This window comes from Exiguobacterium sp. s16 (assembly GCF_018618115.1).
Taxonomy (GTDB): Bacteria; Bacillota; Bacilli; order Exiguobacteriales; family Exiguobacteriaceae; genus Exiguobacterium; species Exiguobacterium mexicanum_A.
Genome location: NZ_JACSLM010000006.1, coordinates 1 through 55,825 on the forward strand (window position 1 = coordinate 1; position 55,825 = coordinate 55,825).

The 55,825-nt window shown below is 52.8% G+C and carries 62 protein-coding genes (1 of these 62 cut by a window edge); 13 read left to right on the forward strand and 49 right to left on the reverse strand.

The window, feature by feature from the left end; translation table 11 throughout:
* Positions 1-106: 106 nt before the first annotated feature.
* The 10 genes from KNP86_RS11250 to KNP86_RS11295 form a co-directional block, all read right to left on the reverse strand.
* Positions 107-1,117, reverse strand: coding sequence for a ThiF family adenylyltransferase (locus KNP86_RS11250; RefSeq protein ID WP_214754324.1), 1,011 nt, complete (start codon positions 1,115-1,117; stop codon positions 107-109).
* Positions 1,114-1,578 carry a cyclic pyranopterin monophosphate synthase MoaC gene (gene moaC / locus KNP86_RS11255; protein ID WP_034780615.1) on the reverse strand — a complete coding sequence of 155 codons (465 nt, stop codon included), beginning with the start codon at positions 1,576-1,578 and terminating at the stop codon, positions 1,114-1,116. Before moaC ends, KNP86_RS11250 begins: the two co-directional genes overlap by 4 nt.
* A 3-nt stretch (positions 1,579-1,581) precedes the next feature.
* Positions 1,582-1,809 carry a MoaD/ThiS family protein gene (locus KNP86_RS11260; protein ID WP_015880400.1) on the reverse strand — a complete coding sequence of 76 codons (228 nt, stop codon included), beginning with the start codon at positions 1,807-1,809 and terminating at the stop codon, positions 1,582-1,584.
* Positions 1,806-2,261, reverse strand: coding sequence for a molybdenum cofactor biosynthesis protein MoaE (locus KNP86_RS11265; RefSeq protein WP_015880399.1), 456 nt, complete (start codon positions 2,259-2,261; stop codon positions 1,806-1,808). Before KNP86_RS11265 ends, KNP86_RS11260 begins: the two co-directional genes overlap by 4 nt.
* A complete protein-coding gene (gene mobB, locus KNP86_RS11270) occupies positions 2,239-2,715 on the reverse strand; it encodes a molybdopterin-guanine dinucleotide biosynthesis protein B (protein WP_034780611.1) in 477 nt (158 codons plus the stop codon). The genes KNP86_RS11265 and mobB overlap by 23 nt, the downstream gene beginning before the upstream one ends.
* Positions 2,691-3,926, reverse strand: coding sequence for a molybdopterin molybdotransferase MoeA (locus KNP86_RS11275; protein WP_214754326.1), 1,236 nt, complete (start codon positions 3,924-3,926; stop codon positions 2,691-2,693). Before KNP86_RS11275 ends, mobB begins: the two co-directional genes overlap by 25 nt.
* Positions 3,926-4,474 (reverse strand): molybdenum cofactor guanylyltransferase, encoded by a 549-nt coding sequence (locus tag KNP86_RS11280; protein WP_034780605.1) that lies wholly within the window; start codon positions 4,472-4,474, stop codon positions 3,926-3,928. Before KNP86_RS11280 ends, KNP86_RS11275 begins: the two co-directional genes overlap by 1 nt.
* Complete coding sequence (locus KNP86_RS11285) at positions 4,471-4,974, reverse strand: MogA/MoaB family molybdenum cofactor biosynthesis protein (RefSeq protein ID WP_114164944.1); 504 nt, start codon at positions 4,972-4,974, stop codon at positions 4,471-4,473. The genes KNP86_RS11280 and KNP86_RS11285 overlap by 4 nt, the downstream gene beginning before the upstream one ends.
* A 5-nt stretch (positions 4,975-4,979) precedes the next feature.
* Complete coding sequence (moaA, locus tag KNP86_RS11290) at positions 4,980-5,987, reverse strand: GTP 3',8-cyclase MoaA (protein WP_034780604.1); 1,008 nt, start codon at positions 5,985-5,987, stop codon at positions 4,980-4,982.
* Positions 5,988-6,050: 63 nt separating this feature from the next.
* Entirely contained in the window at positions 6,051-7,367 is a 1,317-nt protein-coding gene (locus KNP86_RS11295; protein ID WP_211781932.1) for an MFS transporter, read from the reverse strand.
* Positions 7,368-7,589: 222 nt separating this feature from the next.
* On the opposite strand from KNP86_RS11295, the gene KNP86_RS11300 reads away from it, so the two are divergent.
* Positions 7,590-8,102: a hypothetical protein gene (locus tag KNP86_RS11300; RefSeq protein ID WP_214754328.1), complete on the forward strand. Its 513-nt coding sequence runs from the start codon at positions 7,590-7,592 to the stop codon at positions 8,100-8,102.
* On the opposite strand, the gene KNP86_RS11305 is transcribed toward KNP86_RS11300, so the two are convergent.
* The 7 genes from KNP86_RS11305 to KNP86_RS11335 all read right to left on the reverse strand — a co-directional run bounded on the left by KNP86_RS11305 (position 8,103) and on the right by KNP86_RS11335 (position 13,799).
* Positions 8,103-8,795, reverse strand: coding sequence for a Crp/Fnr family transcriptional regulator (locus KNP86_RS11305; protein ID WP_034780597.1), 693 nt, complete (start codon positions 8,793-8,795; stop codon positions 8,103-8,105).
* Between the two features lie 110 nt (positions 8,796-8,905).
* Entirely contained in the window at positions 8,906-9,109 is a 204-nt protein-coding gene (locus KNP86_RS11310) for a hypothetical protein (RefSeq protein ID WP_214718588.1), read from the reverse strand.
* Positions 9,099-9,605: a QcrA and Rieske domain-containing protein gene (locus KNP86_RS11315; protein WP_034780593.1), complete on the reverse strand. Its 507-nt coding sequence runs from the start codon at positions 9,603-9,605 to the stop codon at positions 9,099-9,101. The genes KNP86_RS11310 and KNP86_RS11315 overlap by 11 nt, the downstream gene beginning before the upstream one ends.
* Positions 9,606-9,625: 20 nt before the next feature.
* A complete protein-coding gene (locus KNP86_RS11320) occupies positions 9,626-10,168 on the reverse strand; it encodes a 4Fe-4S dicluster domain-containing protein (protein WP_015880388.1) in 543 nt (180 codons plus the stop codon).
* Positions 10,165-12,411 carry a molybdopterin oxidoreductase family protein gene (locus KNP86_RS11325; RefSeq protein ID WP_034780591.1) on the reverse strand — a complete coding sequence of 749 codons (2,247 nt, stop codon included), beginning with the start codon at positions 12,409-12,411 and terminating at the stop codon, positions 10,165-10,167. The genes KNP86_RS11320 and KNP86_RS11325 overlap by 4 nt, the downstream gene beginning before the upstream one ends.
* Complete coding sequence (locus KNP86_RS11330; RefSeq protein WP_034780588.1) at positions 12,404-12,691, reverse strand: hypothetical protein; 288 nt, start codon at positions 12,689-12,691, stop codon at positions 12,404-12,406. Before KNP86_RS11330 ends, KNP86_RS11325 begins: the two co-directional genes overlap by 8 nt.
* Complete coding sequence (locus tag KNP86_RS11335; protein ID WP_114164959.1) at positions 12,672-13,799, reverse strand: MFS transporter; 1,128 nt, start codon at positions 13,797-13,799, stop codon at positions 12,672-12,674. The genes KNP86_RS11330 and KNP86_RS11335 overlap by 20 nt, the downstream gene beginning before the upstream one ends.
* 134 nt (positions 13,800-13,933) lie before the next feature.
* Here KNP86_RS11335 and KNP86_RS11340 point away from each other — a divergent pair, with 134 nt between their 5' ends.
* A complete protein-coding gene (locus KNP86_RS11340) occupies positions 13,934-14,305 on the forward strand; it encodes a DUF3221 domain-containing protein (RefSeq protein WP_214754330.1) in 372 nt (123 codons plus the stop codon).
* Here KNP86_RS11340 and modB read toward each other — a convergent pair.
* From modB to KNP86_RS11370, 6 genes are all read right to left on the reverse strand, one after another.
* On the reverse strand, positions 14,302-14,943 hold the full coding sequence (gene modB, locus KNP86_RS11345) for a molybdate ABC transporter permease subunit (protein WP_214754332.1): 642 nt from the start codon (positions 14,941-14,943) through the stop codon (positions 14,302-14,304). The genes KNP86_RS11340 and modB overlap by 4 nt on opposite strands.
* Complete coding sequence (modA, locus tag KNP86_RS11350; protein WP_214718595.1) at positions 14,940-15,674, reverse strand: molybdate ABC transporter substrate-binding protein; 735 nt, start codon at positions 15,672-15,674, stop codon at positions 14,940-14,942. Before modA ends, modB begins: the two co-directional genes overlap by 4 nt.
* A gap of 107 nt (positions 15,675-15,781) precedes the next feature.
* A complete protein-coding gene (ric, locus tag KNP86_RS11355; protein WP_029596325.1) occupies positions 15,782-16,489 on the reverse strand; it encodes an iron-sulfur cluster repair di-iron protein in 708 nt (235 codons plus the stop codon).
* Between the two features lie 147 nt (positions 16,490-16,636).
* The gene (gene aceA, locus KNP86_RS11360) at positions 16,637-17,917 is read right to left on the reverse strand and encodes an isocitrate lyase (RefSeq protein WP_374224084.1); all 1,281 of its coding nucleotides are present in this window, start codon (positions 17,915-17,917) and stop codon (positions 16,637-16,639) included.
* 66 nt (positions 17,918-17,983) lie between these two features.
* On the reverse strand, positions 17,984-18,280 hold the full coding sequence (locus tag KNP86_RS11365; RefSeq protein ID WP_029596327.1) for a hypothetical protein: 297 nt from the start codon (positions 18,278-18,280) through the stop codon (positions 17,984-17,986).
* On the reverse strand, positions 18,277-20,469 hold the full coding sequence (locus KNP86_RS11370; protein ID WP_251130508.1) for a malate synthase G: 2,193 nt from the start codon (positions 20,467-20,469) through the stop codon (positions 18,277-18,279). Before KNP86_RS11370 ends, KNP86_RS11365 begins: the two co-directional genes overlap by 4 nt.
* A gap of 183 nt (positions 20,470-20,652) precedes the next feature.
* Here KNP86_RS11370 and KNP86_RS11375 point away from each other — a divergent pair, with 183 nt between their 5' ends.
* Both KNP86_RS11375 and KNP86_RS11380 read left to right on the forward strand, forming a co-directional pair.
* Complete coding sequence (locus KNP86_RS11375) at positions 20,653-21,099, forward strand: MarR family winged helix-turn-helix transcriptional regulator (RefSeq protein WP_214754336.1); 447 nt, start codon at positions 20,653-20,655, stop codon at positions 21,097-21,099.
* A complete protein-coding gene (locus KNP86_RS11380; RefSeq protein WP_034780571.1) occupies positions 21,096-21,731 on the forward strand; it encodes a nitroreductase family protein in 636 nt (211 codons plus the stop codon). Before KNP86_RS11375 ends, KNP86_RS11380 begins: the two co-directional genes overlap by 4 nt.
* A gap of 36 nt (positions 21,732-21,767) precedes the next feature.
* On the opposite strand, the gene KNP86_RS11385 is transcribed toward KNP86_RS11380, so the two are convergent.
* The 9 genes from KNP86_RS11385 to KNP86_RS11425 form a co-directional block, all read right to left on the reverse strand.
* Positions 21,768-22,430, reverse strand: coding sequence for an NAD(P)H-dependent oxidoreductase (locus tag KNP86_RS11385; protein WP_034780919.1), 663 nt, complete (start codon positions 22,428-22,430; stop codon positions 21,768-21,770).
* A gap of 17 nt (positions 22,431-22,447) precedes the next feature.
* Complete coding sequence (locus KNP86_RS11390) at positions 22,448-23,059, reverse strand: class I SAM-dependent methyltransferase (RefSeq protein WP_029596332.1); 612 nt, start codon at positions 23,057-23,059, stop codon at positions 22,448-22,450.
* Complete coding sequence (locus tag KNP86_RS11395) at positions 23,056-24,063, reverse strand: ABC transporter permease (protein ID WP_214754338.1); 1,008 nt, start codon at positions 24,061-24,063, stop codon at positions 23,056-23,058. The genes KNP86_RS11390 and KNP86_RS11395 overlap by 4 nt, the downstream gene beginning before the upstream one ends.
* Positions 24,060-24,734 carry an ABC transporter ATP-binding protein gene (locus tag KNP86_RS11400; protein ID WP_214754340.1) on the reverse strand — a complete coding sequence of 225 codons (675 nt, stop codon included), beginning with the start codon at positions 24,732-24,734 and terminating at the stop codon, positions 24,060-24,062. Before KNP86_RS11400 ends, KNP86_RS11395 begins: the two co-directional genes overlap by 4 nt.
* Positions 24,735-24,773: 39 nt before the next feature.
* On the reverse strand, positions 24,774-25,502 hold the full coding sequence (locus KNP86_RS11405; protein WP_021068003.1) for a GntR family transcriptional regulator: 729 nt from the start codon (positions 25,500-25,502) through the stop codon (positions 24,774-24,776).
* A 79-nt stretch (positions 25,503-25,581) separates the two neighbouring features.
* Positions 25,582-27,006, reverse strand: coding sequence for a glycoside hydrolase family 1 protein (locus tag KNP86_RS11410; RefSeq protein ID WP_214754342.1), 1,425 nt, complete (start codon positions 27,004-27,006; stop codon positions 25,582-25,584).
* 32 nt (positions 27,007-27,038) lie between these two features.
* Positions 27,039-28,349 carry a PTS cellobiose transporter subunit IIC gene (gene celB / locus KNP86_RS11415; protein ID WP_214754518.1) on the reverse strand — a complete coding sequence of 437 codons (1,311 nt, stop codon included), beginning with the start codon at positions 28,347-28,349 and terminating at the stop codon, positions 27,039-27,041.
* A gap of 23 nt (positions 28,350-28,372) precedes the next feature.
* On the reverse strand, positions 28,373-28,717 hold the full coding sequence (locus KNP86_RS11420; RefSeq protein WP_214754344.1) for a PTS sugar transporter subunit IIA: 345 nt from the start codon (positions 28,715-28,717) through the stop codon (positions 28,373-28,375).
* A 4-nt stretch (positions 28,718-28,721) separates the two neighbouring features.
* Positions 28,722-29,018 (reverse strand): PTS sugar transporter subunit IIB, encoded by a 297-nt coding sequence (locus KNP86_RS11425; protein ID WP_021067999.1) that lies wholly within the window; start codon positions 29,016-29,018, stop codon positions 28,722-28,724.
* Positions 29,019-29,159: 141 nt separating this feature from the next.
* Here KNP86_RS11425 and KNP86_RS11430 point away from each other — a divergent pair, with 141 nt between their 5' ends.
* Positions 29,160-30,944 (forward strand): type I phosphomannose isomerase catalytic subunit, encoded by a 1,785-nt coding sequence (locus tag KNP86_RS11430; protein WP_214754346.1) that lies wholly within the window; start codon positions 29,160-29,162, stop codon positions 30,942-30,944.
* A gap of 13 nt (positions 30,945-30,957) precedes the next feature.
* Positions 30,958-31,830: an ROK family protein gene (locus KNP86_RS11435; protein WP_214754348.1), complete on the forward strand. Its 873-nt coding sequence runs from the start codon at positions 30,958-30,960 to the stop codon at positions 31,828-31,830.
* A gap of 38 nt (positions 31,831-31,868) precedes the next feature.
* Here the strand turns inward: KNP86_RS11435 and KNP86_RS11440 are convergent, their stop codons facing one another.
* The gene (locus KNP86_RS11440) at positions 31,869-32,363 is read right to left on the reverse strand and encodes a hypothetical protein (RefSeq protein ID WP_214754350.1); all 495 of its coding nucleotides are present in this window, start codon (positions 32,361-32,363) and stop codon (positions 31,869-31,871) included.
* The gene (locus KNP86_RS11445) at positions 32,360-33,877 is read right to left on the reverse strand and encodes a sensor domain-containing diguanylate cyclase (RefSeq protein WP_214754352.1); all 1,518 of its coding nucleotides are present in this window, start codon (positions 33,875-33,877) and stop codon (positions 32,360-32,362) included. Before KNP86_RS11445 ends, KNP86_RS11440 begins: the two co-directional genes overlap by 4 nt.
* A 238-nt stretch (positions 33,878-34,115) precedes the next feature.
* Here KNP86_RS11445 and KNP86_RS11450 point away from each other — a divergent pair, with 238 nt between their 5' ends.
* The gene (locus KNP86_RS11450) at positions 34,116-34,550 is read left to right on the forward strand and encodes a DUF6188 family protein (protein ID WP_214710730.1); all 435 of its coding nucleotides are present in this window, start codon (positions 34,116-34,118) and stop codon (positions 34,548-34,550) included.
* 120 nt (positions 34,551-34,670) lie between these two features.
* Here KNP86_RS11450 and KNP86_RS11455 read toward each other — a convergent pair whose 3' ends face one another.
* The 6 genes from KNP86_RS11455 to KNP86_RS11480 form a co-directional block, all read right to left on the reverse strand.
* Positions 34,671-36,116 (reverse strand): glycoside hydrolase family 1 protein, encoded by a 1,446-nt coding sequence (locus tag KNP86_RS11455; RefSeq protein WP_214754354.1) that lies wholly within the window; start codon positions 36,114-36,116, stop codon positions 34,671-34,673.
* A gap of 14 nt (positions 36,117-36,130) precedes the next feature.
* Entirely contained in the window at positions 36,131-37,981 is a 1,851-nt protein-coding gene (locus KNP86_RS11460) for a beta-glucoside-specific PTS transporter subunit IIABC (protein ID WP_214754356.1), read from the reverse strand.
* A 99-nt stretch (positions 37,982-38,080) separates the two neighbouring features.
* Positions 38,081-38,932 carry a BglG family transcription antiterminator LicT gene (gene licT, locus KNP86_RS11465; protein ID WP_214754358.1) on the reverse strand — a complete coding sequence of 284 codons (852 nt, stop codon included), beginning with the start codon at positions 38,930-38,932 and terminating at the stop codon, positions 38,081-38,083.
* Between the two features lie 211 nt (positions 38,933-39,143).
* Positions 39,144-39,884: an AAA family ATPase gene (locus KNP86_RS11470; protein WP_214754520.1), complete on the reverse strand. Its 741-nt coding sequence runs from the start codon at positions 39,882-39,884 to the stop codon at positions 39,144-39,146.
* Complete coding sequence (locus tag KNP86_RS11475; RefSeq protein ID WP_034780538.1) at positions 39,875-41,152, reverse strand: sensor histidine kinase; 1,278 nt, start codon at positions 41,150-41,152, stop codon at positions 39,875-39,877. Before KNP86_RS11475 ends, KNP86_RS11470 begins: the two co-directional genes overlap by 10 nt.
* Positions 41,149-41,799: a response regulator transcription factor gene (locus KNP86_RS11480; protein ID WP_214754360.1), complete on the reverse strand. Its 651-nt coding sequence runs from the start codon at positions 41,797-41,799 to the stop codon at positions 41,149-41,151. Before KNP86_RS11480 ends, KNP86_RS11475 begins: the two co-directional genes overlap by 4 nt.
* Positions 41,800-41,941: 142 nt before the next feature.
* Here KNP86_RS11480 and KNP86_RS11485 point away from each other — a divergent pair, with 142 nt between their 5' ends.
* Positions 41,942-42,511 (forward strand): hypothetical protein, encoded by a 570-nt coding sequence (locus KNP86_RS11485; protein WP_214754361.1) that lies wholly within the window; start codon positions 41,942-41,944, stop codon positions 42,509-42,511.
* 29 nt (positions 42,512-42,540) lie between these two features.
* Here the strand turns inward: KNP86_RS11485 and KNP86_RS11490 are convergent, their stop codons facing one another.
* On the reverse strand, positions 42,541-43,248 hold the full coding sequence (locus KNP86_RS11490; protein ID WP_034780533.1) for a membrane protein: 708 nt from the start codon (positions 43,246-43,248) through the stop codon (positions 42,541-42,543).
* A 90-nt stretch (positions 43,249-43,338) separates the two neighbouring features.
* Entirely contained in the window at positions 43,339-45,249 is a 1,911-nt protein-coding gene (locus KNP86_RS11495; RefSeq protein ID WP_214754363.1) for an endonuclease MutS2, read from the reverse strand.
* A 459-nt stretch (positions 45,250-45,708) separates the two neighbouring features.
* Between KNP86_RS11495 and KNP86_RS11500 the strand changes: the two genes are divergently transcribed.
* Genes KNP86_RS11500 through nagE form a run of 3 tightly spaced genes read left to right on the forward strand, consistent with a single transcriptional unit; the run spans position 45,709 to position 48,549 of the window.
* Positions 45,709-46,197, forward strand: coding sequence for a PTS sugar transporter subunit IIA (locus tag KNP86_RS11500; RefSeq protein ID WP_051627763.1), 489 nt, complete (start codon positions 45,709-45,711; stop codon positions 46,195-46,197).
* A 19-nt stretch (positions 46,198-46,216) separates the two neighbouring features.
* A complete protein-coding gene (locus KNP86_RS11505) occupies positions 46,217-47,065 on the forward strand; it encodes a PRD domain-containing protein (RefSeq protein WP_034780531.1) in 849 nt (282 codons plus the stop codon).
* Positions 47,062-48,549 (forward strand): N-acetylglucosamine-specific PTS transporter subunit IIBC, encoded by a 1,488-nt coding sequence (gene nagE / locus KNP86_RS11510; RefSeq protein ID WP_034780529.1) that lies wholly within the window; start codon positions 47,062-47,064, stop codon positions 48,547-48,549. Before KNP86_RS11505 ends, nagE begins: the two co-directional genes overlap by 4 nt.
* Positions 48,550-48,854: 305 nt before the next feature.
* Here the strand turns inward: nagE and htpX are convergent, their stop codons facing one another.
* Together htpX and KNP86_RS11520 are read right to left on the reverse strand one after the other, a co-directional pair.
* Positions 48,855-49,736: a zinc metalloprotease HtpX gene (htpX, locus tag KNP86_RS11515; protein ID WP_034780909.1), complete on the reverse strand. Its 882-nt coding sequence runs from the start codon at positions 49,734-49,736 to the stop codon at positions 48,855-48,857.
* A gap of 21 nt (positions 49,737-49,757) precedes the next feature.
* Complete coding sequence (locus tag KNP86_RS11520) at positions 49,758-50,306, reverse strand: LemA family protein (RefSeq protein WP_034780526.1); 549 nt, start codon at positions 50,304-50,306, stop codon at positions 49,758-49,760.
* Positions 50,307-50,444: 138 nt separating this feature from the next.
* Between KNP86_RS11520 and KNP86_RS11525 the strand changes: the two genes are divergently transcribed.
* Together KNP86_RS11525 and KNP86_RS11530 are read left to right on the forward strand one after the other, a co-directional pair.
* Positions 50,445-50,897, forward strand: coding sequence for an NUDIX hydrolase (locus KNP86_RS11525; protein WP_214754366.1), 453 nt, complete (start codon positions 50,445-50,447; stop codon positions 50,895-50,897).
* Positions 50,888-52,072 carry a M20 metallopeptidase family protein gene (locus KNP86_RS11530; protein ID WP_052090255.1) on the forward strand — a complete coding sequence of 395 codons (1,185 nt, stop codon included), beginning with the start codon at positions 50,888-50,890 and terminating at the stop codon, positions 52,070-52,072. Before KNP86_RS11525 ends, KNP86_RS11530 begins: the two co-directional genes overlap by 10 nt.
* 10 nt (positions 52,073-52,082) lie before the next feature.
* Here KNP86_RS11530 and KNP86_RS11535 read toward each other — a convergent pair whose 3' ends face one another.
* From KNP86_RS11535 to KNP86_RS11555, 5 genes are all read right to left on the reverse strand, one after another.
* Positions 52,083-53,408, reverse strand: coding sequence for a hemolysin family protein (locus KNP86_RS11535; RefSeq protein ID WP_138860144.1), 1,326 nt, complete (start codon positions 53,406-53,408; stop codon positions 52,083-52,085).
* Positions 53,409-53,496: 88 nt separating this feature from the next.
* Entirely contained in the window at positions 53,497-53,973 is a 477-nt protein-coding gene (locus tag KNP86_RS11540) for a DMT family transporter (protein WP_214754368.1), read from the reverse strand.
* A gap of 11 nt (positions 53,974-53,984) precedes the next feature.
* Entirely contained in the window at positions 53,985-54,656 is a 672-nt protein-coding gene (locus KNP86_RS11545; RefSeq protein WP_084592951.1) for a Crp/Fnr family transcriptional regulator, read from the reverse strand.
* 11 nt (positions 54,657-54,667) lie between these two features.
* Positions 54,668-55,093: a DMT family transporter gene (locus tag KNP86_RS11550; protein WP_214710743.1), complete on the reverse strand. Its 426-nt coding sequence runs from the start codon at positions 55,091-55,093 to the stop codon at positions 54,668-54,670.
* A gap of 109 nt (positions 55,094-55,202) precedes the next feature.
* Positions 55,203-55,825, reverse strand: the 3' portion of a protein-coding gene (locus tag KNP86_RS11555; protein WP_034780515.1) for a type 1 glutamine amidotransferase domain-containing protein. 37 nt of this gene lie beyond the right edge of the window; only the last 623 of its 660 coding nucleotides appear in the window; its start codon lies beyond the right edge, outside the window; it ends in the stop codon at positions 55,203-55,205.

A 55,825-nucleotide genomic window follows, 5' to 3' on the forward strand; every position in this document is an offset into this window, starting at 1 on the left:
ATTCACTCCCAATATGATTTAATCCAGTGTACACAAAAACCCTGAGCAATAGACTTTTTTTAAGTGTCTATTACTCAGGGTACAGATTATTTCGGGGGACACTTTTTTATGCGCCAAGACACTCATCGACCATCGCGATTGCGACGTTCGCGTCATCAATTCCATGGACGAGCACACGACCGTCTTTAAACAAAAGCATCCGATGATTCCGCCATCGCCATTCTAATGTGAACGGTGTCTGTTTCACAGCGATGTCCGCACGCTCGAGTTGATGTGCGATTGGTTCAAGCCCTTCGATGGACCGACGGACTTGGACGACGTCACGCCCACAGAGGAGTGCTGTCTGTTGCCGATTCGGGACGAGGCTCGGATAGTCGTGAATTTGACAAGAAGGACAAGACACATCGACGAGACGTGCGACATCGAGTCGCTGTGACTGGTTTTCCCACATATCTTCAATCAAGAGTCGACGTTCCATCTTTTCATGACGCTTCGTCAAATATTTCAATGCCTCAACGGCTTGACGACTTGCCACATGTTGAACGATTGGCGCCACCACCCCCGCTGTCGCGCACGTTTGCCCGGCTAGCGGCAAATGACGCATGAGACAACGAAGACACGGCGCTTCTCCCGGCATCACCGTGTAGTTCATGCCGTATGCCCCGACGCAAGAGGCAAACAAGAACGGAATGCCACGCTCGAGTGCGAAATCGTTCAATAGAAGACGCGTCTCGACGTTATCGGTTGCGTCCAAGACGAGATCAACGGACGGCAAAGGCCGAAGCCAATCCCACGAGACATCGGCGATTTGCGCGTCCAACTCAACGTCTGAGTTGATGGCCCGCAGGCGTTCGAGCGCCGCGACCGCTTTCGGCGTCTCGGCACGTGCGTCCTGTTCCGTATAGAGCGTCTGTCGTTGTAAGTTCGTCACCTCGACATAGTCGCGGTCGACGAGGATGAGCGAGACGCCGGCCCGAACAAGTTGATCGCTAACGGCTGCCCCGAGCGCGCCGAGACCGACGACGAGCACTCGTTTCTCCATCAGATGTTCTTGGCCCTCCACCCCGATGCCGTGGAACCGGGCCTGCCGCGCGTAACGTTCCGGGATATGTGTCATCGGATGTAGTCCCCTGACTTCCCGCCTTGTTTCTCGAGCAAGTATGTCGGTCCGATGACGATGCCTTTATCGACTGCCTTCGTCATATCGTACACGGTCAATGCAGCGACCATTGCTGCCGTCAACGCCTCCATCTCGACACCGGTATCGCCTTTCGTCTTCACAAACGACTCGATGATGAGCTGTGTCCCGTCCCATTCGAACGTCAAATCGACTTTTTTCAAGGCGAGCGGATGACACATCGGAATGATACGGCTCGTCTCTTTGGCGGCCATGATGCCAGCCACTTGAGCGACAGCGAGTACATCCCCTTTTGCAAGACCCCCATTCGTGATGAGCTGTTTGAGTTCACCGCTCAGTTCAACTGATGTACGGGCCCGAGCAGTACGTGTCGTTTCCGGTTTATCCGAGACATCGACCATCCGCGCTCGCCCTTGGTTGTTCATATGTGTCAATTCCATCGTTTACCCTCCGCTCACCATTGGAATGACGGCGACCGTGTCCCCGTCTGCAACCGTGTATTCGTCCGTCTCATAACGCTCATTGACCGCGAACATGAGACGTTCCGCTCCTGACACGCCCCGCTCGGCCAAATCCGCTCGCAAGGCGGCGATTGTTTGTGGCGCTGAAACGGTATAGGACCGGACCGCCAACTCTTCTGCCACGTGGGCAAAACATAATACCTCAATCATGTGTACGTCACTCCTTCCGGGCGTCCTGGGTGTTGTTCTTTTTGATCACCCATCCATTTCGTGCCGTCGGTCCAATGCTCCCGTTTCCAAATCGGGACAATTTCTTTAATCCGTTCGATGGCGTAACGATTCGCCTCGTAGGCGTCGGCGCGATGGGAAGAACTCGTCGCGATGACGACCGCTTCTTCCATGATATCGAGTCGTCCAATCCGGTGATGGATCGCCGTCAACGCACCAGGCCAACGTTCCGCTACTTCTTTCGCGATTTGTTCGAGCATCTTCTCGGCCATCGGTACGTATGATTCATACTCCAAGAGTTCGGTCTGTTTGGAACCAGTCATTTCCCGCACCGTCCCGATAAACAGCACGACCGCCCCGACGTTTCGATGCCGGACCGTTTCGTAAAGTGCCATCGGTTCGAGCGGATGTTCATTCACTTGATACCATTTCATCCTCCATCCACCTTTCCACTGAACGCATCAACCGGTCCTTGTCTGCCACGGAGTCTCCGCGTGCGATCACGTTCGTCACATCGACCGGTTGTTCATGCCCGTCTCGCACGAGCACCACTTTCGGATAATCTTTCCGTTTGTATCCTTCGATTAGCACGATGTCGACGTGCGCCTCGTACCAGTTGAGGAGCAATTCAAACGTATCGACCGCTTGCCACTCGATCAACGTCCCGTCCTCACCGATCACACTCGATAGCACGGCACCAGCCAACGCGTGACGGTGCGAGTCAGTCATCGGCAAGTCGAACGACCCTCCGTGACCGTGGTGCTTGATGACGCCGACACGGAGCCCCGTCGCCGACAAGCGTGTTGTCAGCTCGGAGACGAACGATGTCTTGCCGCTATTTTGATAGCCGACCACTTGTAAAATCAAAGCCGATCGATGATTCGACATCGCACCGTGTCCCCTTTCTGAAACCCTCTCGTCCCGCCTGCCAGATGAATCAACGCGTTACACGTCGCGAGCGAGGAGACGATGCCCGACTTATCTTTACCGCTCGGATGAACGACCGTCTGCCCGGTCGCATCAATCGTCACATGTCCACGGACGAAGCGGTCGAACGGATTCGGTTTCGGGAAATCGACACCGAGTTCCGCCAAAATGACAGGACGTTCCGTTTGCCCGAACAACGTCTTCATGTACGTACCGACAAACAGTTCCGTGCCGACAAAACAGGCAGACGGATTGCCGGATAAACCGAACAACAACCGACCTTCGACGTGCGCGACCGTCGTGACGGACCCTGGCCGCATCCCGACTTTATTGAACAGTACTGTCGCTCCGAGCGCCTCATACACATCCGGTAAATAATCGAAATCTCCGACCGATACCCCGCCTGTCGTGACGATAGCATCACTCGTCTGAAGCGCTTCTTCGACCGCCCGCTTCGTCGAAGTGAACGTATCCGGCAAGATGCCGCCATACGTTGCCGTGCCGCCAAGCTCCTCGATTTGGGCAAGAATCATATACGCATTCGAATTATAAATTTGCCCGTCGGCTTTCTTCCGTCCCGGTTCGACGAGCTCGTCTCCAGTCGCGAACACAGTGATGTGCGGTTTCACGTACACGTCGACTTGTTCATAGCCGAACGTTGCGAGCAAGGCGATGACGCCCGGATTGATGCGGGTACCTCGGCCGACGATATTCGTTCCTGCCGCCACATCTTCCCCGCGATAGGAGATGTTGGCATCACGGGCCGGTCGTTTGAACGTCACGACTCGTTCATCTGCTTGTACGAGCTCGAGCATGACGACCGCATCGGCTCCGTCTGGAATTTTTGCCCCGGTCATGATGCGAATCGCCTCGCCGGCGCGGAGCGGTTCTCCGACATGTCCAGCTCCCTGAACGTATTGAATGGGTAATGTCACCGGTTCATCGCGGTTCGCAGTCAACAAGTCCGCGGAGCGGACAGCAAAACCGTCATACGGCGACTTGTCAAACGCCGGAACGTCATGCGTCGCGACGAGATCCATCGCTAAAATCCGTCCGTTCGTCCGATGCAACGGTACCGTTTCCGTCCGACCTCTCCCCGTCGCTTCTTCGACGCGTGCGACCGCCTCGTCAACGGCGAGCGGCTTACGAAATAGCGTCGATACCTTTTCCATTACTCCACTTCCTTTCCTAGCACTTCTTCATAATCTCTCGGTGTGTTCACATTTTTAAACCAGTCCCGTTCAGCAAACGAGACGATTGTCGCCTCTGTCAAGTGAGGCATGACCGCCCGTTCGCCTCGACGTAACGCGGCTTCGAACTGGGACAGTATCGAGCGGGGATACAAGGCGATGAGCGGATGGATTCGATTATCGGCGTAGGCGACAACTGGCTGATCCCCTCGCTCCCTCTCAAGCCGTTCATAAACGGTCGGCGGCAACAAAGGTGTATCACACGCACAGATGGCATACCATTCAGCCGGGACGTGCCGCATGACGGTGACGATGCCAGCGAGCGGCCCCATGCCGCACCATTCTCTGTCGTCTTCGAGTTGATAGGGTGTCATCGACTGTCCGGCCGGCACGACGCTCCATTGGGACGTCGTCGTGGTACTAAGCGTCTGTCGTGCCCGGTCTTCAAACGAGACGTCCTCATAACGGGCTTTCCATTTGGGAGATCCGAACCGACGTGACTTCCCGCCTGCCAAGACGATCCCAATCATCGTGTCGCTTCCCAGACGATATGGGAGAGCTCAGGGAGAATCAAGCGAGTCATCGCCAAGTCGACGGCGCCTCGCGACCCTGGCATCGAAAAGATGATCGTATCCCCGATGCGTCCTGCTAAAGCTCGCGACAACATCGCCGCCGGTCCGATATCTTCCGTGAAGCTGACATAACGGAACAACTCGCCGAACCCGACCATTTCCCGGTCAAGCAGCGGTCGAATCGTCTCAATGGTGACGTCCCGTTTCGTGATGCCCGTTCCCCCGGTCGTCAAGATGACGTCCATTTTTTCGTCGACCATTCGTCTGACGGCCGCTTCGATTTCAAATGGGTCATCTTTCGTGATCTCGCGGTATGTGACCGTATGTGCTTCTTCTTTTAATAGCGTGCAAATATGTTCGCCTGACACGTCCGTATCGAGTGTTCGCGTATCCGAGATCGTTAAAATCGCTGCCCGGACACGCTGTGTGTTTTGATGTACATGGTTGTGTGCTTGCATCGTCTTCATCCTCCGATATAACTCATTTCAATCCGGTTACGTGCCCGACTCCCAGTTCGCGACCGTTCTTCCGAATAGCGGTCGTCCCGTACTTCCCATACCATTTTCAGTGTCATGGCGATCAATTCATCGCTCGCCCCACTGCGGAGCAATTCGCGGATATCGGTCCCGTCTTCAGCGAACAGGCACGTGTACCATTTGCCGTCACTCGATAGGCGGCCTCGCGTACACGTTCCGCAGAACGGTTGACTGACCGAAGAGATGAAGCCGACTTGCGCCCCATCCGTGTAACGGTAACGTTGCGCGACTTCTCCTAGCGTTTCAGGTGCAAGCGGTTCAAGTAATCCATTTCGTTGTTTCAACACCTCGAGAATCGATTCAGACGATACGACATGTTCGACGTTCCATTCATTCGCCGTGCCGACATCCATGAACTCGATGTAACGGAGCGTGATGTTCCGTTCTTTGAAATACGCGGCCATCGGGGCGACTTCATGATCGTTCCAGCCTTTCCGGACGACCATGTTCACTTTCACTTCGAGCCCTTGCCGTTTCGCCTCATCGATTCCTCGTAATACCGTCTCGGGCGACGTGCCGCGTCCGTTCATCATCCCGAACGTCTCGGCCGATAAGGCGTCTAGACTGACGTTGACCCGGTCGAGCCCAGCTTGCTTCAACACTTTCGCCATCCGTTCTAAATAGACGCCGTTCGTCGTCAACCCGATCGTCTCAATGGTCGTGACCGTGCGAAGGCGGCGAATCAGTTCATCGAGATTCGGCCTGAGTAGCGGTTCGCCCCCGGTCAGACGCACTTTTTTCACGCCGTGTGGGGCGATGATGCGAACGAAGCGCTCGATCTCGTCAAACGATAACAACTCATCTCGTTTTAAAAATTGGTGGTGGCGAAACGCTTCTTCCGGCATACAGTACCGGCAACGAAAGTTGCATTTATCAATGACTGAGATGCGTAAGTCTTCCAACGGTCGTCTCCGTCGATCGGTCCATGGTGTCATCTTGGTTCATCCTTTCTATCCATCAACGACAGCAGGGACCCTCACAGTCCCTGCGTCGGTTTGTCAGCGAATCGGCTTTTCAGCACCGCTGCGCAAGTAATAATAAATTGTGGTGGCAATCGAGATCGCATAGAGCCCTAGCATGACGAACAACGCACCGTTGAACGAACCGACGAGCTCGAGCGACCAACCGAACATCTTCGGAATGAAGAAGGCGCCGTAAGCAGCAAACGCTGCCGAGAATCCGACGACGGCCGGTGTCTTCGTCGCCACGAACACGTGGGGAATCATCGCGAACGTCGCTCCAGAGTTGAGTCCTGTTGCGATGAACAAGACGACGAAGGAGATGAAAAACATCGTCAAGTTGCTGTTCGTGATGGCCATGATGACACTGATCGTACCGAGCGCCATGATTCCGAACACGATTAATGTCACTTTGGCCGCTCCGATCTTATCACTGATCCAGCCCCCGAACGGACGCGAAGAGGCGCCAAGGAATGCACCAAGGAAGGCGAGCGCCATCAAGTCCGACTCAGGGAACTTTAACTTTAAAATCATCGGGAACGCTGCGGCATATCCAATGAAGGAACCGAACGCCGCCGTGTAGAGCAACGTTTGAATCCAAAAATGTTTGTCTTTAAACACGCTCGCCTGTTCACGAAGCGATTGACGCGCGGTCGGTAAGTTATCCATGAACAAGTATGCGCAGACCGTCAAAATGATGGTCGGCACGACCCAAAGGAGCGCGGCGTTTTGAAGCCAAATCTCTTCGCCGGTCTCGGTCACGAGGGCGTTCCCGCCGATGAACCCGAAAATACTTGTCGTGATGACGAGCGGTGTGATCAATTGGACGAGCGAGACGCCCAAGTTCCCGATGCCTCCGTTAATCCCTAGCGCCGTCCCTTTTTTCGCTTTCGGATAAAACGCGCCGATGTTGGCGTTTGATGACGAGAAGTTTCCGCCGCCTAGTCCGCAAAGTGCGGCCAAAATCATGAATACCCAATACGGCGTATTAACGTTTTGAACGGCATAGGCGATGCCTAGGAGCGGCAACAACAAAATCGATGTCGAGAAGATCGTCCAGTTCCGACCGCCGAATATACTGTTTGCGAACGTATAGAAAAAGCGCAACGTCGCCCCGACGAGTCCAGGCAGTGCGGCCAACGTGAACAACTGGCCTTGCGTAAAGCTAAACCCGATTGAATTCAATTGGACGGCCGCGACCGACCACATTTGCCAGACGATGAATGCAAGCGTCAGTGCCGGGACCGAGACGAGCAAGTTCCGATTGGCGACTTGTTTTCCCGTCCCTTCCCAAAATCCCACATCCTCCGGCTTCCACTCGGCGAGTGCGTGTGACCCTTTGTCTAATTGTTGCATGGTCTATTCCTCCTCTTAACGGTTCAATTCGTACCCTAATCCCATCCTATCGACCGTCCTCTTAAAAAAGTGTGCCTTCTTTCACACTTATTTCGCATCTTGAGTTTTTTTCTCACCCTGTCATCAATCTGTGACAAAATCGCCTATCTTTTGTTTCTGTGACATTGAACACAGAAAAACCCTCCCCGATTCCTTACGATAAGGAATAGAGGAGGGATTAATTTGTCACATCTCATTCAAATCCACTGTGCGCCCGAAGTTCGCTTGGCGCTACAACCATATTTCTTCAGTCAAGACGGGGCCCACGTGTTCCGTGTCTTCGGCGTCGCGATCGCCGAGGCTGCGTTCACCGAGACGGGGCTCGATATCACGTTCCCACTGGAAAGTCCGATGGAAGAACTACAAGCGCTGCACACCTTGCTCGTTCGGATCGATACAAACCACGACGTGACGATCGATGATACCCAGGCGGTCATCGGCTACTTAGGGGACGGGACGGTGGTCACCGTCTATCGCCACTTCAAACGTTGGCTGGACTTTTTGTCCGCAGCGCGCGTTCGCTCGATGGAAGGTGTCGTCGTCGAGGTCCGTGCTAACGGGGTCAAGCTAGCCGAAGGCGTGCTCCGGTCTTATGAGTTGATGGAAGATGGCGATTTTTATGTATCGGCCTGTACAATCGAGGCCGATGGGTTAGAACATTTTGAAGGCGAGCTATCGCTTGCCGCCGTAATGTGATCAATCGATGACACAGACCGAGACCGGACAGTCCTCACAATGGTTGAGCAGTTTCAACCGGTCGAGGTCATGGATAATGATTTGACGGGAAGGGAGCGAAATAATCCCTTCTTGAGCGAGCTCGTTCAACATGCGGTTCACGCGTTCACGCGATGTCCCGCAATAGTTGGCGAGCTCTTGGTTTTTCAGTTTCAAGTCAATGAGAATGCCGTCTTCGACTTCCACCCCATAGCTGTTCGCCATACGAATGAGCGTCGAGTAGAGCGCTCCTTTTTTCCCGTTCAATACCAAGTCTCTAAATTTCGTATGCTGTTTCCGCATATGTTCGTTGATCATGACCATGAACTCGCGGACGAATTCCGGGTTCGACGACAAAATCATCGTTTCAATACGCTCGATTTTGACCGCGTAAATTTCACTATCTTCTAAAGCCTTGGCGTTAAATAAATATTTTGGTTCGATTGCGAATAACGTCAACTCTCCGCAACAAGCCTCAGCGCTTAAACAACGTAACGTCAATTCTTTTCCATTTTCCGTCAATTTCGAAATTTGGATCAGTCCACTCTTTACAATATAAAATTCAGCTGCGTCTTCTTGTTCTCGGAACAGAAAACCGCCTTTTGGGACATGAATGATTCGATGTGCCAATTTTTTTGTTTCCTCGAGCACCATCGCTTTACTTGAATGAGCCATTTCCACCGACCTTCCTTAAAACACGTTGCGCCATATTAAAGCTTGCCTTCATTCTAAACACAAACCCCCTCGAAACGCAATCAACATTTGGAAGCGTTTCAAGGGGAGGACTATTCTTTCGTACGATATTCAATTTTTTTCCAATATCGATATAATAAGCCGATCAATCCGACATTGATGACAGCGATGATCATATACAGTCGCATCGAGGCATGATCATACACCATGTAGCTCTCAATTGTATATTGCAAGAGTACCATGTTCGTCGCGAGCAATATGACCAATCCGATTAAACTCCAACCGTTACGCCCCATGATGAATCTCTCTTCCGACCGCAAAAATCTTCCCGTTCTCGATTTCAAGCAAGATTTTAGGGAGTTCCCGCTGCGGCGGACCGGCCTGTGGTTGGCCGTCGACACCGAAGTAACCACGGTGGCACGGACAGAGGAGTACGTCCTCCTCCTCTACGTAAAACACCGGGCACTGCAGATGGGTGCATTTGTTGTTATAGGCAACGAACTCACCATTCTTTAAATGAACGAGCAACGATGGTTCCGTACCCGGATATTCAAATTCGAGTGATTTCCCGCGCTCTAGCGCCTCGACCGTCGTGATGAACTGACGGTCAGTTCTCGGCTCGCTTCGAACGAAGGCCGCGATATTGAACGGGACGGTCGCGAGACCGAGTGCGATACCGGCGCCGAACGTTGATTTGATGAACGCCCGTCGATTCAGTTTCACGTCATCGGCCCGGCTCAAGTTATCGACGAGTGCGGATAACCGTTCCCGGTCTTTTGATTCATTTGACATAAGTCATCTTCCTTTCCATCTCAATCGGAATAGACGCCAAAGAATTCAGGGACGTAATTCCATTTATCGTCTTGCGAAGGCTTTTTCCCTTCGATCATGTTCATTTGGACGCGTTGACGACGGAGTTGCATCATCTCGTCATGGTCGATGAAGCGAATCGCATCTGACGGACAAACCGACGCACACATCGGCGCGATATCATGTTTGGAGCGGTCGTAACACATGTCGCACTTATACATCTTATTCTTCTCAAAGTCGAACTTCGGAATCCCGAACGGACAAGCGAACGTACAGTTCCGGCAGCCGATACATTTTTCTTCCGAAGCCGATAACACGACGCCCTCTGGCGTGATTTGAATCGCATTGGCCGGACACACTTGAGCACAAGCCGGATTTTTACACTGCATACAGATCATTGGGAACGTCTGACGGTTCTCCGAGAAATCGATATAATCCACATAGTTGCGCTCGAGCCCCTCGTGGTCCCCGCATTCGCGGCAAGCTGCCTGACAGGCCCGACAGCCGATACAACGTTCAAACTCTAAATACATGACCTTATTCATTTCGTATGAACCTCCTCATCCATGACGTGACAGCTCGTCGCAATCGCATGGTCCGCCATAAACGGCACGCTTGATCCGAGCGGGACCGTCAACGGATTAATGTGTAACGGGGTGTTGGCCGGTAACTTTTTCATTTGTACCGCACATACCTTGAACTCCGGCATGCGTGACATCGGATCGAGACACGGGTTCGTCAATTGATTGATGGCGAGCTCCTTGCCCCAATGATAAGGGACGAAGACCGTATCTTTTCGAATCGCCTTCGTCAAACGTGCTTCGACGACCATCGATCCGCGACGTGTGCGGAGTTCGACTTTGTCGCCCGTTTGAAGGCTATAACTTGATGCCAACTCCGGATGGATTTCCACGAACGGCAGTTTTGACATCGTGCTCAAGAAGTCGACACGGCGCGTCTGATTGCCCGACAAGTAATGGAAGACGACCCGCCCTGTCGTGAGCGTGACCGGATATTCTTCATTCGCATATTCACCGGCCGGCCGATATGTGACGACAGGCAAATTCGCTTTTCCGTTCGCCGTTCCAAACCGTTCTTTGAACATCGTCGGTGTGCCGGGATGATCTTCGGACGGACATGGCCAAAAGACACCATACTCGTCGTCGATTCGTTCCCATGTGATCCCAGAGTAGTCAGCCGCTCCACCTTTCGTCGCGATGCGGAACTCTTCCCAAATGTCACGCGCCGTCTCGTATGGGAAGTACTGTCCACGTCCCATCCGCTCAGCGATCCGCTTCATGATTTCCCAGTCTGGGAGCGAATCCCCGAGCGGTTCGCGCACTTTCCGGATTCGAATGACACGTCCTTCTAGGTTTGTCGTCGTCCCTTCGTCTTCGGCCCACGAACAAGCCGGTAAGACGACATCAGCGAACTCACAAGATTCCGACATGAAGAAGTCACTGACGACGAAGAAATCGAGTTTGTTGAAGCTGTCCCACACGTACGGAAGGTTCGGTGCCGAAACGGCTGGGTTCGAACACATGAGGTGCATCGCCCGAATCGTTCCCGCTTGAATCTCATCGAACATTTCGAACGCGGACACACCTGGTTTTGGCATCTCGGAAGGATCGATGCCCCAAACCCCGCTCACATATTCAACGGCTTTCGGGTCAGTTAATTTCCGGTAGCCTGGTAACAGGTCTGCTTTTTGTCCATGTTCTCGTCCACCCTGCCCGTTCCCTTGCCCCGTCATCGTGGCGACGCCCGAAGCAAACTTCCCAATCATGCCTCGTAAGAGCGCCATCGACGTATAGAGCGAGACATTGTCGACGCCTTTTGACTGTTGTTCGACGCCGCGGGCGAACAACATGACCGAACGTGGGCTCTTCCCGTAAATATGACCGGCCTTCTCGAGTTTTTCGATGGCGACACCGGTCACCTCACTTGTCCGCTCGAGCGTCCAGTCTCGGACCGACGCTTTCAACTCTTCGTAGTTATCGCAACGCTCATCCACGTACGCTTGATCAACATAATCGTGTTCGACTAAAAAGTTGAGCAGTCCCATCGCAAGCGCCGCATCCGTCCCTGGCTTCAAATCGAGATGGACATCGGCGACGCGCGCCATCGGAATTTCACGCGGGTCGGCGACGATGATTTTCGCGCCTTTGTCTTTCGCCTTCCAAATATGTTGTGTCGTCGTCGGATGACATTCGGCAATATTCGAACCGGCGACAAAGAATGTGTCGACGTGCTCGAACTCCGTCCATGGAAGCGTCGCTCCGCGGTCAATCCCAAGTGTCTTTAAGAAACCGCCGGCAGCTGACGACATGCAGAAGCGACCGTTGTAATCGATGAACCGTGTGCCGAGTGCGACCCGGGCATACTTCCCGACGAGGTAACATTTTTCATTCGTCATCGAGACGCCGCCGAAGACGGACACCGCATCTTTCCCATGCTCTCGTTGAATGCGTTTAAAGTTCGCTTCGATTACGTCGAGCGCTTCTTCCCATGTCGCTTTTTCAAACTTGCCGTTCCGTTTGATGAGCGGGGTCATGATGCGGTCCGGATGTTCGATCGTTTGATAGGCCGTGACGCCTTTCGGACAAAGTTTTCCTTTGTTGACCGGGAAATCGTAGCGTGGTTCAACGCCTTTGACGGCCCCAGTTTTCTCATCGACCCGGATATGCATGCCGCACTGCATGCCGCAGTAACAACAGTGGGTCGTGATCAGCTTTTCACCCGGTTTGATTAAATTCTGTACTTCTGGCGACGTTAAAAAGTCACTCATCGTCTTCCCCTCCATAGAACGTTTCCGCTCTTCGTTTTGAAAATCCACTGACGTGATAGCCGTTAATCGTTTGAAGCGGATAATGCATCCCGTCACTTCCAGGCCGTCCGAGCGCCGAATCGAGCCGGGCCCGACGACGACAGCCGTGACAGAGGTCTTGGACCGTGTGTGCCGCATCGACTTTCACGAGTTGGTCCGACCCTTCGAGCAATTGTTTCACTTGTTCAATCTCTTCAAGCGTGCCGGTCGGTTCGCCGCACTTAACGCACAGGTGTCTCATCTTTTGCCTCACCTTTCGTCTCCTTCGGTCGGCCGAATCCTGGCATCGACATGCCCGTGTTCGTATCGACCGGGTGTGTCGGTAACTGTCCGTTCATCAAGTTCAATTGCATCTTCACACGCATCGAACGTCGACACGGTTGGCAGTAATCGGAGAGCTGGGTCCCGTCACTGAGCCCGAGCTGGATCGTCTGTGCTTGCAAAATCGCTTGGACGTCCTCGACTTGATTATCCGTCGCATAACGTGTCCCGCACCCGGCGCAGACACGGGTCTCATCCGCTTCGACTTCCCGGTAGTTCATCGGGACGCTGGCCGCCATCGGTCGGACCGGCAAGTGGAACAGTTTACCGAACGGGAAGTAACATAAAAAGATGATGACGGTCAATTGATGGAACAAGGCGAGCTCGTGATGGATGAAGCCTCCGAAGAATACATACGACACGGTCAACAACAACCCCGAGACAGTGACGATGAGCAACATGAGGAGCGGTAATATATCAAATTCGAACCGCTGTGTCACTTTCACGTCCTGGTCGTTGATCCGGCGATAGAGCGCCATGAGCACGCCGACGAGCAACATGAGCGCGGTGATGTTCAAGCCGTTATAGACGAGCTCGGCGAACAACCCGTGCGCGGCCATCTTGATGGTCGGGATGTTAAAGACGACAATCTGATACGTCTCGATATCAATCAAATCAAACCGCATCCATTGGAACGTCAACCCGAATGTGATGGCGAACGACCCGAGACATCCCCAGGCGATCAACATATGTTGGGTCCAGCGGTACCAGCCACGTTCCCAGATGAACTTCTGTAAGACGATGTTGTTGACGGTCGTGGCGGCGACGGCTTTACTGGCCCGTTTCTTTTCTGCCTTCATTTGTTTGAGGCTCCGCTTCAATACTTGTGAGGTGGCCGGCCGTGCAAAAAATAACGTCAAGCGGACGACCATCCCAATCATGCAAATGACGGCGGCGATATAGTAGCCGAACAGCGCCATGTCTACGTGCTCAAATCCTGCCGAGGCAATCCATGTCGAGAGCACCAAGACGGTGAATCCTACGAACGACCACTTTGCGGCGGTCGAATAAAAATAACGATCGGACATATGTGTTCCCCCTTCTCTTTCCGAGCGACTTCATAGTTTCATCATAAAGATGACATCTCGACTTAACTGTTACTTTTTTCACAGATAAGCGATTCGAGACGTGACAGAATAATGAACGAAGGAGGCGTTCCCTTATGAAATCATCGCTTAAAATCATGTTATTCCTCACCATCGCGGCCATGCTCGTCGTCTTTTCCATCGGTTTCGTCTTCGCCAATCGAGCGACGACCGAACCAGATGTCGAGGGGTATGTGATTGAAATAAATGAATCTGACCGCACCGCACTCGTCATCAGCGGAATTACCGCAGAAGAGGCCACACTCTCTCCTGACACCTTGTTCGCGCAAAGCGAACCGGAAGACGTGAGCTGGTTCAAGTTTCAAGTGAAAGCCACGTTCGAGCAAATCGCTGTCGGAGACCACGTCCACATTTGGAAAAAGATCGGTCCGAGTATCTTAAATACTCCGAACCGGTCTTATGTGAAAAAAATCGACGTGATCGACTAATATGAACGCTTGCCATAACGTTCACTCAGCCAGAGGACTAAAAACGCCAAACCAACCAACCATCCACTCCAGACGAGTGCCTGGGTCATATCTCCGTTGATTGTCGCCATATAAATCGCTGTGGCGAGCGTCATCGTCTCGCCCGGGATATTTCCGGCAATCATCATCGTAATCCCAAACTCGCCGATTGATCGGGCGAAGCCGAGGACGAAGCCGCTCGTCAACGCAGGTAACAGCAGCGGAATCGTCACGTAGGTGAACAGTTGACGCTCTGACCCGCCGAGCACGCGTCCGGCCTCATACCATTCCGCATCGAGTTGTTTGAGACCGAGACGAATCGTTTGGTAGATGAGTGGGAACGCGGCCAAGGCGGACGCGATGACGTTCGCCTGTTTCGTGAACAAGATAGTAATCGGTAACAATCCGCCGATCCCGTTGTTCCCGAGGACAATCAAGGCGTATAGTCCGATGACTGTCGGCGGCAAGATGAGCGGCAGTAAAAACACCGTCTCCAACAGCCGCTTTCCTTTGAATTGACGGTGATGCATGAAATAGGCCGCTCCGAAGGCGAGGACGAAGGCGCTCACCGTCGCCAGCATCCCGACTTCGAATGTGAGTTGAAGTGGAGATTGCGTCATTTAGAAAATCCTTTCGCTAAAAAGTGAGCTTGGATCTCATCATCAAACAAACGCGCGTAAACATCGCGCACGTATGGGTTGTGCGTCAATCGGACCGCCGGATACGCGATCGTACCCGTCGCTTCAAACGGGACCGCCTGAAGCGACTCGACGTCCGTCGTCAGTTCCGTCTTATAGACAAATCCCGCATTGGCGTCGCCTTGTTCGATGAGCGTCAACACTTGTCTCACATTCTGGGCGAACATGATTCGTGGTTCCACTTCTTCCCACACGCCTTCCACTTCTAGCGCCGCTTTCGCGTAGCGACCGGCCGGGACATTGACCGGGTCACCGATGACGATCCGAGCACATGCGTTTAAGTCGTCCCACGTCTCCGCGCACGGTTTCCCTTTCGGTGTCACGAGCCACAGCTCGTTATGCAAAAACGCATCCCGCTCTAGAATCGGGATTTGTAATCGGTCGACATCATCAACGCTCGCGGCTAAAAAGATATCTGCCGGAGACCCGTGATCGATTTGTGCTCGCAAGGCGCCGCTCCCGTTCGTCACGACCCGAACGTCGATCCCATCGAATTCCGCTTCAAGTTGTCGCTCTACCGCTTCTAAAGCCGGTCCTAAGCTTGCCGCCGCCAAAATGGTCACGGTGGTGTCCTCCGAATCTGAACTCGACCAGACTTGACTTAGTAATAAGGCGACCGTCACCCCTACGATGACTCCACTCACCCGTTTCATGATTAATCACTCCTTTGCTTCCCCTTTATCGTAGCGCTTGATTTGCCTCCCATCTGTATCAAACGTCACAAAAAGACACCCCCACGTAAGTAGAGGTGTGCCACTGCTTAAGCGAACGTGCGCGCCCGCGGGAATAAAATGTTGTTTTCGAGATGAATGTGTTCAAATGTATCCGATTCGAGCGCTTCTAACCGTTGATAGACAAGACGATACGTCCCACACGCTCCTTCAGGCGGCGTATAGTCGTTCGTGATTTGACGCAATTCTTTTAAAATGTCACCGGCTGCCGCGTGTTCTGACTCGAGCGAGGCCAAGATGTCATCAAGCTCCCGTCTCGTTTCAGCTGTCGGTGCCGTCTCGTGACGAAGCAACGTCGGGAAGTCTTCTGTTTCTTCTTTGACGATATGTTGTTCAAGTTCCACTTTCAATTGATTGAACAGTTGATGAATGCGTCCGAGGTGCGGATGGTTTTGTCCGTGAACCCGGAACACTTTTGTCACATATGGTGTGAGCTGTGGCAATTCGTCCGTCAAAAACTGGTGATGCTTATAAATGATGTGCTCAATCAATTCCGAAGAAGAAGCGGCATCCCAATCGATACTCTTCTCGTTCATCTCTTGCTTGCGTTGATAGAGCGCATTAACTTCTTCTAAAATGTCTTCCGTCGACCGTTTCGATTTATCAGTCGCTTCAGCGAGTGGTCGGTTGCCGCCACAACAAAAATCGATTCGGTTCCGTTTGAAAATGTCTGCCGCTTGCGGGCATTGTTTGACGATTTCAGATACGTGCGTATCGCCCGTGAATGTCTGTGTCATCTGTCATAACCTCCATATTCATTTTGACATGTTCAGCGTAGCAAGAGTTTGACGACAAAAATGTGAAATACGTCACATTTAAGTGAACAGGATGCACGCGTTCTGAATTTGGACACAAAAGAAGCCCCTCTTGTGGAGGGGCGACGCTTAATGGGACGGCGCTTCAAATTGTTCTGCCTCGGTCGATCCGGCCAGTGCCGTCGTTGACGACTGGCCTCCCGAGATGACGAGAGACACCTCATCGAAATACCCGGTCCCGACCTCACGTTGGTGACGTGTCGCCGTATAACCGTGCTGTTCTGCACTGAATTCGGCCTGTTGCAGTTCCGAGTAGGCGGCCATCCCGCGGTCTTTATACCCGCGTGCGAGTTCGAACATTCCGAAGTTGAGCGAGTGGAAGCCAGCGAGCGTCACGAATTGGAATTTGTATCCCATCGCACCAATCTCTTGTTGGAACGTTGCGATCTCGTCATCCGACAACTTCTTCTTCCAATTGAATGACGGCGAACAGTTGTAAGCGAGGAGTTTGCCCGGATACTTCGCATGAATCGCATCCGCGAATTGACGCGCTTCGTCCAAATCAGGCTCGGACGTCTCGCACCAGACGAGGTCGGCGTACGGTGCATAGGCGAGACCGCGTGCGATCGCCTGTTCGATTCCTGCCTCGGTCCGATAAAACCCTTCTGGCGTCCGGTCGCCGACGATGAACGGATGATCGATTGGGTCGATGTCGCTCGTAATCAAGTTCGCGGCGTGGGCGTCGGTCCGGGCGACGATAATCGTCGACACCCCCATGACGTCTGCCGCGAGACGTGCGGCAATCAAGTTTTTCACGGCCGTCTGTGTCGGCAGCAACACTTTGCCGCCGAGGTGACCGCACTTCTTCTCTGAAGAGAGTTGATCCTCCAAGTGGACGCCGGCTGCACCCGCCTCAATCATCGCCTTCGTCAACTCGAACACGTTGAGCACACCGCCGAAACCGGCTTCCATGTCAGCGACGATCGGGGCGAACCAATGCGTATCGCCTTTCCCTTCCGCCGTTTGAATTTGATCGGCCCGTTGAAGCGCCTGGTTAATCCGTTTGACGACGCTCGGCACCGAGTTAGCCGGGTATAGGCTTTGGTCCGGGTACATGTGCCCCGACAAGTTCGCATCGGCGGCGACTTGCCATCCGCTCAAATAGATGGCTTCGAGACCCGCCTTCACTTGCTGGATGGCCTGGTTCCCCGTCAACGCCCCGAGCGCGTGGACGTAGTCCCGCTCGTGGAGTAACTCCCATAACCGTTCCGCTCCTTTTGTCGCGAGCGTATGCTCGATTAGGACAGACCCCCGAAGTCTCATCACGTCTTCGACCCCATATGGACGTTCGACCCCGTTAAACCGTTCCGACTGTAACATATCCTCTAGCTGCATTTGTTGTTCGTTCATATCCATTCCTCCTGTATTATATTAATTTATATATTTAATTTTTGTTATATAACAGATGGTGCAAACTTAATCCAAGTATGCACAGCATTCGAGCGCCGCTTTGAATGACGAGTGCTCCATGCCGCAGCAACGACAGACGTTTTCTTCGTCACGATCTTCTGGTTTCCGGAATATGACGACCTCTTCGACCGGCTCTCTCATGATTTGGAGCGACCCGTCGGCTCGGTCGAGCACAAGGCGCATCAAATCGTTCCCATAGACGAACGCCGTGTTAGCGAGCGCCGCTGTCGATTCCCCCGAGACGATCCGACGGACGACCCAACGTTCAATCAACTGTTCGCTTTCGATTTTTTTCGTTGTCATGATGATGCTCCTCCTTTTAAGTTTGGTTCTAATGTCACTTGTTGTAAAAACTGTCGACGGCGCCGGTGCAGGATCGGTTCCGTATATCCGTTCGGCGACTCGTCGCCTTCAAACACTAACTCTTTCGCCGCTTGATAGGCGATAGAGTGGTCTACATCTGGCGTCATCGGACGATAGTGCGGATCTTCCGCGTTTTGCGCGTCGACGACCTCGGCCATCCGGTAAAGCGTCGCTTCGACTTGTTCACGGCTACAGACTCCATGGTATAGCCAGTTGGCGACATGTTGACTCGAAATACGAAGCGTTGCTCGGTCTTCCATCAACCCGACGTGATGAATATCTGGCACTTTGGAGCAACCGACACCTTGCTCGACCCAACGGACGACATATCCGAGCAACCCTTGCAGGTTGTTCTCGAGCTCCTCGTTCACTTCCTCATCTGTATAGAGACGCGTGGCGAGTGGTACCTCGAGCAGACGCCCTCGCTCAGTTGCTGGATCAAACGAACGATTCACCAACTCACGCTGAACGTCAAACGCATCGACTTGATGGTAATGCAGCGCATGAAGCGTGGCCGCCGTCGGGGACGGCACCCAAGCCGTCGTCGCCCCGGACCGGACATGATTGCTTTTTTCACGCATCATATCGCGCATCCGATCGGGCATCGCCCACATCCCTTTCCCGATTTGCCCGTGTTGATGGAATCCTGCGTCAAGCCCGATCTGGACATTCAGACGTTCATAAGCATCGAGCCACTCCGAGGTCTTCATCTCGCCTTTCTTGCGCATCGGTCCGAGCGTGAGCGAGGAGTGAATCTCATCGCCCGTCCGGTCGAGGAATCCGGTATTGATGAAGACGATGCGTTCCTTCACTTGCTCGATACAGTTCTTCAAATTAAGCGACGTGCGTCGCTCCTCGTCCATCACGCCGACTTTGAGCGTGTGACGCGGTAACTCGAGTACATCTTCAATCGCATCGAACAAGTCGTTCGTGAACGCGACTTCTTTCGAGCCATGCATCTTCGGTTTGACGATATAGATGGAGCGTTCGCGGGAATTTCGTCTGGCATCAAGGTGGCGGCTCGCGATGAGCGCAGTGAAAATCCCGTCCAAAATCCCTTCCGGTACTTCACGTCCTTCCGCGTCGAGCATCAAATCCGTCGTCATCAAGTGCCCGACGTTTCGAATAAAGAGGAGCGATCGGCCCGGAAGCGTGACTTCACGCCCGTCTTTCCCGACATACTTCCGGTCAGGGTTCAACTTCCGAGTGAGCGGCCGACCTCCTTTCGTGAACGTTGCTTCGAGCGTCCCGTCCATCAGGCCTAGCCAGTTCGCGTAAAGGTGGACCTTGTCTTCCGCCCGAACAGCGGCAACCGAGTCTTCACAGTCGACGATGGCAGACAAGGCGGACTCGAGTTCGATGTCAACGAGCCCTGCTCGATCCGTCCGTCCGATTGGATGGTTCCGATCAAATTTTAGTTCGGCATGAATCCCGTTATGGATGAGTAATAAACTCGTCGGAGCTTCTGGATTCCCCACATAACCGACGAGACAATCGTCTTGAAACGCGATGCGGTTCCCTTCGATGATAGCGTATGGACTGCCCTCTGACACGAGATAGCCGTTCGCTTCTTCGTGCGAGCCCTCCTGGAGCGGAAATGTATCGTCGAGAAACTGTTTGGCATAGGCGATGACAGCTTCACCGCGAACTGGATTATAGCCGCTCGACTTCGTTTTCCCGTCCTCTTCGTCGATGACGTCCGTTCCGTACAAGGCGTCATAGAGGCTTCCCCAGCGAGCGTTCGCCGCGTTCAATGCATAGCGTGCATTGTCGAGCGGAACGACAAGCTGCGGTCCGGCTTGCCTTGTAATTTCTGAGTCGACACCCGTAACGTCGATGTTGAAATCGGGGACGGCTGCTTCGATGTAATCGATGGACCGAAGGAAACGCTCGTAGTCTTCCATGTCAAACGCTTGCTTATGCTCGCTGTACCACCCCTGTAATAGTCGCTCATATGACTCACGTTCGTGAAGCATTGCCTCATTGCGAGGAATGAACTCATCGAGTAGGCGCCCGACCCCAGCCCAAAATTGTTGGTGTGCCTCTTCTTCAGGCAATATACGAGCCGAGATGAAATCGAGCAACGTTTCATGTACGTGATAAGTACCTACTTGTTTGTAATGTTCCAAGCCGTCACATCCTCTCATTCAATTGTTATATATCAGTTGACTTTAATATAGACTATTATATAACAGTTTGACAACAGTTTTTTTGAAACTTTTTATTTGCGATCTATTTCAAAACCGATTAGTATACATTGTGTGACCTATCAATGATTGATTCATCAATTAGTTTTTGAAGGAGGATATCCGATGCGCGACGCTTGTTCGCTCAGCGATGAGATTCTCTACCACGTCATCACCGTACAAAAAGAACTGGCCCAACTGTTCGATACGGAAATGGACGGGCTCAGCTCGACCCGCTTCGATATTTTAAGCAACTTGCATCACGTCGGCCCTTTGCGTCAGCGTGAACTGCAACAACGGGTCGGCGTCGATCATGCCGCCATCACGCGACATTTGAAACAGCTCGAGGCACAGGGTTTGATTACGCGCGAACGCTGCCTCCAAGACAATCGGGTCATCTTTGTCGATTTGACCGATGTCGGTCGGGAGCGGATTGCACATTGGACCGAGCAAAAGAAGTGCTTATCGGACCGTCTTTTTGTAAACATGAAGGTAGAGGAGCAACGACAGTTACTCGAACTTTTAAATACGTTACAAACCAACATTCAACATGAAAGGAAGACCCTTATATGAACACGACAACACAGAAAGACTTTATGGAAATCCTCAAAGGACGCCGCTCGATTCGCGTCTATGATGAGAACGTCAAAATCTCAAAAGAAGAGATGACACAAATCCTGGAGGAAGCGACGACGGCACCGTCATCACTCAACCTGCAACCGTGGCGCTTCGTCGTCATCGATAGCGCAGAAGGCAAAGACACTCTCCTTCCGCTCGCAAGCTTCAACAAACGCCAAGTGGAGACGTCATCAGCCGTTATCGCCATCTTTGCCGACTACCAGATGGCCGATTACACACAAGAGATCTTTGATACGGCCGTCGAGCGTGGTCTCATGCCACCAGAAGTCCGCGACCGTCAAGTTGACATGATCAAAGGTATCTTCAAAGACGCACCGAAAGAGTCTGTCAAAGACAGCATCTTGCTCGACTCAGGTCTCGTCGCGATGCAACTCATGCTCGTCGCCCGTGCTCACGGCTACGACACAAACCCGATCGGTGGCTATGACAAAGCGAACATCGCGGAAGCGTTCGGCCTCGAGAAAGAGCGCTACCTTCCGGTCATGCTCCTCTCAATCGGAAAAGCCGCGGAAGACGGTTACCAATCGGTCCGCTTCCCAATCGACCGCATCACCGACTGGAAATAAGCAAAAGCTCAAGCGCCTCGGCGCTTGAGCTTTTTTTCATCCGATGTATTTGACGACTTCATTGAAATCGCGACGTGTCTTCGGCGCGAAGTCGCGGGCCCGATGTCCGAACGCGACCATGACCGAAAGCGACCAGGCACCTCGTTCCATGACCCCTTCCGAGATCAATAATTCATCGATGTCTGCCTGATTGAACCCTTCAATCGGACATGAGTCGACGCCGATCTGTGCGGCGGCTGTCATCATGTTGCCGAGCGGGATATACGTCTGGCGTTTAATCCATTCTTGGAACACACGCTCATCATCTAACAGTCGATAATCTTGTTCTTGGAACTCACGGACACGTTTTACCCGAAGGGCGTACTCGTCCTCGGTCCGTCCTTGGACGTCCGTGACGATGTGACGGATGTAGTCCGAGTCGTAGCGCATCGCTTCAGGCGTCCGCGCCAAGATCAACACGAAATGGCTCGCCGTTAACGCCTGTCCTTGGGCACCCCACGCGTGGTCTTTGATCTTCCGGAGCAAGTCTTCGCGACGAATGACGACGAACTGCCAAGGCTCGAAACCGAACGAACTCGGTGATAAGCGACCCGTCTCCAGAATGAATTCGAAATCTTCCTCATCGATTTTGCGGTCCGCGTCGAACTCTTTCGTCGCTTGACGCCAACGATACGCATCTAAAATATCTTCTTTCTTCACGATGATCCACTCCCCATTTACCAAGATGACTCCATCATATCAAAACGATAAATAAGAAAGCGCTCATGGAGATTCTTTAACGGCAAGCGAACGTCCTGTACGTAGCGGAAAGGCGTCTCGTCATTCAAAAAATGTAAGTACTCATCGGCCGGATAATAGAGGATGAGGTCGACCGGACGCTGTGCGCGCTCGACCGACTCGATGATGTTCGCAACGACCTGCCGGAACACGTTCACCGAGAACGGGTTGAAGAAATAAAAGCGGTTCGCCTCAGCCGGCACCTCAAACTGTTCGGCGTAGCCGCGGACGAGCTGGACACTGCCACGCGTCCGGTGTTTCTTGGCGTAGTTCATCCAATTCTCAAGTGCCGCTTCGTGAAAGCCGCCATCCATCTCGATGCCAATGGCCCGAACTCGGAACGTATAGGCGAGATAAAACGGGAGGCGCCCTTTCCCCGATCCGAAGTCGACGACCGTGTCCGTGGCCGCGAGCGGATAGGCGTCACGCAACAAGTCGAGCGCCTCATAAGGAGTCGGTTCATAGCGATGATATTCAGCCGAAGCCGGGAACCCTTGTTGCGGTTTCGCCGTCTCGATTTGGAGCAATCGTTCATAGTCTTGTTCAGTCATGAATGTGTCCTTTCTTGGATGGCACGGAAAAACGGATGCCGCTCCATCTCTTGTTTGAACGCCTGTCGTTCTTGCCACATCACATAGCCGACGTAGAGCGGGATGAGCAACTTAAACCAACTCGGTACGAGGAGCATCCCCGTAACGGCAAGCGGCATGAGACGCAGCCATAAGTTCCGATGACGCGGCGTCCGTATATAAAGTAAGATGGCCGTCGTGCGCCGAGCGGTTCCAAACCGATTCGGTCTCGGTCGATAGAGCGGACGCTTGCGCCGGCTCGGCTTCTCGATGGCGCCCGACGTTGATAATAATGCCCGGTCAAAGGCGGTACGCAACGCCTCACTCCGTTCGAGTTCTTGGCTAAGATATGGGTGGCGTGACAGCCACCCTTCTCCCACGTACATTGCGAACGCTACGATACCACTTCCTAGGACAACCGCCCATAAAGGTGAGTCGATGAGGAGCGCGTATAGACAAAAGAACACCATACACGTGACCAGAATACGAAATATCCAGTTAACCCGCCGTACCGTCAGCTGATACCGCGTCCACATATGAATCCATGCTAGAAGCAGGACGGCCGTCCCGAATGCTAAAATCGAAGCACCAGACCACCCATCCAGCCTTAGCACCGGTGTGAACGCCAACATGACGAAGAGAATCTTCAAGCCGAGTGTGATGGCGTGATAAAGCAACGAATCGTGCTTCAACCTGCGAACCAAAGAACGTTTGGCCACCAGCGTCACGTCCGCCCGTTCGACCCAGACGAAAAACTGATTTCTAAGGAGGACGATTCCAATTCCAAGCGTCCAAACGAACATCGGCACTTGACTCACCCACTCGATTTCGCCTTGCCAAAGCAATCGGTATTGATACCCAAGAAAGATGGCAAACGGAATGACGCCGTACAGAACGACTGTCCAATCCAAGATGAGCCGCCACGTCTTCCACTGCTTGGTCACATGGGTACGGACACGTCTAACGAACAGCTGATGTTCATTCATCGCATGACCACATCTTCCATCATCTCGAACAGCGACTCGCCTTCGGTTTGCAGGCTGAGACGCAACTCTTCTTTTGTCCCGCCCGCGAGCATGCGTCCGTCATCAATCCAGACGAAGCGGTCGCATAACCGCTCTGCCGTATCGAGGACGTGGGTGACGAGAAGCACCCCGGTGCCTTGACGACGTTCCGCTTCAAGTAAACGAAGCAGCTGGATCGTCGTCGTCGCATCGAGTCCGACGAACGGTTCGTCGACAAGGAGAAACTTCGCTTCTTGGATGAGCGCCAAGAGAATCATCGCTTTTTGCTTCATCCCTTTTGAGAACGAGGCGATATAATCGTGGCGGACCGTCTCGAGCCGAAACAACCGGATCAGTTCTTCCGTCCGCTCACGATTATCAACGTCCGTCAATTCCAACACGAGAGCGATATGTTCCTCGAGCGTCAAATAGTCATAGTACACCGGTTGCTCCGGGATGTAGGCGTAGCGGTCGATTTGCACCGTTCCACGCATCCACGGGATCGTTCCGATGAGACAGGCGAGCGTCGTGCTCTTCCCGGCCCCGTTCGACCCAATCATCCCGACGATTTCGCCCGGCCGGACCTCAAATTCGATGTCCTCAATGACCGACTCACCGTGTTCATACCCGGCTTGTTCAATGTGAACGTTCATGAGAACCTCCTTCGCAAAAAGTCGCCTTTTCAGGCGACGTCATCGAACGATATTGACCGAAGAGAAGACGAACTTGTCATAGCGGTGCCGAGCGAATGAGTATTCGAACGGTTTCCCGTTACTCAAGTAAACGACTTGTTCGACCTCGATGATTGGGTCGGTAATGTCATTCTTCAAGTAACGTTGATCATATTCGTCAGGCTTATCGGCCCGAATCATCTTGTGTGAGCTCGTGATCGTGTAGCCGAGCTCCTGTTGGATGTAGCTATAGACCGACTTCTCCAAAATTTTACGCGACAGTCCTGTAATTAGATTGGCGACCATGTACGTCAATTCGATGACGTACGGCTCTTCGTCCACATAGCGGACACGACGAATCTCATAGACCGGTTCCGTCAGCTCAATCATCAAATGGTCGGCGACTTCCTGGGTCGGGAACTTCACTTCAAAATCGAGCACTTCACTGCGCAAACTGCGGTCGCCGATGACTTGCGTCAATCCTCTCGTCTCTTTACTGATGATGTTGATGCGCTCTTTTTGGAAACTGGCCGGCAAGATGAACGTCCCTTTGCCACGCTTCCGATAAATCAAGCCTTCCATCACGAGAATCTCGAGAGCGCGCTTCATTGTCATGCGGCTGACACCAAACTCTTCCGCTAATTGAATCTCATCTGGGAGCGGTGTTTCGAGTTCATAAGCCTGTTCATTGATCCGATGCCGAATCTCATCCGCAATCGATTCATATTTTGGTTTTTTCTTTGTAGACATATTCCACCTCATGTATAGACATATACAAATAATATATCAAAAAAAGCTGACAAAGAGTAGTCCTTGTCAGCTTTTCCTATTATTCTGTAAATCCATGATCGGCAATCACTTGTTTGAACCAGTGACCAGACTTTTTAACGGTCCGCTCTTGGGTCGCCAAGTCGACACCGACGAACCCGTAACGGTTCTTATAAGCGTTGCTCCATGACCAGTTGTCCATGAACGTCCATAAGTGGTACCCTTTCACGTTCGCGCCTTCTTCGAGCGCCCGATGCGTCCACTTCAAATGTTCACGAATGAAGTCGATTCGATAGTCGTCTTGGACGCTTCCGTCGGCGTCGCGGTAACGCTCTTCTCCTTCGACGCCCATCCCGTTCTCAGAAATGAAGCAGGGGATGTTGCCGTAGTTGTCTTTCAAGTTGATTAAGATGTCATAGACGCCCTGCTCATAAATTTCCCAACCACGATACGGGTTCATCTTGCGACCCGGCATCTCATAGAAGTCGAACAGATTCTCAGGCAGGAACGGCGCATCAGGATTTGGGAGCGACGCTTTGGCCTTGACCCGACGCGGTTGATAGTAGTTGATGCCGAGAAGGTCAATCGTGTTGGCCCGAATGAGATCCAAGTCTCCAGATTGCATCTCTGGCATCGCGTCTTGTTCCTGTAGCACATCGATGAGCTCTTCAGGGAACGTCCCGAGCACGGACGGGTCCAAGAACGAGCGGTTGAAGATCGCGTCGGCCAAGCGTGACGCCTTCACATCGGCCGGATGTTGGCTGCGCGGATACGACGGTGTCAAATTCAGGATGATCCCAATTTGACCGGCCTGTCCCTGCTCCCGGTACGCCTGAATGGCGAGCGCGCTCGATAAGATCGAATGGTAAGCGACTTGGACGGCACGCTTGAAATCGACGACGTTCGGATAGTGGAAATCGTACAAGTAGCCACCTTCGACCGGCACAATCGGTTCGTTATGAGTGAACCACGTCGTCACGCGATCCCCGAAAAGCTCGAAACACGTCTTCGCGAACTGTACGTAAGCGTCGACGACGTCACGTGATTCCCAGCCGCCTCGGTCTTGAAGCGCCATCGGCATGTCGAAGTGATATAAGTTGATGAACGGCTCGATGCCATGATCGATGAGGCAATTGATCACATTGTTATAAAACGCGATCGCCTCTTCATTCACCTCGCCGACACCTTCTGGGAACAGACGTGACCACGAAATCGAGAAGCGGAACGTGTTATGTCCGAGCTCTTTCATGAGCGCGATATCTTGCTCGTACAAATGATAGAAGTTAGACGCTTCGGTCGCACTGACACCATTGAAGAATCGGTTCGGTTGTTGCATATACCAGTAATCCCAAATATTTAAGCCTTTGCCGCCTTCAAACGCCGCACCTTCCATTTGCGTCGCCGAAGAGGCCGTCCCCCACCAAAAATCGGTCGGGAATTGATACGTCACTGCTGCTGATGTTTTCGTTTCTGTCGGGTTCGTCATAAACTCTCTCTCCCTTATTCTCTATTTCTCATTCATACCGCTTCGTCTTTACGGTTAGCGGCTTCTTCCTGTTCTTTCTTCACGTTCAAACGGTCAATAAATTTAAGGAATGGGAACCAGACCGCCAAGATGATCAAGAAGTTGACGAGTTGTAGCAATCCGCCGGCAAGTGAGTTCGTCGCCATCATCCCGCTGATGAACATCGGGACGGTCCAAGGTACCGCGACCCCAGTCGGCGGCGGGACGAGCCCTGTCGACATCGCAAAGTAAGTGACCGTGACCGTGATGAGCGGAGCGACAATCCACGGAATCATGATGAGCGGGTTCATGACGATCGGCAGACCGAAAATGACCGGTTCGTTGACGTTAAAGATCCCTGGTCCGAGTGATAGTTTCCCGATTTGTTTCAACTGCTTCGATTTCAAGAACAACAAAATCGCTACGATGACGGCAAGCGTCGAGCCCGAGCCACCAAGGCCGACCGTATAGATTTCGACAAACTGTTTACTGATGATGTTCGGTACTTCTCCGGTCGCCGTGTACGCGTTCAAGTTTTCAAGCGACAACGTATTCCAAATCGGATCCATCACCGAGTTGACGATGACTTGTCCGTGCAACCCGAAGAACCAGAACAATTGGACGAAGAAGATGGCGATTAACGTTGGGACGAGACCGTTACCCAATTTAACGAGCGGCTGTTGCACGACGTTGAAGATGACGTCATGTAAGTTCGTATTGAACAAGCTCGTCACACCGATGTTGAGGAGCAAGAAGACCGTGAGCGTCAACAAGGCCGGTACGAGCGCCGAGAACGACTTCGCCACCGCCGGCGGTACGCCGTCCGGCATTTTGATCGTCCAGTTCTTTTGAACGACGAATCGATAAATCTCACCTGAGAGGAAACCGGTGATCATGGCGAGGAACATTCCTTTGGCGCCAAGACGATCGAGCGGGAGGACGTTGCCGACCGCTTCTGTCATTCCTTCGACTTCGATGAGGAACGGTGTCAACAAGAGGAACGATACGAGGGAGATCGCTCCACCGAAGACGGCTTCGACGTTGTAACTTTTCGAAAGATAATAGCCAATACCGAAAACGACGAAGATTGACATGATTCCCATCGTGGCCGATGGGGCGTTACCGAGTGACGATTTGAACGCATTCAGCGTCCCTTCCGACATAAACTTGTCTAAGAACGGCAAGTTGGCGATAACGACGACGATTGAACCGAACATGGTAATCGGGAACGCGAGCATGAACGCATCCCGCAATACTTGCAAATACCGACTGTTGTTCAAGTAAGTCGCCATCGGCATGAGCAACTTGCTGATCAGTAAGAACATTTTGTTGTCCTGTGACATAGGATTCACCCTTCTTGATTAGGATTTACAATCTTTTGCTCCATCATCTCGATCAGGCTTGCCGTCAAATCGAGCATCGTCTGGGTCGACATGAGATGGTCTTCGGCGTGAAGGAGCAACAGTGACATGTCCGTCTTCTCCCCATTCGCCTCTTTTTGAATTTGGCCGAAGTGCGTCTGATGCGCTTCTTTTAACTGTTCACGTGCTGTCGCTAGCCGCGTTTCAAACGCTTCGTATGAACCGTTCTTATACGTTTGGATGGCTTCTTGAATCGTGCTCCGAGCGTTGCCGCTATGCAAAATCATCATGAACGCCATCTGTTCTAACGTTAACTCTTCCGTTCCTTCCATGACCTCACCCCATCAATTTGATTGCTTGCTCATACGCCGCTTTCCCATTCGCCGTTCCGTAGGCCATCATGTCGATGACTTCGACCGGTTTCGATGTTTGCGCTTTCAATTTGTCGAGCAAAAAGCGCATTTGCGGTCCGATGAGGATGACGTCCGCTTCTTCCATCTCCTTACCGACCTGGTCTTGACCGACTGCCCAAATTTTCGCTTCGTCCCCGATTGACGCCGCGTGCTGTTGCATTTTCGTGACGAGCAGGCTCGTCGACATCCCTGAGCTACAAGCGAGTAATACTTTTTTCATGTTCAACCACTCCTTTTTTGAAATCGTTTACAAGTTTTATTATACACATGATTTATTTCATGTCTATACTTGATTTAAACTTTGTTTAGTTTTTAAATTTAAAAGTGTATATGATAATAAACGAGAGTGAGGGAATTGACGATGAAGATTATCCCGTTACAACCGCATTACCAATATCGCTTATGGGGAGGCGACCGCTTAAAGCGTTACGGTTTTCATTTTGACGAGGCCTCGATTGGCGAAGCATGGACCGCCTCGGCGTTGCCGCGAGGCAGTTCCGTCGTGTCTGCCGGATCGCATATCGGGACAACGCTAGACGACCTTTATGCCATGCATCCAGAACTGTTCGGCATTGATTCACCTGTGTTTCCGTTATTGATCAAGTGGATTGACCCGAACGATGACCTTTCGATTCAAGTCCATCCCGACGATGCGTTGGCACAGTCGCTCGAGGGTCAACCTTACGGAAAGAATGAATGCTGGTACATCCTCGACGCACCAGAGGGAGGAGAAATCATCTACGGGCATACGTTCGAGTCGAAAGAGACGTTGCAACAGGCGCTCGAAGCCGGTGATGTCATGTCCGGTTTAATTCGAAAACCTGTCAGCCGCGGCGATTTTCTGTACGTTCCGGCCGGGACCGTACACGCCTTAACGAAAGACGTGTGCGTCCTTGAGATTCAACAGAGTTCAGACACGACGTACCGTCTCTACGACTACGAACGAATTGAAACATCAACTGGACACACTCGTGACCTCCATGTCGAGCAAGGTACCCTCGCCTCGTTCGCACCCCATCTCGACTATGCGGAACCTGTCCTGCGCCTGGATCATTTCCGGACACAGTTGACACGTAACCCGTATTTCTTCGTCGAAAAATGGAACATCGAACGCGAGGAATCCGTCTCGACGGATACGTTCCGCCTGCTTTCGGTCGTGGAAGGGACACTTGAGATTGACGGTTCGTCCTTCGAGATTGGTGCGACGTTGCTATTGCCAGCAGGTCAGTCATTTCAGCTGGACGGAACGGCCACCTGCCTCATCGCCGGTGTCTCATCCCCAATCAAACAAAAAGCCCGCATCGGCATCGATTTGGGCGGCACGAATACACGCGTCGCCGTCGTGTCGACGGACGGACGTGTCGAGAAACAATATAAATTGAAGACACAGCCTCACCTTGAGCTCGACGCCTTGTTAAATCAAATCACACTTGCCGTCGAACGATTCCAACTCGAATATGACATCACGCACGTCGGTATCGCTGCACCGGGTCCGCTCGACCTAAAACGAGGTGCGTTTTTGACCCCGCCAAACCTCCCGAACTGGCATCATCAGACGATTGTGGAGCCGCTATGCACTCTGCTCGGTCTACCTGTCACGTTAGAGAATGATGCCAACGCAGCAGCGCTCGCCGAAGCAAAGTTTGGGGCCGGCCGTCATGTCGACTCCGTCTTTTACGTCACGGTCAGCACAGGGATTGGCGGCGGTTTTGTCTATAAGCAAAATTTGATTAGCGGGGCTCACGGTAGCGCCGGAGAAGTCGGCAATATGATCATTCGTACGGACGGACCAGCACATCCGACACTGAACGTCGGAGCGCTTGAGACGCATGCGAGTGGAACGGCACTTCACGAACGCGCCCTCACTAAAGGAGTGACTGATTCGATGACGCTTTTGACAGACAACATCGAACGCAATACGTTCGTCGAGGATTTAGCAACGGGTCTCGCCAACATCATCCATACGGTCGACCCCGATATCATCATCCTCGGGGGAGGCGTGACAGCGTCGGCTCCGTTATACTGGAATCAGTTACAAGACGCGGTCGCGATGCGAGTATACCCCCATTTGAGAGGAGCGACCCCCCTCGTCCTGCATGAGTTGCACGGCGACGCTGGCGTCATCGGGGCCGCGTTCTTGCCATAAGGAGTGGAAAGAAATGCAACATTATTTAGCCATCGATATCGGTGGAACTAGTATCAAATACGGAGTCGTCCGATCCGATGGCACCCTACTGTCAAACAAACACGTCCCAACCCCTGCGACGTGGGACGGCTTGCTCGAACAAGTCGATGTGATCTTTAACGAAACGACCGCCGAAGCCCGCTTCGACGGTATCGGCTTCAGTGCGCCCGGCGCCGTCGATTCGACGACCGGAGTGATTCATGGAATCAGTGCACTTCCCTACATTCATGATCGCCCTTTCTTACAGGCGTTCAAAGAACGGTATGACTTGCCTGTCACTGTCTTGAACGATGCCAACGCGGCAGCGCTCGCAGAAGGATGGACCGGTGCCGCGGCGTCGGTGACGAGCTACGCGACGGTCGTCATCGGGACGGGCGTCGGCGGAGCATTCGTCGACCATGATCAGGTGATGATCGGATCCCACTTCCATGGCGGTGAGTTCGGATATTGGATTCTCGACCCGTCTCTTCCCCACCCAGATGGGACATGGAGTAAAATCGGTGCCACGGCCGCTCTTGTCCATCGATGCGGTGAACAACTCGGACGTCCCCTTACCGGAAAAGATGTGTTCGCGCTTCAAAGCGACCCAATCATCCAGGTGGAACTGGAGCGCTTCTATCGCTGGAACGCGATTGGCATCTACAACCTCCAATTCGGGCTCGACCCGGAGCGTATTTTAATCGGTGGCGGCATCAGTCGTCGCCCGGAAGTTCGGGACGGCATCAAGCGACACTTGGATGCGCTTTGCGACGCGTTCGGAACATTCCGCATCGACGTCGAGACGTGTGCCCACTTCAACGAGGCCAACTTGATCGGTGCCGCACGGTTTCACATGTTAGCGCAGTAAAAAAGGGTTTCCATCACAAGTTTGTGATGGAAACCCTTTTATTGTGCCAGGCGGTCTTCATGGAGGTAATGATACACCTCGTCTCGAATCGCTGCGAGCGTACGCTCATGAACGATCATGTGTGCCCGAATCGTTCGGTTGACGCGTTCATTAACCTTGCCGGCCTCCAAGTGTCGATCCAACACGGGAAGGCTGAAGTCGTCAATCGGCAAATAGGCGATAGGAATCACGGCGGACCCTGATTTCACCGAGACTTGCACGCCGTTCACTTCTGGAAAGAAATACGACTCATAATACGGTTCGACGGCCAGCTCTTCTTTCATCGCATCCCGCACTACGGGAATCGTTGTCGGCAAGGCGATGAAATAAACCATTTGGTCGAACGAGAATGAGACGTCTTTCAGCGAGACGCCCAATGCCTCCGCATGTCGGTTGGCCACACTACCCGTCACAAACCGATAACTCGGACGGCTCGTAAACAAGATGGTCGCGATAAAGGCGACGGTCATGATCATGACACTGAATTCGGTCATAGCGGTACCCCTTCCCAGCGGCAGACTTGGTTTTTCCCTCGTGATTTAGCCGCATACAACGCTTGATCGGCGCACTCAATCAACTGTTCGCGTGACTGTTCGTGAAGCGTGTGCTTCGAAGCGACACCGAAGCTCAGCGTTAACTGACCACCTGGTTGTCGCTCCCCGTACATGAAGTTGGTGCCGAGCACGGCCGCACGAATCGTCTCCGCGACGTGGGACGCCTCGACTTCGTCGAACTGCGGCAAGAGAACGACAAACTCTTCGCCACCGAACCGATACGCCATCTGTTCATCCGGCACGCTTCGTCGAATGACACTCGCGAGCCGCGTGAGTAACTCATTTCCAGCCAAGTGACCGTTTGTGTCGTTGAAATGCTTGAAATGGTCAATATCCATCACAATCAGTGACAGCTCGTCCGTTTCGCACTCCCGGAACAAAACGTCCAAATCTTGTTCAAACGAGCGATGGTTTTTAAGACGCGTCAACCCGTCACGAAGCGCCAACGTTTCGATGCGCTGGTACAGCATCGTCTGATGGAGCGCGAGCGAGGCTTGTTCCGCAATCGGTCGGACACTGTCAATCTTTTGAGGGGTGATCGGTTTTTTATTGACGACATTGTCGATGACGAGAAGTCCGTATGGAATTCCTTGATGATGGAGCGGAAAAATCGTGCACTCGTCCATCTGTAAGTCGGTATGTAACATGCGCAGCACCGGATCATCGGTGATGCTCGCGTAGACGTGGAGCGGCCGTCCCGAGTCAAGTGTCTGTTTGAACAGATGGTCTGCATGAAACGGGATCGTCATTTTCCGAATCCGTTCGTTCAACTGTTCATCGTGTGTCGAGTCCGTCTCTTTCTCATCAATCAGTCCTTGGAGATCATAATGTTGCCGGGTGATTTCTTCCCAAATGTGAAACCCGTCTTCCGGATTCATCGGACCCGTTCCCATGACTCCGTAAATACTATCTTTTTCCAAATCAGCGAAAAAGATGATCGATCGGTTAAAGCCGAGTCCGTGCCCCGCCGTCACCGATGTCAAAATCGTTTGCAGCAATCGGTCCGGGTCGAGCGTGTCTTGCATCGTAAAACTGACTTCCCGGAAGACGTTCAATTGACGGGAACTCGCCGTCAGCATCCGCAACCGGCTTGATCGCTCTCGCTTCAACTGGTTGACGTAACCAAAGAGCAACGCTGCCCCTAGCCCGAAGAAGATATAACTAAGCAAAAGCGGGAACGACAGCGTTCCCGATTGACTGTATACTAAAAGCCAGCTGACCATGATTGCAACAGTCATGCCTTTCCAGTGAAAACAGACGAGCCCTGTCATAATCAATAACAGCACCGACCAATGTAAATCATAAAAATCGAACAACACCCCGTGCCAAATCACGACAAGGCTGCTCGTCCCTGCGAGCAGCCAGCGATTCAAGGCGGGGGTCGTCATCAACCGAAGGACGTTGAGGACGATGGTGATTAGGATGATGCCGCCAATCAATAGGCCATAAACCATGGTTACCCCTCGTTTCATCGAGTCATCTATACATTTGATTATAAGTCGAATCATCGAACGCGGGACCGGATTTGTCCAATCACTGACCAAACTTTTAACTTACTTGAAGTATTTTCCATAAGTTGTCGAACTCGCTTGTTCTTTCTCATATGAGTGATTTCACATAATCCTTTCATTTACTTTAGCGAAGTAACGTGGAATGATGGAATTAACTAACCTATTTAAGCGAGGTGGAAGCGTGACCCGTACCGAACATCTTGAAGCAACACGGATTTTACAGCATTTGTTTAACGCGTCTTCCTTCGTCGGAATCGACTTTGGTTCCGGCCCCAATCATCATCTACTCTACTTCAACCGAGACGGCAACGAGTCGTGGCTCTCGATTGAAGGACCTTGGTACGTCCATTCATCGGGACCTTCGTTCAACGAAGATGAACAACTCCATCACCTCGTCGGACTCCGGCGTGAACGCGTCCGTTCCATCCTGTTATCTGAAGACAATCCCCATCTTGAACTGACATTTGAATCTGGAGCCGTCCTGTTCGTGAACGGCTATCACGAACAGTATGAAAGTTGGCAGGCCGGAGACGCCCGTCCGCTCGGAGGCGAACACTTCTTACTCGTCGCCATGCCTCAAGGGGACTTGGCCGTCTTTGCAGAGGAAGACGTCTGATGGCAGCCTGGACGGAGATTCTCACGTATATGTTGATTGCCGGTGGTGTCAGTCTCGCGATCATCGTCTTGCGCAAAGTCACGAAAGCATAAGAAAAGAGCGGCCGCGGCCGCTCTTTTCTTATTTTACCGTCTCATCTTCGAACAAGCTCGCCCCGTTCGTCTGGATGACGTCTTGATACCAGAAGAACGAGTCTTTCCGCGAACGCTCGAGCGTCCCCGACCCGTCGTCATGCTTATCGACGTAGATGAAGCCGTAACGCTTGCTGTACTCCCCGGTCGATGCACTGACGAGGTCGATACAGCCCCAGCTCGTATAGCCGATGACGTCGACACCGTCTTCAATCGCCTCCACCATCGCTTTCAAATGGTCACGCAAGTACTCAATCCGATAATCGTCATGAACCGAACCGTCCGCTTCAACCTTGTCATAAGCACCGAGACCATTCTCGACGATGAAGAGCGGTAATTCATAGCGCTCATACAGTTTGTTCAAGATGACGCGAAGTCCCATCGGATCGATTTCCCAACCCCAGTCGCTCGCCTTGAGGTAAGGGTTTTTCACCCCGCTCATAATGTTCCCCGCTGCCTCGTCTTCCGTCTTCTCCGCTTTCTCGGTACGCGACATATAGTAGCTGAGCGAGAAAAAGTCGACCGTGTTCGCTTTCAGTGTCTCGAGGTCCCCGTCTTCCATCACGAGTTCGATTCCGTTCTCACGGAAGAAGCGTTTCGCGAATGATGGATACTCACCACGGACATGGACGTCGCCACAGAAAAAGTTCATCATGCGCTCGGCGTCGTGTGCATACCAGATGTCTTCCGGATTCGAGCTGTACGGATAGACCGGCGCCGCGATGAGCATGCAGCCGATTTGCATCGACGGATCGATCTCTTTTGCCGCTTTTGTCGCGAGCGCACTTGCCACGAGTTGATGGTGCAACCCTTGGTACGTCAACTGCAACTGGTCGTCCCCTTCACGAATCGCCATTCCGAGACTGAGCATCGGCATGAACTGGGCCCCGTTGATTTCATTGAACGTGAGCCAATATTTGACCTTGCCTTGGTAACGTTCGAACAAGACACGGCTGTATCGCTCGAAGAATGTCACGAGGCGACGGTCGCGCCAACCACCGTATGCTGTCGCCAAATGGAGCGGCAACTCGTAATGTGAAATCGTGACGAGTGGCTCGATTCCTTGCGCGACGAGTTCATCGATGACGCGGTCATAGAATTTGAGCCCTTCCTCGTTTGGTTCGAGCTCATCTCCATTCGGGAAGATGCGCGACCAAGCGATCGACATGCGGAACGTCTTGAAGCCCATCTCTTTGAAGAGGGCGATGTCTTCCTTGTAGTGATGATAGAAGTCGATGCCTTCATGGTTCGGGTATGTGTACTCGTCATGCAACTCGAAATCGAACGTCGGGTCATGAATGATTTTCATTCGGTCTTTGCCGCCCGGCATCACATCCGCGATCGAGAGCCCTTTTCCACCTTCTTGGTATCCACCTTCAAATTGGTTCGCCGCCGTGGCGCCACCCCATAAAAAGTTCTTCGCTACTTGTTTCATGTTTGTTCCTCCTCTTAGGCTAAGACGCGCAAGACGCCGTGGTTTGGTTCGACGATGCCGACATGTGTCGGCAAGACATCTAAGTAATTCCCTGTATTCGTGACAATTACCGGGGTAATCGTGTCATAACCGGCTTGGGCAATGGCTTCTAGATCAAATTTCACTAACACCTCGCCCTCGGTCACACGCTGTCCGGCTTGGACGAACGTTTCAAAATGTTTCCCACCGAGCTGGACCGTGTCGAGCCCGACGTGAATCAATACTTCGACGCCGCTATGTGAGCGGAGTCCGATGGCGTGCTTCGATTGGAAGACCGTGACGACTTCGCCATCGAATGGGGCGTAGACGACCCCTTCTGTCGGCATGATGGCAAGTCCTTTCCCCATCGCGCCGCTCGAGAACACTTCATCGCGAACGGTCTCGAGGGAAACCGCTTCTCCTTTGACTGGAGCCGATACCGGGAAACCGACGTGCTCCGATACGGCCGGCGCTACTTCTGCCGTTGTCTGTTCGCCTGTCTCGACTTCTTTATGGAATGCGAACGTGAGTCCGAACGAGACGAGTGTCGCGACCACAAGACCGATCAAGGCGCCGTAGAACGTCATATCGAGACCCGTCGCCGGAATCATGACCGGGATACTGAACACGCCGAGACCACCCATCGCGTAAGCCGCCGTGCCAAGCATACCGCCGACGACCCCGCCGGCCGCACCGCCAACCATCCCGAAGACGAACGGTTTCTTGCGCGGAAGCGTCAATCCATAAATCGCTGGCTCTGTGATGCCGAACACGCCGGCAATCGTCGATGACGTCCCGAGCCCTTTCGTCTTCGGGTCACGCGCCTTCAATGTGATGGCGAGCGTTGCCCCGACCTGACCGAACGTCGCCATGAGGACTCCGACGACGATCGTGTCCATGCCGACGACCGCCAAGTTGTTGATGATGATCGGCACGAGCCCCCAGTGGAGACCGAACATGACGAGCACTTGCCAGAACGCGCCGATGAAGGCGATAGCGACGACCGGACTGAGTTCATATAAGAACGAATAGCCGCCGGCGAGTCCTTGGCTCGCGTATGTCGCGACCGGACCGATCGCGAGGAATGTGAGCGGGACGACAATCAAGAGTGCCATCATCGGTGTCGTGAAGTTACGGACCGCTTCATGCGTGTGTTTGTTAAAGAATGTCTCAACTTTCGATGACACATACGCTGCTAAGATGATTGGAATGACCGAGGACGCGTAGCTCATCAAGACGACCGGTACCGTGAGGAACGTGAGCGACTCGCCCGCTCCTTGCATCGCGACGATGGCCGGGTAGACGAGCGCACCCCCGATAATCATCCCGATATACGGATTGCCGCCAAACTTCTTCGCTGCCGAATGGCCGAGAATGACCGGTAGGAAGTAGAAGAGTGCGTCAGCCGCTGCGTTCAAAACAATATACGTGCCCATGTCTTGCGTGAGCAGACCGAGGGCGACGAGAATCGCGAGCAACCCTTTCAATAGACCGCTACCGGCCATCGGACCGAGAATCGGGGTAAAAATCCCCGCAATCACATCAATCAACCGGTTAAAGACGCCCGATTTTTCCGTATCGTCGTTCGATGACGTCTGGAATCCGCCCGCCTCGACCACGTCTTGGTAGACGTAAGGGACGTTGTTGCCGATGACGACTTGGAACTGACCGCCGCTTTGGACGACCGTGATGACACCGTCATGGTTTTTTAACGCCTCGGGATTGGCTTTTTGTTCATCTTTTAATTTAAAACGTAGCCGTGTCGCACAATGGAACACGCTTTTGACGTTATCTTTCCCGCCGACGTGACGAATGATGTCCGCCGCGAGCGTTTTTGTTTGGCTCATACTATTCACTCCTTTAATTTGGATAAAAAGAAAAACCTAAATGAACGCACACGGGAGGTGTCGTCATTTAGGTTTGGCCTGCATCATCAGTAACCATCCTTAGGATCGTCGTTCTTTCATTAAGTTTTCGATATGAATCATCATATACAACCGCTCATCGGTCGAGACCTCGTAATTGTACTTCGTGGCGATCAACCCTGCGATTTTCTCGACACATTCGTAAGCATCCGGATAACGCAGCTTCACCATCTCAAACAGCGTCTCATCACCGCCGGGTTTAATCTTCTCCCCGGAGGCGATCCGTTGGACGAAGTATTTCAAGTGGGTCAAAAACCGTGAGTAGGCGTACGACTCTTCGTCCAAATCAATTTGAAAGTGGTACGTGATGATGGTGAGAATCGCTTGCGTGGCGCGTGTCATCTCGGTGACGAGATGTAAGTTCTCACCTTTTGCACCCGACATCGTCGCGTTGACGAGATGGAGGGCGATCGCGACCGCCTCGTCTTCGTCTAACTTGACGTCATGCCGGTCGTTAATCAGGGCGACCGCTTCTTTCCCGATCGCGAACTCGGGTCCATAAAACCGCTTCACTTCCCAAACGAGCGGGTTACGGATGATGATTCCATCTCGATATCGGCTGAGAGCGAAATGGATGTGGTCGGCGAGGGTCACGTAAAGCGAGTCATGGACCGGCTTCTCGAGTCGCATCTCCGCGAGCTTGACGATTTCTTTGACCGTATCCATCTCGGTAGCCGGCATCTCATTCAAAAAATGGACAAACCGTTCATGGCTTTCTTTACTCTCGAGCGTAAAGACTTTTTCAATCCGCGTTTGATCGATTGCATCGCCTGGACGCTTTTGGAACGCGATTCCCCGTCCCATGACGACTTGTTCTTGACCGTTCGCTTGAATGGCCACGACGTTATTGTTGAACACTTTTGAAATTTGCATGGAATCAATTCACCTCCGCTCAAGTTCGATTGAAAAGAAAAAAACCTAAATTCACACCGGTCCCCACATCTGGATGATCGGCATCAATTTAGGTTTTGCCTGCTTGACCAGTAACAATCCCAAAGTGGATTTTCTTCTTCTCGCTACTAGCATACCCCCTTGAAATCTTGACGTCAACATAAAAATAAAACGCTTACACCGTGACCGTTTTTCATTCGAATAGGATACGTTGCATCCGTTCCGGTGCCGCTAGAAAGTCGCGCATGACACGGACGTGCTCGAGTTCATCAAACGTCGTCGGCCGGAGTCCCGTCTCGACTTGGAGGATGTCGGCGTCCGGATACGACATGAGGATTGGCGAATGGGTCGCGATGATGAATTGACTTCCCGACTTGACGAGTTCATGCATCCTTGCGAGCATCGTCAACTGCCGCATCGGGGACAAGGCGGCCTCGGGCTCATCTAAAATATACAGTCCGCCGTCTCGGAAACGATGGAGCATGAGCGACAAGAACGCCTCCCCGTGCGACTGCTCATGGAGCGATCGACCGCCGTAGGACGCATAAAACCGTTCCGGGTCGGGCGACGTTCGCGCGATCTCATCCACATAGCTCGACAGTTGATATGCCGTCTCGGCCCGGAGGAAAAATCCGTCTTTCGGCCGGTACGCGCCCCGAATCGGACGAAGCGCTTCGAACAGCGGGCTATGTGTCGACTCGGTCTCAAAACGGAACGTCGTCGCGCCGCCTTCCGGATTGAATCCAGCGGCGATGGCCATCCCTTCGACCAACGTCGATTTCCCGCTCCCATTCTCACCAACCAAGAACGTGACCGGCTTCGTCAGCGTCAATTCATCAAATCCATCAAAAATCGGTAGCGAGAACGGGTACCCTGGCTTTTCAATCCGATCTCGCTCTAAGCGGACACCCCGCAAAAATAAGTTTAGTCCCATTCGATCCAAAACAACGCCCCCTCTCCCTCTCTCGATTCGACTCCGTAAACGAGCCCTTGAGCCTCGAGCAACAGCTTGTTGATAGCCAGACCAAGTCCGTGACCGTTCGAACGGTCCCCTTTCACATACATATCCCAGATGTTGGCGCGCATCGTCTCGGCAATGCCCGGCCCTTCGTCTTCGATTTCAAGCCGTCGCTCGGAGAGCCTGATCGTGATCACACCTCCTAGTGGACTGGCGTGATACGCGTTCTGAAGAAAGTTCGACAGCACACGCTCCATCGCCAATCGGTCCGCCTGGACGACCGCGTCCTCGACGAGTTCAAGTGTGACCGTCACTTCCTTATGACGGAACCATTCATCCATCCGCGAGACAGTCTCTTTAATCAATGCATCCAAACGAACGGACTCGAGCGAAAGTGTCACGTTGCCCGCGGATAGTTTGGAGTATTCGAGCATCTGACTGACGAGCCGATCGATCCGATCGACTTCCTCGGTTAAACTGCGACCCGTCGCCGCCACATCTTCTTGTTTGACGACACCGAGTTCAAGCATTTCGGCCTCGTTCCGGACAATGGCAAGCGGGGTCCGGACATCGTGCGTAACCCCTGAGATGAATGTATTTTGCATCCGTTCTTTCTCTTCGAGTGATGTGTTCATCTGACGGACCGCTTCCGTCAAATCTCCAATCTCGTCGTCGGTGACAGGCGGTAGTGTGATGTCATGCCGGCCCGACATGATGGCTGTGGTCGCCTGCTTCAACTCGACGAGCGGGGACGTCAAACGCCGCCCCATCCAATACGTCACACCGACGGCGACGATGAGCGCGAGCAAGAACCCGCTCCCGAGAATGACGTAGATTTGACGAAACTGCGGATTCGACAGCGGGACGGGTGCGTACGTCACGATTTGTACATCCCCTTCTTCCCGAAGGAACGTCAATAACCGCGCCCCGTTCACACTGACCTCATCTCGTTCGGAAAGTAAGTCTGGATCGAGGACTGGCGACATATGTCGACGCATCCTGCCCCCACGATCAAGATTGACCGCCTCCCCGTCTTGAAACACGAGAACATCGAGTTGACCCGGTATGCCGCGTCCATCCACAAGCGCCTCATACACGATGTCCGCTTCACGCTCGAGTTGGTCATAGCTCTCCGTCTCCGCGAAACGCCCAATCAGGAGTGATGTCAGACCAAATGTGAGCACCGCCATGACGACGAGAGGGAGGATCGCGGTCCAGAGCAACTTCTTCATCAACCGGCTCATCGGACTTCCTCCAATCGATAACCGACGCGATGCACCGTCTTCAAGTACCGCTTCATCGTCGGCAATTTGTCACGCAACTGTTTGACGTGCGTGTCGACCGTGCGCGTGTCCCCGGCGAACGTATAATCCCACACCTCGTCGAGTAGGCGGTTGCGATCGAGCGCTTCTCCACTATGTTTCAAGAAGAAGAGGAGCAACTCGTATTCTTTATTGGTCATTCGAATCGCTTGCCCGGCGTCGGTCACCGTGCGTGAACGTGCGTCCACCGTCATGTCGCCGAACGAAATCTCGTCCGTCTGTTTGACGAGACGTTTCAGGCGAATTTCGAGTTCTTTTAACACGATCGGTTTGACCAAATAATCGTCGGCCCCGAGCTCGAGGCCGAACACACGGTCATCCGCCTCTCCTCGTGCCGTCGCCAAGATGATGGCCGGCCGCGGCTTGAGCGTCTTCAATTTTGGAATGAGCGTCCAACCTTCCCCGTCCGGCAGACGAACGTCGAGCAAGACCGCATCGAACGGTTGCTCGAGCTGCCGTTTCGCTTCGGCGAGTGTACCGGCCACACTGACGTGAAACCCCGCGTACGTTAAAAAGCGGGCGAGCCCGTCCGCTAATTTCGGTTCATCTTCGACTACGAGTACGTTCATCTCTATCGCCTCCACTCCCATTATATCGCATCGGGTAACGAACCCATCGTTTCCCAAAGACAATTTGCAGAAACCTTGCAACTCCCTCACAACTTTTGTACGCCCTCGCTCTACACTTGAAGTAGTAAAGGAGGAGATTGATATGAAGACATCTAAATTAGCTATCGCCCTGGCCGGTCTACTTGCCGTCTCAGGTACCGGCGTCTATGCTGCCACAAACGATACGACAACGACCGACGGAACGGAGACGACGACCCAATGCGAACGTGGGGAACGTGGAGAGCGAGGCATGTTCGGTGACCGAGCAGCCGGGCAGGCCGCTTTGCTCGAGGCGCTTGGCTTGACCGAAGCCGAGGTGGAAGCAGCGCGAGAAGAAGGAGAATCGCTTCCCGAACTCGCGGAAGAAACAGGCATCACGATCGAACAGTTCATTGAGGCGATGATCTCTTCTCATGAAGTGAAACTTGACGCCGCGGTCGAATCCGGTGACTTGACGCAAGATGAGGCCGACGCGATTCTTGCCGACCACGAAGAGCGTTTTGCTGACGTCACGAGTTACGACGACTTAGGCGACATGCGCGGCTTTGGCGGTGGACGTCACGGAGGTGGGCATGGTCCTCATCACGGTGGTCAATTCGGTGGATCGAACCAAGATGAGGACACACCTGCGGTCGATGATAACGTAGACAAGCAGAGCACCAATTCACTGTAAGCAAAAAGGCAACCACGAGGGTTGCCTTTTCATATGGCCAATAACAGCAGAGCGTATCCGATAAGCCCAACGGCAAAGGCGCGGAAACTGCTGTCCCGCTCTTCCGGCAACTCTTCCTTCATGACGTTCAAAATAATCCCACCGGCCAAGAACGCGACAATCATCGACAGCGTCACTTCATGGAGCGCGGAAAATACGCCGACGCCCCACCCGGCAAGCACGGCCAACGACAACCACAATCGGCCTCGCCTGTCATATTGCTGGCGATGGTGGTGCCTCAAACCTTGGTCGACCGTGACGAAGTGAATCCCTAGCGCAAGAAAGTAGAGCGTCATCGCCCACACCGTATCAAATTCGCTCTCCGCGAGCACATAGCCGATACTGAAGTTGTAAACGACGAACAACGCCATATGAATCCAAAACACATTGCCTTTCCCACGGTTCTTCATTTGCGTGGCCAATCGTTCCAGCCCATAAAACACGGCCAATCCGAGCATGCTGACGACGAGGATGTGATTCTCGATCGAGGCGAACAGCCCACTCTCGAGATGTCCTTCGAGCTCGCGTTGATATTCGTTCAGCTCAGGTAAAAGGTGTAGAAACACATAGGCGACGGCGACACCGCCGGCGAGTGACAGAAACCGGCTCCGCGGCGTCTCGCGCACGTGAATCAACTGTCCAGAGAAGTAATGAATCAAGGCAAATCCGATGGCGAACAACAAGCTTAACCAAAACATCCAGTCACCTCCGACACGTTACCCGAAAGCCGAACTGTACGTGATGACTCCCGGTCCTTGTTCCTTACCCGAGTGTCCTCCCGGATACACTCATTCGCCTCGTTCGGCACGTTGCCGCGCCCGAATCTCTTTCTCGACGCGACGGAGCGCCTTCTTCGAACCGCGAGCAAAGTCGTGGGCTTCTTTCCGGTCCCGATAATCGACGAATAATGTCTCCAGGTCATAACCAGCCGGATACAAGTCGAGCGCTTTCGCCTCACGCCGAACCCGACGGAGCGGATGCTCGCTGAAGACACCGTCGACATACACGGTGACTTGGCGCAACGATGCGTCCATCGCATAGACGAGTCCGACTTGATTCGTCTCGAGCAGACGGATCCGGTCCCCTTTTGACAGAACTTGATCTGGTTCGATGACGGATGAGACGACTGCTTGCGTCAGACGTGCCGGATCGACGAGCGACTGGTCGTACGACTTGTCGTGCATATAGCGGGCCGCCTGCTTCAAAATCGATTCGGGCAATTTCATTTTCCGGGCAATGAACAAGGCGTTGCTGTCGCCGGACTGCCCGATCAACAACCGATATTTTGGTTCGAGCGTGTCTGGGTCGAACTGCATGGCCGCGTTCATAAAGTCAGGATGCGTCTCGGAGTACGCTTTGATTTCGCCGTAATGGGTCGAGGCGACGACGAGACAACCTCGTTTATATGCTTCCTCTAAAATTGCGATGGCGAGGGCCGCTCCCTCGTTCGGTTCGGTCCCGCTTCCAATCTCATCGAATAACAGTAACGACCGTTTCCCCGCCTTCTGCATGATGTTCGCCACGTTATGCATATGGGCCGAGAACGTGCTGAGCGCCGAACCCATGTCCTGGTTGTCCCCGATATCGACGAATACGTCGTCAAACGTCGAGATGTCCGTATCCGGATGGGCCGGGATATGAAGTCCGCTCATCGTCATCAAACTGAGCAGACCGATCGTCTTCAAGACGACCGTCTTCCCGCCGGCGTTCGGTCCGGTGATAATCAGACCGCGGTACGTGTCCCCGAGCGAGAAGTCGAGAGGGACCGCCCGTTCGAGGAGCGGATGGCGGACTTGTTTCAAACGGATTTTCCCGACAGCGTTCACGCGAGGGGCGATGCCATCGAGGGCTTGGCTATACTTCCCTTTCGCGAACACCATGTCGTATTGGGCGATGACATCAAGCGTCGCCTCGATGGTCGGCAACGCTTCCGCCACCATGCCGGTGAGCGTGGCGAGCACTTGATAGATTTCGACCGCTTCCTCCGTTCGTTTGACGACGAGTTCCGCGTTCAACTTCGCGACCGCCTCTGGTTCGATGAAAACGGTCGTGCCTCGGCTCGACGTGTCGATGATTGTCCCAGCGACTTTATGTTTATATGACGCTTTGATTGGAATTGTGAATCGGTCTTGTTTCTTCGTCACAAAGCCGTCTTGAATCGCTTCCCGGTTTGCGGCGCTCTTCAAGAACTTGCTCAACCGCTCCTCGATCCGTCCTTCGAGAATGTCGATTTGTTTGCGGACGCGTTTCAATTCTTTGGACGCCTCGTCGACGACCCGTCCCCCACGAATCGATTGGACGATGTCTTCCTCGATGCTGCGCCACTCGCTCATCTCATCCGCGTAAAGGGACAAGAGTGGGGCAAAGAACGCCTGCTCGGCCATGAACCGCTTCAGTTTCCGGGCCCCGCGGAAAAATTCGGCGACGGCTTCGAGTTCGCTTGCCTCGAGCTGGATGCCACGGCTGATTTTACCGATGAGCGGTTCCATAGCAGACACCCCGATAAAGGGGACGTGTGACGTCGCGTCGAGAATCGCGCGTGCTTCCGATGTCTCTTGAAGCCGTTTTTTCACCGTTTGCAGATGGCTTGTCGGACGCTGGTTTCGCAACAAGTTGCGTCCGAATCCGCTGATGCAGTATCGTTCGACGTGATGAATCAAGTCGTTGTATTGTAGTTTGTCTAATGTTTGTTCATTCATGATGGAGTCTCCTTATTTTGTGATGGAGATACCGCGCAAACAAAAAGCGTCGGCCGATGACGACCAACGCAAAAAGACAGACCGGTGTCTGGCAGTTTATGAAGGGCGGTATCTGTAACAGAACATGAAGGCATGACAAAAAGACGCGTCATCCAACAATTTTCAGTTCGTTAGGCAGATACAACCTCACTCATTAACATGCAACACCTTTCCCATTCAGTTTCGCCCTAACTATACAACAGATTTTCGAAGAAGTAAAATTTCTAGAGAACGCTTTCAAATTAGGTCTTGATATCTATACATCGGCGTGCTATCTTGAGGGTGAAGAAACGAATAATGATCACATGTGACTGATTCGATCAGGCATGGGGTAAGACGAAAGGCTCACGCCACCCGTCTATACTCCATGCCTGTTTTGTTTTTTCACAATCATTTTTCAAGCGAAAGGATGAATCGAACATGTTATTGAATAAGTGGATGAAGAGACATACACTGACACTTTACGCACCCATGGAAGGAGACATCATTCCACTTGAGGAAGTGACCGACCCCGTCTTCAGCGAGAAGATGATGGGCGACGGGATTGCCATCATGCCGACGGACGGAACGGTCGTCGCACCGGTAGATGGAACCATCATTCAGGTCGCACCGACGAAGCACGCGATTGGTATCCGTTCGGGAGACGGAGCTGAAATTTTGATTCATGTCGGACTCGATACGGTCGAACTTGCGGGTAGCCCATTCAACGTCCACGTCAAAGTCGGTGACACGGTCACGACCGGACAGCCACTCTTGACGGCCGACTTGGAACAAATTCAGCGAGCCGGTAAAGACACGGTCACTCCGATGGTCATCACAAACGGGAGCACGTTAGAGCACCCGTATTCGTTCCATGCAGGAGGCCCATCGCTTCCCGGGAAAACCGTCGTCGCTCAAGCGGAACAATGACTCCTCGTTAGGAGGACACATGTTAAAAATTAAAAAGATTTTAAACAACAACGCGGTCATCGTCTCGGACGAGGGCGAAGAGAAGATCGCCATCGGACCAGGCGTCGCGTTCAAGAAGGCTCGCAACGATATCGTCAATCCGCATAAGGTGGAAAAGCTGTTCGTCATGTCGGAGAATGATAAGTTTCAACAACTGCTGACACGGATTCCGATTGAGCACTTCACGATTTCAGAAGAAATCATTTCGCATGCGGAAAAACGGCTCGAGACGACGTTCAACGAACACATCCATATCGTGCTCACCGATCATATCTCGTTTGCCATCGAGCGCGAGCAAGAAGGCATCTCGCTTCGCAACAAGCTGTTGAATGAGATTAAGATTTTATATCGCAACGAATACGAAATCGGGTTATGGGCGCTTCACCTCATCGAGGACAAACTCGGCGTGAAGATGCCGAAAGATGAGGCGGCCTTCATCGCGCTGCACATCCATACACTAAAAGTGAAGGGAGGTGATTTACGCAAGACGGTCAAACAGACGACAATCGTACGTGACATGATTCAATCGATTTCGAGACGACTCGATCTATCTATAGAAGAAGATGACTTATCCTATCAACGCTTATTAACTCATTTACGATTCGTCATGGATCGGGTCAACCATTACGATCACCATACGATCGACGAAGATATGCTTCTCATGATTCAAACGAAGTTCTCGTCGGCCTATGCATGTGCGTCTGACGTCGCCAACGAAATGGAAGACTTATACGGCATCGTCTTGCCCGAATCAGAGCTTGGTTACATCACGCTCCACATTCAACGCCTGCAAGATCAACACCATCAAAAAGGAGGACATTCACAATGATGAACTTTTTACAACGTCTCGGACGTTCCCTCATGTTGCCGGTTGCGGTACTTCCTGCAGCGGCCATTCTCATGGGAATCGGTTACTGGATCGACCCGGTCGGCTGGGGTTCTGAAAACATCGCCGCCGCATTCTTGATCAAAGCCGGTTCAGCAATCATCGATAACATTCCAATTCTCTTCGCAGTCGGGGTCGCCCTCGGTATGGCGAAAAACCGTGACGGCTCAGCCGCTCTAAGCGGACTTGTCGCCTTCCTCACGGTCACGACACTCTTGTCTTCGGCAACGGTCGCCTTGTTCCAAGGTGTCGACGTCGAAGCCGTCAACCCAGCGTTCGGTAAGATTGCCAACGCGTTCGTCGGTATCTTGTCAGGTATCGTCGCCGCTCAAATGTACAACCGCTTCAGTCATGTGAAACTTCCAGACGCGCTCGCCTTCTTTAGCGGGAAGCGTCTCGTGCCAATCATGACGGCATTCTCGATGATCCTCGTCTCGGTCGCCCTTTACTTCGTCTGGCCGGTCGTGTACACAGGACTCGTCGGATTTGGGGAAACGATCTCTAAAATGGGTGCAATCGGGGCAGGCCTTTACGGCTTCTTCAACCGTCTCTTGATCCCAACTGGTCTTCACCACGCCTTGAACTCGGTATTTTGGTTCGATGTGGCCGGCATTAACGATATCGGTAACTTCTGGTCAGGTGAAGGTGTGAAAGGGATTACTGGACGCTATCAAGCCGGGTTCTTCCCGATTATGATGTTCGGTCTTCCGGCAGCAGCCCTCGCCATGTACCATACAGCGAAAACAAAACGTAAAAAACAAGCGGCCTCGCTCCTTCTCGCCGCAGCGTTCGCATCGTTCTTCACAGGTGTCACGGAACCGCTCGAATTCTCGTTCATGTTCCTCGCACCAGTTCTCTACCTCGTCCACGCGGTCTTGACAGGAGTTTCCCTCTTCATCGCGGCGACGTTCCAATGGACGGCCGGATTCGGCTTCAGCGCCGGTCTTGTCGACTTTGTCCTCAGCTCACGGTTACCGCTCGCGAACCAGCCGTACATGTTGCTCGTTCAAGGTCTCGTCTTCGGTGCCATCTACTACGTCATCTTCCGCTTCATGATCGTCAAGCTCAACTTGGCAACGCCAGGCCGTGAGTCAGACGAAGCTGTTGACGCGGTCGCAACGGAAACTGCTCCTGAAGGCGAAACAAAAACGGCTCCAGTCGCTGCCGGCGGTCAATATTCAGCGATGGCAGCGATGATTTACGATGGTCTCGGTGGCGATCAAAACGTCACAGGCATCGAGTCATGCGTCACGCGCCTCCGCGTCGATGTGAAAGACATGGATACGGTCGACCAAGCCCAAATCAAGAAAGCGGGCATCCCTGGTATCAAGGTTGTCAGCCCGAACCACATTCAAGTCATCGTCGGAACGAACGTCCAATTCGTCCTCGAAGAGATTGAAAAACTCCGGAGCCATCGCGCCGGGTAACTGACGAAAGCCACCTCGCGCACGAGGTGGCTTTTTGCCGTCTTGGCTCATATGTTAACAAAATTGTCGTTCACTCAGCTCTTCTTTTTGACTGACATCAACATGAGCGAAACCGTGATGGAATAAATCAATAAAAATAGGACAATGCCTAACTCGAGTGCCGACTCAAACATGGAATCTCCTCCATTTCATCCTCTTTTTACTATCATTCCCATTTAATATTGATACAAACTGGATTTGCGAAATGAGTTGGTCCTATTCACGTACAAAAAAGCCCTCTTCTAAAAAGAGGACCTTCGTATAGGCTACATACTGCGAAGTCTGGCAATCCGTTCAGCCGGGTTCGGGTGCGTCGAGAACAGACCGCTCAGCTTTTTCTTAAGCGGGTCTGAAAAGTAAAGCGACGCCGAGGCACGAGAGGCTTCCTTCACCGGTGTTTGGATATTCGCGATTTTCTCTAGCGCCGACGCGAGCGCATCCGGATTACGCGTCAACTCGGCCCCGCTCGCATCCGCCAAAAACTCGCGATTTCGCGAGATGGCCAAGTTGACGAGCGTGGCGATGAGCGGCGCAAGAATCAATAACACCAGCCCGACGATCATAAAAATCGGATTTTGGTTGTTGTCGCGGCGTCCACCGACACTTCGGAAGAAGAGCATCCGTGAGCCGATATCACTCATGATGGCGATGACCGAGACGAGGGCGAGCGTCACTGTCGCCAATCGCACATCGTAATTTTTAATATGGGCGACTTCATGGGCGATGACGCCTTCGACTTCTTCTCGCGTCAACTGATCGAGCAGTCCGGTCGTCACGGCGACGGCCGCTTTCTCTGGTTTCAGGCCGGTCGCGAACGCATTCGGTGACGCATCATTGATGATAAAGATGCGCGGCATCGGGACACGCGCGACCATGGCCATGTTCTCAACCGTGTGCCACAGAAATCGGTGCTGGTCGACCGAGGTGATTTCTTGGGCATGGTTCATCTTCATGACGATGTTCGTGCTCGACATGATGACAATCCCGATATAAAACAACGAGAACACCGGAGTGAAGATGAGGCCTGGGAGCGGGTCACCATAGTTCAAATATGAGATGACCACTCCAACGGCCAAGACGAGCAGGACGAATCCGGCCACGATGAACACGGTTTTGATTTTATTTTTACGAATTTGTTCATACAGGATCATCGTCGCCACCCCAATCCATTAGAATGAGACACGCACGTTTTCGCGTTCTTCCTCACGTGCTTCGAGCATGTCGCGTTTTTCGAAATTATGGACGGAGGCGATGATGTTCGTCGGGACCGATTCGACTTTCGTGTTATATTTCATGACCGTATTGTTATATAACTGCCGTGAATAGGCGACTTTGTTCTCCGTCTGTGTCAATTCTTCTTGGAGCATCTTAAAATTCTCGTTCGCTTTCAAATCTGGGTATGCCTCCCGAAGCGCGAACAAATTCTTCAATGCGCCGCTCAATTGATCGTTCACTTCCATCTGTTCTTGACGGCTCGTCTTCGAACCGAGTTGATTCCGTAACTCAACAACTTTTGCGAGCGTCTCTTGCTCATGCTTGGCATAGCCTTTTACCGTTTCGACCAAGTTCGGAATCAAATCGTAACGCCGTTTCAGCTGCACATCAATCTGTGCCCACGCCTCGTCGACCCAGTTCCGATATTTGACGAGCCCGTTGTACATCGAAAAATAGATGAACGCCAAGACAACGATGATACCGATTGCGATAATCCAACCCATTTCGACACCTCATTTCATGATTTTCTCCTGTATTAATTCCCTTTTGTCGTATACCATAAGCATAACTTAGGGAATATGTAGAAAATGATTCATATATGCTGTGGGTTCTCTCACGAATTCATACAAAGGAGTGTCATCATGTCCGTTCCTACCATCGTTGTTGCCGTGAAAGCGGTGATTGTGCAAGACGGCCACATTCTCATCATCAAACGAGCTGATGATGACGAGGCCAATCCCGGCACGTGGGAACTCGCCGGAGGCAAACTCGACTTTGGCGAGTCGCTCGAACGCGCTCTTGAACGGGAAGTGTTCGAAGAGGCCGGTTTGCATGTGGCGGTCCAGCAATTGTTGTACGCCACGACGTTTTTGACCGCCCCGGATCGTCAAGTCGTCATCATGACGTACTTAGCTCACCCGGTCGCGACGACCGTCACCCTCTCCGAGGAGCACAGTGATGCCAGATGGGTGACGGCTGACGAAGCGCAAACCTTATTACATCGTCCGATTCTCGACGATTTGAATTCACACGACGTATGGACCTTGCTTCAACCAAAAATGATCAACGGACAGGAGTGTAAATCATGCTTGTGACTGACCTCGATTCACGCTTGACGGAGCTATACGACGAGATGGTGACGCTCCGCCGTCACTTCCATCAACATCCCGAACTTTCATTCGAAGAACGAGAGACACCTCGGACGATTGCAGCTTATTTGCGCGACCTCGGCCTCGATGTGCGCGAACATGTCGGTGGCAACGGTGTTGTCGCACGGATTCATGGCGGCGAAGGTCCGACCATCGCGTTTCGGGCCGACTTTGACGCCTTGCCGATTCAAGATTTAAAGGACGTCCCGTACCGTTCGAAAGTGAATGGCTCGATGCACGCTTGCGGTCATGATGCGCATACGGCGACTTTGCTCGTCCTTGCGAAAGCACTCACGGAAATCGACCTTCCGGGAGATGTCGTCCTCATTCACCAGTTCGCTGAAGAACTCGCGCCAGGTGGGGCCAAACCGATGATCGAAGATGGATGTCTTGACGGTGTCGATTATATTTACGGCTCTCATATTTGGACCCCGCTTCCATACGGGACGATTGGTGTGAAGACGGGACCGATCATGGCCGCGGCTGATCGCTTCGAACTGACCGTCAAAGGCAAAGGTGGTCACGGGGCCATCCCGCAACACACGGTCGATGCCGTCATGGTCGGAACGAATATCGTCAGCCAGTTGCAACAAGTCATCAGTCGTCGCATCGACCCGCTCGAACCGGCCGTCTTAACTGTCGGCACGTTCGTTGCCGGTCAGGCGTTCAACGTCATCGCCGATGAAGCGAAGCTGTCTGGCACGGTACGGACGTTCACACCGGAGACGCAAACACGCATCATCGCCGAGATGGAGCGGACTATCACCCATATCTGTTCGGCGAGCGAAGCGCACTACGAGCTCGACTATATCCGGGGCTACCCCGCCGTGATCAACCATCCCATCGAGACCGATCACGTCCGTCGCAGCGCCGCTCGCGTCGTTGGCACCGATGGCGTCATCGAGATGTCCCCGCTCATGGTCGGAGAAGATTTTGCCTATTATATGCAACACGTACCGGGCAGCTTCTTCTTCACCGGAGCCGGTAACCCGGAAGTCGGTGCCGTCTTCCCTCATCATCATCCCCGCTTCGATGTGGACGAACGGGCGATGCTTCATACCGCCCGCGTCCTCATGCAGGCGGCATTCGAGACATGGAACGCGCCTAAAAAAGAAGACTGACGCCGCGGCGTCAGTCTTCTTTTGTTTGTTCAGGCAACATCGATACGAGCACTTGGTCAACACGTTTGCCGTCCATATCGACGACCTCGAATCGAAGACCATATGCTTCGACAACGTCTCCCCGTTTTGGGAAATCGCCAAGCGCATAAATAACAAGTCCGGCAAGAGTATGATACGAGTTACGCCCTTCATCAAAACGATTGTCTCGAATTCCGAACGTCCGCTTCAAATCCTCAATCCCGAGCAAACCATCGGCCAAGTACGAACCGTCTTCACGGCGCACGACTTCCGGTGTCTCTTCTTCAATCATCACTTCGCCGACGATTTCTTCTAGAATATCGAACAATGTGACCATCCCGAGGAATCCGCCGTACTCATCGAGCACGAAGGCGATTTCGACGCCATTCTTTTGCATCATCTGCAACACCTGGCTCGCTTCTCGCTGTTTTGGGACGATGAGTGGTTGTTTGATTCGCTTCAAAATTTGTGAGGGCTCCCGAAGCGTCGATAATGTCAAAATGTCACGGACATCGATATAACCGACGAACTCGTCGAGCGTATCGCGCCCGACCGGGAGTTTATTGTGTTTACTCTCATAAATCGATTTCTTGATATCGTCCATATCGTCTTCAAGGTCGACCCATTCCAGCGTCGTCCGCGGTTGCATCAATTCATAAATCAGCTGGTCATGGAACGCAAACACACGCTCGACCTGCTGCACTTCCTCGTGTGCGAATGCCCCTTGCTGAGCTCCTTCGAACAAGAGTTGCTTGATTTCAAGCTCGGTCTCACCACTCGACTGCTCCGCTTTCAAGCCAAGCAATTTGAAAAGGAAGAGTGTCGACTTCGACAAAATCCAAATAAACGGTCGCATCACTTTACTAAATAAGTCGAGTGCCGGAATGATCGCCATCGTGACTTTTTCCGGAGCCACGAGCGCAATCCGTTTCGGCACGAGCTCACCGATGATGAGCGACAAATACGTAATAATCGTGACGACGACGACGTAACCGACGGTCGGTGCGTACTGGGGACTCATGCCAAGATTGGCGAACACATCGGCGAGCGGCGCCGAGAAACGCGCACCCCCGTAAGCCCCGTTGATGATACCGATCAATGTGATTCCGACTTGGACAGTCGATAACAGGTCGGTCGGATCTTTTGAATACTTGAGTGCGATTTCGGCACTGCGTTTACCACGGCTCGCCTCGACTTCAAGTTTGGCCGGTTTGGACGAGATCAGTGCGATTTCCGTCATCGCGAAAATCCCGTTCAACACAATCAAGAATAAAACGATCAGTAAATCGATCACTATGGAAGAATCCACTGTTTTCATCACCTCTGCGTATATTTCGTACTACAATCTCATCATATCAGAGATTTGTTATTCACCTGTACCCGTTTCACTCAAGAAAAAAGCCCCTTCAACGTGAAGTGGCTTCGGGTGCGCCTTCCTGATGCAGGGCCGCCGCTTGAGATTGTTTGAAGACGATGACGCCTAAGAGCAACACCATCAACCCGATGACCTGCCCTGGGGACAGTGACAACTGTTGCATCCCGAACGCTCCCGTTAGGTCGACGGCGAGCGCCCATATCAACTGAGATACGAGAATGATGGACACCGATAGCGTCGGTCCGAGCAATTGAATGCTTCGCATCACACAGAAGACGACACCGACCCCGAGCAACCCGCCGAGCGCGTATATCGGCGAGATTTCGAATACGCCGTGAACATTACCACCGAACAAAGCGAGTGGGACAAGCGATCCAAGCAAGCCGACAATGAAGACGAGCACCGTTGTCGCCCATGCCCCCAGATGGGCGTTCATTTTGGCATTGACTGCAGCTTGTACACTAATAAATGCGCCGGCTACCGCCGAACAGATGATTCCTACTATCATGAGTTGCCTCCTTATTCGTACAACATGCCATTGGCACGTTCTTTTAATCGAGTCGCATCTAAAATCGTTACTTTTGTCCGCGTCTTTTCGACGAGCCCTTCATCCGCGAACGATTGTAACGTCCGATTCAAATGACGATAACTCGTCCCGAGCCATTCCGCCACTTCTTTTCGTTTCAACTGACTCATCTCGTCTTGGAACAAGTCGTTCCCTGATTCGCTGAGCGAGACGAGATATCCCGCCAATCGTTCTTCGAGTGTCGACATGAGATGGTTCGACGAGGCATTCGCCTCGATGAACAGTTTCTCAGATACGCCGCGCAGAAGATGCTCCGTGAACTCGATCGTTCGGTTATGCGTGCGGAGCACATCAAACGGCACGCGCAGACAGGTTACTGCCCCGACCGCCTCGACCGTGTGGAGTACGTTGCGTCCGCTGGCGTATTCGATATCCCCAATCAATGTTGGGGCCATCTTTAAACGGAGCAAGCGCAACTTGCCTTCCTCGCTCAACGTATAGATTTTGACACGCCCTTCTAACACGACGAAGAGAGACTCGATCGGGTTATCGTTCGTGCAGAGCATCGCTCCGGACGGATACGTCACAATCGTCGATGCCTCTAATGTTTGTTCCGAGAACAGGTGGGCCCACCCGAGTCGTTCTAGTGCTGCCTCTACTTTCATCCGTCTCCCCCTTACGTGAACGTGTAAATGCCAATCCCGGCGACCATCAAGGCAAGTCCTGTGAGCTGACCTTGGTTGAGCGGTTTCCGTTTCACACCAAACCATCCGTTCACATCAATCAAAAACGCCCCGATCAATTGGGCGACGAGCAAGACGCAGATCGCCCAAGTCACACCGAGCTGTTGAATAGCGGTCAGTTCTCCGAAAACGACAAACACCCCGAACAGACCGCCCAAGCTATAGTACCAAGGTACGCGCCGAAACGCCGTCATGTCTGCATCCCGCTTGAACGCATAAATGAGAAGAGCAAGTACAAGACCAATGAGGTGAACGACCGTGACCGACATCCAAGCACCGACCGCGTAGCCGAGCTTGGCATTAAAGATCCCTTGCAATGCGATGAACGTGCCCGAAAGCACGGCAAATAACAGACCCATCCGATTTCCTCCTATCTCCTCGTCTGACTTTACGTGAGATGAGAAGGCTTGAAAAGGACATATGTCCGAAAAAAAGACAACTTAGGAGTAACCTAAGCTGTCTGTGGGATTATCCGAGCAATTTGACGATTTCTGCTCCGACTTGTTCTGAAGATTGCGGATTTTGTCCGGTAACGAGACGTTCGTCGACCGTTACGTTGACAGCCCAGTTGTCTGCGCCATCAAATTTTCCACCGCGCTCGCGCATCGCCGATTCAAGGAGGAAAGGTACCGCTGAGTCAAGCTGCATCTCGCGTTCCTCGGCATCCGTGAATCCTGTCACGCGCTTGTCTTTGACGAGCGGATCTCCGTTGCTCAAATTAACGTTGACGAGTCCAATCGGTCCATGACAGACGGCCGCGACGACGTTTCCGCCTTCATACGTATCACGGATGACACGCTGTAACGTTTCACTGTTCGGGAAATCAACGACCGTACCGTGTCCTCCCGGAAGGAAGACTGCGTCATACGTGTCATCGGCCACTTGATCGAGTCGCGCCGTATCTTTCAACAGGTGTTTCGTATCCAACACCTCTTGCGGCAAATCGCCTTCTAGGCTGTTCGCATCGATTGGCACGTCTCCACCTTCGATGCTCGCTACTGTGACTTTATAACCTTGTTTCTCGAATTGAAGATACGGTGCAGCAAACTCCTCGAGCCAAAGCCCTGTCGCGTGACCGTTCTCCAGTTGAT

Excerpts from the sequence above, each read along its gene's own strand:
- aceA (WP_374224084.1), bottom strand. The coding sequence starts at position 17,917 with ATGAACGAACAACAAATGCAGCTAGAGGATATGTTACAGTCGGAACGG.
- KNP86_RS11315 (WP_034780593.1), bottom strand. The coding sequence starts at position 9,605 with ATGTCAAATGAATCAAAAGACCGGGAACGGTTATCCGCACTCGTCGAT.
- KNP86_RS11505 (WP_034780531.1), top strand. The coding sequence starts at position 46,217 with ATGTTAAAAATTAAAAAGATTTTAAACAACAACGCGGTCATCGTCTCG.
- KNP86_RS11280 (WP_034780605.1), bottom strand. The coding sequence starts at position 4,474 with ATGATTGGGATCGTCTTGGCAGGCGGGAAGTCACGTCGGTTCGGATCT.
- KNP86_RS11520 (WP_034780526.1), bottom strand. The coding sequence starts at position 50,306 with ATGGGTTGGATTATCGCAATCGGTATCATCGTTGTCTTGGCGTTCATC.
- KNP86_RS11365 (WP_029596327.1), bottom strand. The coding sequence starts at position 18,280 with ATGACAACGAAAAAAATCGAAAGCGAACAGTTGATTGAACGTTGGGTC.
- KNP86_RS11455 (WP_214754354.1), bottom strand. The coding sequence starts at position 36,116 with ATGAAACAAGTAGCGAAGAACTTTTTATGGGGTGGCGCCACGGCGGCG.
- KNP86_RS11340 (WP_214754330.1), top strand. The coding sequence starts at position 13,934 with ATGAAATCATCGCTTAAAATCATGTTATTCCTCACCATCGCGGCCATG.
- KNP86_RS11295 (WP_211781932.1), bottom strand. The coding sequence starts at position 7,367 with ATGCAACAATTAGACAAAGGGTCACACGCACTCGCCGAGTGGAAGCCG.
- licT (WP_214754358.1), bottom strand. The coding sequence starts at position 38,932 with ATGCAAATTTCAAAAGTGTTCAACAATAACGTCGTGGCCATTCAAGCG.
- KNP86_RS11480 (WP_214754360.1), bottom strand. The coding sequence starts at position 41,799 with ATGAACGTACTCGTAGTCGAAGATGAACCGAAATTAGCGGACGGGCTC.
- KNP86_RS11330 (WP_034780588.1), bottom strand. The coding sequence starts at position 12,691 with ATGAGACACCTGTGCGTTAAGTGCGGCGAACCGACCGGCACGCTTGAA.
- KNP86_RS11490 (WP_034780533.1), bottom strand. The coding sequence starts at position 43,248 with ATGTTTTGGTTAAGCTTGTTGTTCGCCATCGGATTTGCCTTGATTCAT.
- moaC (WP_034780615.1), bottom strand. The coding sequence starts at position 1,578 with ATGGAATTGACACATATGAACAACCAAGGGCGAGCGCGGATGGTCGAT.
- KNP86_RS11395 (WP_214754338.1), bottom strand. The coding sequence starts at position 24,063 with ATGAATGAACATCAGCTGTTCGTTAGACGTGTCCGTACCCATGTGACC.
- KNP86_RS11530 (WP_052090255.1), top strand. The coding sequence starts at position 50,888 with ATGCTTGTGACTGACCTCGATTCACGCTTGACGGAGCTATACGACGAG.
- KNP86_RS11425 (WP_021067999.1), bottom strand. The coding sequence starts at position 29,018 with ATGAAAAAAGTATTACTCGCTTGTAGCTCAGGGATGTCGACGAGCCTG.
- KNP86_RS11260 (WP_015880400.1), bottom strand. The coding sequence starts at position 1,809 with ATGATTGAGGTATTATGTTTTGCCCACGTGGCAGAAGAGTTGGCGGTC.
- modB (WP_214754332.1), bottom strand. The coding sequence starts at position 14,943 with ATGACGCAATCTCCACTTCAACTCACATTCGAAGTCGGGATGCTGGCG.
- KNP86_RS11485 (WP_214754361.1), top strand. The coding sequence starts at position 41,942 with ATGAAGACATCTAAATTAGCTATCGCCCTGGCCGGTCTACTTGCCGTC.
- nagE (WP_034780529.1), top strand. The coding sequence starts at position 47,062 with ATGATGAACTTTTTACAACGTCTCGGACGTTCCCTCATGTTGCCGGTT.
- KNP86_RS11335 (WP_114164959.1), bottom strand. The coding sequence starts at position 13,799 with ATGTCCGATCGTTATTTTTATTCGACCGCCGCAAAGTGGTCGTTCGTA.
- KNP86_RS11375 (WP_214754336.1), top strand. The coding sequence starts at position 20,653 with ATGCGCGACGCTTGTTCGCTCAGCGATGAGATTCTCTACCACGTCATC.
- KNP86_RS11445 (WP_214754352.1), bottom strand. The coding sequence starts at position 33,877 with ATGGTTTATGGCCTATTGATTGGCGGCATCATCCTAATCACCATCGTC.
- KNP86_RS11265 (WP_015880399.1), bottom strand. The coding sequence starts at position 2,261 with ATGAAATGGTATCAAGTGAATGAACATCCGCTCGAACCGATGGCACTT.
- moaA (WP_034780604.1), bottom strand. The coding sequence starts at position 5,987 with ATGACACCATGGACCGATCGACGGAGACGACCGTTGGAAGACTTACGC.
- KNP86_RS11320 (WP_015880388.1), bottom strand. The coding sequence starts at position 10,168 with ATGAATAAGGTCATGTATTTAGAGTTTGAACGTTGTATCGGCTGTCGG.
- KNP86_RS11410 (WP_214754342.1), bottom strand. The coding sequence starts at position 27,006 with ATGACGAACCCGACAGAAACGAAAACATCAGCAGCAGTGACGTATCAA.
- celB (WP_214754518.1), bottom strand. The coding sequence starts at position 28,349 with ATGTTCTTACTGATCAGCAAGTTGCTCATGCCGATGGCGACTTACTTG.
- KNP86_RS11400 (WP_214754340.1), bottom strand. The coding sequence starts at position 24,734 with ATGAACGTTCACATTGAACAAGCCGGGTATGAACACGGTGAGTCGGTC.
- KNP86_RS11390 (WP_029596332.1), bottom strand. The coding sequence starts at position 23,059 with ATGACTGAACAAGACTATGAACGATTGCTCCAAATCGAGACGGCGAAA.
- KNP86_RS11460 (WP_214754356.1), bottom strand. The coding sequence starts at position 37,981 with ATGAGCCAAACAAAAACGCTCGCGGCGGACATCATTCGTCACGTCGGC.
- mobB (WP_034780611.1), bottom strand. The coding sequence starts at position 2,715 with ATGTCGAATCATCGATCGGCTTTGATTTTACAAGTGGTCGGCTATCAA.
- KNP86_RS11250 (WP_214754324.1), bottom strand. The coding sequence starts at position 1,117 with ATGACACATATCCCGGAACGTTACGCGCGGCAGGCCCGGTTCCACGGC.
- KNP86_RS11305 (WP_034780597.1), bottom strand. The coding sequence starts at position 8,795 with ATGGCTCATTCAAGTAAAGCGATGGTGCTCGAGGAAACAAAAAAATTG.
- KNP86_RS11500 (WP_051627763.1), top strand. The coding sequence starts at position 45,709 with ATGTTATTGAATAAGTGGATGAAGAGACATACACTGACACTTTACGCA.
- KNP86_RS11380 (WP_034780571.1), top strand. The coding sequence starts at position 21,096 with ATGAACACGACAACACAGAAAGACTTTATGGAAATCCTCAAAGGACGC.
- KNP86_RS11440 (WP_214754350.1), bottom strand. The coding sequence starts at position 32,363 with ATGACCGAATTCAGTGTCATGATCATGACCGTCGCCTTTATCGCGACC.
- KNP86_RS11475 (WP_034780538.1), bottom strand. The coding sequence starts at position 41,152 with ATGAGCCGGTTGATGAAGAAGTTGCTCTGGACCGCGATCCTCCCTCTC.
- KNP86_RS11420 (WP_214754344.1), bottom strand. The coding sequence starts at position 28,717 with ATGGAAGGAACGGAAGAGTTAACGTTAGAACAGATGGCGTTCATGATG.
- KNP86_RS11495 (WP_214754363.1), bottom strand. The coding sequence starts at position 45,249 with ATGAATGAACAAACATTAGACAAACTACAATACAACGACTTGATTCAT.
- KNP86_RS11470 (WP_214754520.1), bottom strand. The coding sequence starts at position 39,884 with ATGGGACTAAACTTATTTTTGCGGGGTGTCCGCTTAGAGCGAGATCGG.
- KNP86_RS11550 (WP_214710743.1), bottom strand. The coding sequence starts at position 55,093 with ATGGGTCTGTTATTTGCCGTGCTTTCGGGCACGTTCATCGCATTGCAA.
- KNP86_RS11535 (WP_138860144.1), bottom strand. The coding sequence starts at position 53,408 with ATGAAAACAGTGGATTCTTCCATAGTGATCGATTTACTGATCGTTTTA.
- ric (WP_029596325.1), bottom strand. The coding sequence starts at position 16,489 with ATGACACAGACATTCACGGGCGATACGCACGTATCTGAAATCGTCAAA.
- KNP86_RS11405 (WP_021068003.1), bottom strand. The coding sequence starts at position 25,502 with ATGTCTACAAAGAAAAAACCAAAATATGAATCGATTGCGGATGAGATT.
- KNP86_RS11525 (WP_214754366.1), top strand. The coding sequence starts at position 50,445 with ATGTCCGTTCCTACCATCGTTGTTGCCGTGAAAGCGGTGATTGTGCAA.
- KNP86_RS11310 (WP_214718588.1), bottom strand. The coding sequence starts at position 9,109 with ATGGGGCGTAACGGTTGGAGTTTAATCGGATTGGTCATATTGCTCGCG.
- KNP86_RS11275 (WP_214754326.1), bottom strand. The coding sequence starts at position 3,926 with ATGGAAAAGGTATCGACGCTATTTCGTAAGCCGCTCGCCGTTGACGAG.
- KNP86_RS11325 (WP_034780591.1), bottom strand. The coding sequence starts at position 12,411 with ATGAGTGACTTTTTAACGTCGCCAGAAGTACAGAATTTAATCAAACCG.
- KNP86_RS11430 (WP_214754346.1), top strand. The coding sequence starts at position 29,160 with ATGAAGATTATCCCGTTACAACCGCATTACCAATATCGCTTATGGGGA.
- KNP86_RS11540 (WP_214754368.1), bottom strand. The coding sequence starts at position 53,973 with ATGATAGTAGGAATCATCTGTTCGGCGGTAGCCGGCGCATTTATTAGT.
- KNP86_RS11285 (WP_114164944.1), bottom strand. The coding sequence starts at position 4,974 with ATGCAAGCACACAACCATGTACATCAAAACACACAGCGTGTCCGGGCA.
- KNP86_RS11435 (WP_214754348.1), top strand. The coding sequence starts at position 30,958 with ATGCAACATTATTTAGCCATCGATATCGGTGGAACTAGTATCAAATAC.
- KNP86_RS11545 (WP_084592951.1), bottom strand. The coding sequence starts at position 54,656 with ATGAAAGTAGAGGCAGCACTAGAACGACTCGGGTGGGCCCACCTGTTC.
- modA (WP_214718595.1), bottom strand. The coding sequence starts at position 15,674 with ATGAAACGGGTGAGTGGAGTCATCGTAGGGGTGACGGTCGCCTTATTA.